Here is a 57,671-nt window from a genome sequence, read left to right on the forward strand (position 1 = left end):
CAAATAAAAACCGAATAGAAAATCCGCGAGGATTTTCGTAAGTAGGCTAGAACTAGCAATAAATTATATACGGTGTTGCCACACGTTTTTTATTTCCAATATTTTATTTCTCTCGACTCAACGTAAATCGGTATGAACTTGTCCGAATTCGCAAAATGTTCTTTCATTGAAACAGTCCGTTTTATCCAATTCCCAAATTTGTCAAATTCGTAGTCATATTCTAATTCTCGATTTAATTCCGAGTTTTCATAGATTTTTACATTGACAGGATTAAATAGTCTGTCGTATTCGGTTATTCTGTCCAAGTGTTTTTTTAAATCTGCCGAAACTGTGTATTCAGTTTGCTTTAAAATTCGATTGTCTTTCCATTCTGTTTCGGTCAAATATTCAATCCATTCCGTTTTTGTTGAACTTTCCAAAAGGTTTCCATTGTTATCGTATTTGTAATGAAACTCTTGACTTGGATTTTGTTCATCTCTCTCAAATTGGATTTCTGAAGTTAGTTTATCTTTTTCAAATTGATATATGTGTTTGATAGTAGTTGTATCTCCTTTTTTAATTGCAACTTGTTTTGTTACAAAATCTTTTTTGTCATAAAAAACTGTGATTTGCTGCTTTAAGCTGTCATTTATAATTAAAGTTCTTACGCTGTTTTTGTTGACTGTATCATTTTTTACAGTCATAATGTAATTCAATTCAGCTGGTTTGTTTGTGGATATTGACTTTATTAAAAAATTGTTGTTATCATATTCGTAAACGTCTTTTTGAATTAGTTCTCCAAAATTATCATAGCTTTCGATTTCCTTAATTTCTCCGAAATCGGTGAACTTTTGAGTTAAATTTAAAATTGGCTTTCCAAACTTGTTTTCTCCTTGAGAGTTGGCTTTGAGTAGTTTCAGCTCCTTAATATTTCCATAAAGGTTGTTTGATTCCCAAGCGTTTTTAAATTCCGTGAAAGTCGGTTTTAGGTTAGTATTCAATTCCGTCTTTTCTTTGCAGTTTTGCAAGAAAAATGATATTAAAATCAGAAGGTAAATTTTTCTCAATATTCTTTTTTTAAATGTGTGGCAACGTTGTTGTACAAGGTTAGTTGCGTTGGTTTAGCAATAAAGTTAATAAATAATTACTGACAAAGAAAATCCGCGAGGATTTTCGTAAGTAAGCAAAAAGTAAGCAATTAATTTTGTACGGTGTTGTGCAACGTAATTTTTGTTTAATTTTCAATTCCTAATTTTTCGTATCTGTTATTCATTCGTTTTATAAATTCAGAATAGTACTTTTTTTCCGTTATTTCTCCATTAACTAAATTTTCCAGAGTCTTAAAATTTTCCATCTTATAATAAGTTCTCTTATTTACGTTGTTTATTCCCAAGTCAAAACTGTTTTTTGTTTTCTTTAGAATATTTCCAACAAAATTAGAGTCCGCTTTTGATTCAAAAAATAATGAATCATTTTTCAAAATCATTTTTCGTGGAAACATTCTCAACATATATTCAGAACAAATATGAACAGTGTCATTTTTTATAAAAATTTCAGCATAATCAATCGTACTATTTTCAAGTTTTTCAGAACTACTTGAATACCAATTCCCAGAAATATTCCTTTTTTCCTTTATTCCATTACAACTTAAAAGTAAAATAATGATTAATGAAAGAGTCAGTTTTTTAGTCATTCGTTATTTTTCGCCTTATGTTGCACAACGTTTTTGTGTATATATCAGTTGCGTGGTTTATTCACTAAATTTAGCAAATAATTACTAGATGGAAAATCAGCGAGAATTTTCCCAAGTAGGCTAGAAGCTAGCAATTGAATATACACGTTGTTGTGTTTTCGTACTTTCTTTTCCGTTCAGTTTGTAGCGTTGGCAAAGACATACTCTTTTGCAATTTTTGGCTTGTGTGTTGGCTGAAGCGAATTGCAAATGTGTATGGCTTTTAGCGTTGGCTTACACACATAATTTTATCAGTTTACAATCCATTAATTTTGCAGGATTATTCGGGTCTTTTATTTTTTTATTCTCAAAACTAAAACCATTTTTAGTAATTCCTTCAAGTTTATTTTTGCTTTCATTCGGAAAGCTATTATATTTCTTTACTGGAATTATGCAAACTAATTCAAAGTCTTTGTCAGTTGGTTCGTGTAAATAATTGAATACTTTTCTTGGGTTTTCAATTTGCCACATTCCTCTAATTCTCAAGTTTGTTATTCCTAATGGGTCAACTTGATTTACTCTTCCTAATTCTTTTGTATCTGCGAAAACTACATCTGGAATTGTTTTTATTCCGTCTGAAATGGTTGTCTTTATTCTTTGGTAAGTTTCGTGTTTAGCTGCATAAGAATTACCATAAACCATCCACAAAGATTTTACACTTGTGTCTGTTGTATGACCAACGCAATAAATCAAATCTTTAACAGTCCAATCTTCACATTCTTTACATTCCTTTGTAATCATTGGACTTGTGTGTCTTAAATCAGTTTTTGGGTAACTACTGTTTAAAGCTAAACTTGTATTTGCACTTTGAGTTTTTTTAACCTCAATTGCATCTCCACCTTTTATCATAATATCTGGTGGATTGTTTTGAGAACCTAACCAAGAAAATTCTTTGTTAAAAGTTTTCATTCTCTCTAATTCATCAGTTACTCCAAATGTTCCAGCAAAAGCATCTTTGACAAATTTTTCAAGAGCTTCTCCCATATTATTAGCTCTATTTCTTCCATTATATAAATTTTTGATTTCGAAGTTTTGATGATTTACGATATTGTAAATCGCTTCTAATATATTTGTCATACTGCAATTGCTTCTTTTACTTTTTGAGTTTGTTTGACTTTTTTGGTCTTGATTTTATTAGCTTTAATTTGTTGCATAATGCTATTTGCCAAAAACTTTGCTAAATTAACTGGAACAGCATTACCAATCATTTTGTAACCTGCTGCGACTTTTTTATAATGAAAAATAAAGTCATTTGGAAAAGTTTGAATTCTTGCACATTCTCTTACACTTAATCTTCTGTACAAATGTTCTTTTCCAGGAACAAAAATCCTTTTATTCTTTTCTATAAATTTCATTTTTGGGGCTTGTGGATGAATAGGTGCGTGTCTTCCACCTGCTTGAATTGTAAATGATTGTTCATCCCAACTTCTTACTCTGTTTCTTGACATAAAAATTGTAGAAAAACTTCCAATCATATATTCGTGATTTGGAACTACACAATTGTCTCCATTGGTATTGTTGTATTCTAAAGCCGGTAAAACACCTTCTTGCAAATCAGATATAACATCTTCAAGCGGTATTTTTGGAAAAGTTTCAGTTGGGAATTGATATTTAAAATTCAAGTCTTTTCTAATTCCAATAAAGAAAACTCTTTTTCGGTCTTGTGGAACATTATAATCAGATGCGTTAAGCATTTGAAAAGAAAGTTCATATCCTATTCCCGCGTTTCTAAAAAGTTCTTTAATTCCTTCTAAAGCTTCTGTGTGTTTAGAAATCAACATTCCACTAACATTTTCTGCTAAAAAGAATTTAGGTTGTTTAGCTTCTAATATTCTTATAAAGTCATAAAATAACTGACCTCTCTTATCTTTAATTCCTCTTGCTGCTCCAGCTTCACTCCAACTTTGGCAAGGTGGACCTCCAATTATTCCATCGCATTCTGGAACTTCATCAGCTGGTATATTTACAATACTTCTTTTGTCAAGTATCGTGTTTGGGTGATTTTTTTCATAAGTTTCCCAAATTTCTTTGTCATATTCGTTTGCCCAAATAACATTAAAACCAGCTTGCTGAAAGCCTAAATCAAGTCCGCCAGCTCCTGCGAAGAAAGATACTATTTTCATATTTTATTGTGTTTGAAGTGATTTATTAAGTGTTCTGCGATATTCTGCTTTTTCCTCTGCAACTTGCAAAAGTTGTTTTGTACAATTTGTTTCGTAAATATGTTTTCCAATTTGGTCTGTTACATATTCATTTCGTAATTCCGTAAGATTGAGTTTAAAAATTTTAGCAAGTTTTGGTAATCTCTTTTCATCAAAATCACGTTTCCCGTTCTCAATTTTGCTCAAGTTCGCAGAGTCCAAGTTCAATTTTGCTGCAAGTTGAGTTAAGGTCAATTCGTTTTTGTTTCGTAAAAGTCGGATGTATTCTCCAAAAGTGGTTTTCATAAGACTTGTCATTTTTTGACAAATCTAAATATTTTATTTGGAATATTCAATTCAAGCGTTGGGAAATTTTAGCTCTTTTGGTTTTTTTAGCGTTGGAATTAAGCGTTGGCAAAAACCAAAAGTGCTAAAATATGCGGCTGGGTCAGTATGAAACACAACGTGTTTGTACAAGGTTAGTTGCGTGGTTTAAGCACTAAATTTACTAAATAAATACTGACAAAGAAAATCCGCGAGGATTTTCGTAAGTAAGCTAAAAACAAGCAATTAATTTTGTACGGTGTTGGGCTTAGTTAATTTCTTCTTTATTCAATCTTTTTACTTTCTCTCGTTGCCATTCTAAAGTTTCAACGCCAAATTCAATGCGTTCGTCATCAGAGACTTTTGTTGTGTCAATTTCCCCTAATCTCCAAGGTTTATCAATTCCATGTTTCTGATATTGTGTTCCGTAAATTTGAGGTTTACCAATACTTAATAAATACCTATCTGTAATTGCAGCAAACAACCATTTGTTTCTGGTCGAATCCAATTCGATAGACTTTTTCATGAAATTAAGTGCTTTTAAATAGTCAGTTGAATCTCTTCCATGCTGAAAAATCAATGCAGCATTGTAAAAGTCATTTGAGGTTTTGAGTTTTTTTTCACTTTCTAAAACTTTTACTTTTTCTCTCCTTAAACTATCCTTTACATAAATTAACTTAGGATCTAATTCAAAGTTCTTTCTTTCATTTTGATCAGCATCAGTCAATTCAATTAATTCGACATTATCCATAGTAATCTCTTTTTCCCTTTCTTTACAAGAAATTAGAGTTAGAAATGCTAATATTAATATGTAATTCGTCTTTTTCATAATTAAGCCCAACGTTTGTGTGTATGCTTTGTTGCGTGGTTAAGCAATAAAGTTAATAAATAAAAACTAACCAAGAAAATCCGCGAGGATTTTCGTAAGTAAGCTATTTACAAGCAATAAAATATACACGTTGTTGTAAAAAGTTTTTTTTCAGATTATTAATTTTAAAATCAAATATTATGTTACAAAATTCAACAATTTTCATTGCAGAAAAATTAATTCAACAAATAGATGAAGAAAGTCCACAATCTGCAATGTGGTTAATTTCTTCAATTAACAGATTTTTAAAAGAAAATCCTAATATGTCTCTTTTAGAATTCAAAAGAAGAATTAGTGTTTTAATTCCGGAAACCAATAATTCCTTCAATGAAATTATGGAAACGAAAGGTCTTAAAACAATAAATTAGGGTCTTTGTATTTGTAAAAACCAAAACCCTGTTTATTCAGAATTTCCTTATGTCTATCATCAGGTGAAACAATTAAATAAATAGTGTGTCTATCATTTTCCCACTGATAAGATTGGTAAGCTCTCATTTGTCTTATTAATTCTCCTAAACTTGGAATTTGTGTTTTTACCTCAATAAAAACAGTCTTTGTATAATCCTCATATTCTTCTGAATCAAAAAAAAGAAATTTACCTTGAATACGAACCATAAGATCGATATAACCAACAATACTTTTATAATTTCCATTTATATACATTACTTGATGTTCCCATTTGTTAAGAACAATTCTGTAAGGATGTGGGTTGTCTTTCATAATAAGTTCTTTTACAACTTTTTCAATATTGTTATAAGTCCAAGTTTGAATTATGTCGTGTTTAGAATCTTTCTTATCTTTTTCCGAAAAACCCAATTTTTCAAGATGAGTTTTGGCTTTTATTCTTCCCATATTTATTTTATTAAGTATGTTTTTAAGAGTCGAGTGAGCAATTTTTTACAACGTGTTTGTGTATTGAAAGTTGCGTTGTTTAAGCAATAAAGTTACTAAATAAAACATGAACCAAGAAAATCCGAGAGGATTTTCCCAAGTTGGCTATAAGTTAGCAATTTTTAATACACGGTGTTGTACACTGGCTTTTTTCCTTTTGTTAATAGTTCTATATTTTCCGACTTTACGAATGTGGTAAGCTCTTTGGTAAACTTTTGGCAGAGTGGGGCTGTGGCGAGTTTACCAATGTGCTTACGTTTAAAACTCCTAACTTCTTACAAACTTTCCGATTGATTCTAAAAGTTGTGGGTTGTCTTCCAAAGCGATCTTTGCAACCGCATAAAATTCACTCATCCAGTCGTCTATTTCCGCAAATGCTTTATCTTTCGCTTTTGTTGCATCTTGACTTTCTCCCTTTTCACGCAAATAGTTTGCTCTTGCTTCTTCTAAATTAGATATTAACGTAATTGTTCCGTTTATTTCTTCTGCTGTTATCTTTAGTCTTACAAGTTTGCTTTGTATGGTTGTGTCTGCTGAGGCTACTGCATAAAATTTCTTAACAGTTTCTAACCATTTAATATAAGCTGATGGTAAACTACCTGTTAATGCTAATCTGCTTAATGTTGTTGGCTCTTTCCTAAAAATAACTTTCGCCTTTTTTCTGTGTAGCGAATATGTTTTTGCTAAATTTTCTTTTAAAGAAGTAAAGTTACTGTATGATTCTGTGGTTTCGTCGTCTTCTTTTTTATTGAAGTCAAAGGCTTCTCGTGTTTTTGTTAATAAGGTCTTTCCTTCTGTTAACAAGGTTTCGTCATAGCCAAATTCTGCCATAATAGTGGCTATTTCTGTTTGACTTTCTGTGTTTTCGAGTGCTACTCTGTACTGTTCTAGCGTTTCTACTTCTGATAATGTTCTTTTTGTTGCCATTTTGCAATTTTTTTTAATTAATATTCTGTTTATTGCTATTTCCTTACGGATGTTTGCCTATTCCTTATAAAACTTGGTGCATTCCTTACAGTTCTTTTTCTTTTCCTTATGGCTTTTGGTCTGCTCCTTGAAGTTTTTTTTGTATTCCTTAATTGTATTCTTATACTCCTTATGGTTTGTTGTGCCTAATTTACTGTTTTTTGTATCATATCTTAAGGTTTTTAGACTTTATTTTATAGTTCATATATGTATTGTTATACTATGCCATAACTTATATACCAGATTTTTAATTAATTAAATTTTTTTCTGCTTTTAGAACTTAATTTAGTTGGTGCTTTATCATATTCTGATTTGGGTGTATAGTGCCAGATCCAAATATTATTTTTTTTATTAAATGTTTGAAAGTATTGAGCTTTACTAAAATTAATGCCTAATTCATATTTAGAACATTTACTTTTAAAGTGTTGCATTAATTTTAGCTTTGGTTTAAGATTTGAAGTTATTTTAATCTTATCTGAAAATAGTGATAATTGATTTTCATTATTTAGAGCAATAAATTCTGTACTTTTTTCTCTTGAATTTCTAATTATACCAGCAAATAAATCTGCGAGTTGTATATTATACATCAATTTAGAGTCTTTCTCTAATGTTCTATAAAAATTGGGGAAGTTGAAATTTTTATCTTTTTTAAATAAATTAGGTTCATTATTTATTTTAGTATTTTCAACAAAACGCACAACGTCTTTTTTCCAATCAATAGCTGTAAACTCATCAGGATAAAATGCCCATTTATCAATACTTTTAAAATCTTTAGTTACCTCTTTTAAAACTTTGTAATACATTCGAATTAAGTTTTCATTATCGCAACGATTTTGTACCACGTGTCTTGTATCTTGCTTATCCCATACTATTGTATAAACTTTTATCTTTTTTTTAGCAATATATTTTATACCCACATCTAAGAAAGCTTTTGCATTATTTAAAGCTGATTCTCCTTTTATTTTTTTGAAACTAACTTCAGAAGTTGTTATGTTTTTGAGTTGATGATGTAATGCAACCATATTTTCTCTTGTACTAAATACAGTACAAATACAGCCATATCTATTTGAACTATCAATGCCAGATTCATCACTAAAAATAATTCCCTCATTCATAATTTACGAGTTTTCAACTATTGAAATTTCTTCTTCTGTTAATCCGTACAATTCATAAACCATTTGGTCTATTTTTTTGTCTGTTTTCTCAATTTCTGTTTTTAATTCGCTTGCTCTCTGCTTTTGAGATTTAAAATATTCCATCCATTCTGCTTGTTCTCCCAATGAAATCTTATTGTATTCAGTTTCGTTTTCTTTAGCTGATTTTTTCCTAGATTTTTCTAGTTCTATTAGGAACTCTTTAAATTCTAACAAATGCCAAGAAAGCATTTTATTTGTTATACTTTCTAACTCATATTTTGATTTTATTAGAGAAACAAAACTGTTTGCTAGGTTTTGAAAATTTAGAGATTGTTCTGAAATTAACGTTACCAAATCTTTAGCTTTATCAATAAATATATCATTAGATTTTTTAATCGGAAGTTTTCTAATATCTCCAATCAAAACTTTTGGGAATGTTGTTCTTTTCCCTTTTGGGGAGGTCTTAACAATGAACCAAGATATTAGTCTTGAATTAATTATAGCTAATAAATATTCAGTTGGTAAATTAGACACATTTAGGCAAGAAATAATACCTGGGTCGTGGTATAATAAATCGTTATAAATAGTTGCTGAAATTCTTGGTGGTTTTCCGCCAGTAATTTCTTGAATTAATATTCTATTACCGTTGAAATACTTTGGTTTTCTTGACCTATGAAGCCAATCTCCGTATTTTAAATATTGTTTTTCTGATTTATTTATACAATATCTTGAAATAGCTCGACCTTGAACCCATTCACCCCATTCTTCTCCAGTTTTTGAATTATTGTGATAAACTCTGCTTTTTATTTCCTCTTTTGTAAGATGCTCGGTTGAGTAAGGAACAATACCTTGTGAGACATCTAGTAAATCTGACCCAATTTGAACATTGTGTTTGATTTTTTTAATAATACCTATATCAATAGTCGATTGCCAAACTTGAAACTGTTTATCATCTGATTTTTCCCAAACTTTAATATCGGACTCTTGAATAGTATTATTATTAATTGTTAGCCCTTGCGATTTGTCTTGGGAATGAATGATTTTACATTTTTCAACGATTTTACTTTTGTCTAATACAAAAACTATAGCATTAACGCTTGCATCTTCAAATACTGAATATGAAAAAGTAACAATATTTAATATGCCGAAATTTTTTAAAATAAATTCTCTTAATTTTTGAGCTTGTGGTATGTTAATCCAAGTATCAGGTGTTATATATCCCGAAATCCCATTTTCATTAGATAATGTATTAAGTAACTCGATAAAGAAGAAGTATATTTCAAAATTTCCTTGGAAAGTTTCAAATTCTTTGGATAGAAAATTTTTATCCTCTTGTTCTAAATATGCGCCATAAGGTGGGTTTCCTATAACAACGTCAAATCCACCTTTTGCAAATACTGTAGGAAATTCATTTTGCCAATTAAAGGCTTTATCGCTGGCTACTTCTTCATTGTATATTATTGAATTACCACATTTAATATTGTTGTTTAATGAGGTTAGCTTTCTGCCTTTTTGTGCAGTTCTTAACCAAAGTGAAAGTTTAGCAATTTCAACACTTTCTTCATTGATGTCAACTCCGTAAATATTGTTTTCTAAAATTGCGTTTTCCACTTCGCTCAATACCATTGCATCTCCAAACAATTTGGCTTGCAACTCGTCAATGTATTGATGTTCCGCAATTAGAAATTCCAGCGCTTGGTTTAAAAAAGCACCACTACCACAAGCTGGGTCACAAATGGTAATTTGCAATAACCATTTTCTATAATCTTCTAATTTTTGAGATAACTTTTTTAAGGTTGCTTTTTTTCGTCCTTTTCGTTCTTTTTCGTATTCGGCTTCTTGTATGTCTAGTTCTATTTTCTTTTCCTCACAAAGTTTACCAACTGTATTATCTACAATGTATTTGGTAATATATTTTGGTGTGTAAAAAACTCCGTCTTTTTTACGTTTGGTTTTACTTTGTTCAGATGCAACTCCTTGAATTTCTGCTTGAATTTCGTCAATGTCGTTTAGGGAATGTTCAAAGATGTGTCCGAGAATGTTTACGCTTACTTCACTCTCAAAATCGTAGTTACTTAAATTAAGGGTGTGTTTATACAATAAATCGTCATTGATTTTAATATTGTCTAAAATCTCGTCAGGTGCAAAAAGACCACCATTGTAGGCAAAAATATCGTGTTGTTGACCTTTGTGTCCTGTGTTCATATAACCGAAATATTTTTTAAATCGGTCGTATAATGGAAAATAGGCATCATATTTATCACGTAAATCAGTCCATTGGTTTACGATAGAACGAATTGAATTTGGTGGCAATAACAACCTGTCTTCTGCAAAAAAGATGAATAGAAAACGGTCGAGTAATTTCTGCGTTTTTTTGAATAGTGTTAATTTATCGTATTCAGGATTTTCTTTTTGAATGGCATCAAAAATCTCATTTCTAAATGAAGCGTAATCTTTGTATAATTTTTTGGTAACGTTTTCTTCTTGTGTTAAAGATTCGTCTTTTATCTTTTTAGGAATGTCTTTTAACAGATATTCAGATGAAAGACAAAGCCAAAGCATATTAAAACGCTCTTTTGAAAGCTGGAATAAATTAAATTCCTCAAAGTCAACTGCGTTGTCAATGTAAAAACGCAATTTCTCAAAGTTTGAAGTAATGACATAATTACAACCTGGTTGGTTGTTTTTATAGCCAAATGCTTGGGTTTCTACTTTGCTTAAATCGGTTGTGTTAGTTCCTTTCAGTTCAATTACTGCAAGTGCTTTTTCGCCTTTTAAAATTGCTCCATCCGTTTTTTTTGAGCCTTTTATGTTTTTTAATTCCGTTGTTAGGTTAAAGTCAGGTGTTGGGTTTTTTGTGTAGCCTAAAACATTCACAAAAAGGTCAATTAAGAATTCGCCTTGATATTGTTCCTCTTTCGAGTTTCGAATGTTTTCTTGAATGGTCGGATTATGAAAATGACTTGTAAATGTTTGGTATGCTTTCTCAACTTTTTCAGGCTCTAGTCCTTTCAAATATTTGTTTAACACAGAGTTTTGAAACAGGCTCATATTTTTTCTTTTTTGTCAAATTTAGTGATAATCTGAGCGATGGCAAAAAACAGCTGTTTTGGTTTTTTGTGGCTGGATTTTCGCGAAGGAAAAAACCAAATGTGCTGTTTTGTGCGGCTGGTTTTTGCTTGTGTACAACGTTGTTGTATAAGGTTTGTTGCGTTGGTTTTGCAGTAAAGTTAGTAAATAATTACTGACAAAGAAAGTCCGTGAGGACTTTCGCAAGTAAGCAAAAAGCCAGCAATAAATTTTATACGGTGTTGTACAATGTTTTTATTCACAATTTTTTATTGTATTCCATTCAACAGTAATAATCTTAGTTTCAGAATTGAATTCAAAATCTTTAATTTTTTCTTCACAATTCAGAATTAGATACTCATTCTCCAATTTATTAGTATAAAAATAGCCTAATAATTGCGCATAATGATATACTGGCTGACAACTTTCTCTTTCTTTTTCAGATAGTTGTTTAAATTCGTTAATTTCAATACTTTTAAATATTGGTAATTCAATTTTCCCTAAATTTAACTTTCCTTTTTCATATTCAAGGTTTAAAATCAAAATTTTCAAACCATAAACATTTATAATCAGGTCGTTTTTTTTATTCCCTTTTGGCACTTTTAAACTGAAATAACCGTCAAAATCTGATTCTACTTTTTGTTCAGAATTTTTAAAATAGACTTCAATTCCAGGTGATTCCGATTTGTCGTGAAATAATTGTCCAGAAATTTGAGCGAAAGAGATTCCGCTTAATGCTAAAAATAATATTGATATGTAAAATGTTTTTCTCAAATATTGTACAACTTGTATATACACTCAACTTTTATCAGCCTTTAAAACCAAATTGGCGGGCTATGCTGAGTTTTTGTTGTTTATACTTATCTTTTATTTTTTTAGTTAAAGGTATCATTTTATTATAAATCATCAAACGGATTTTTTATGTTTTTTATGCTTGTTTCTGTTACATGTGTGTAAATCATCGTGGTTTTCGGACTGTTATGTCCTAATAATTCTTGTATATATCTAATGTCCGTACCGTTTTCTAATAAATGTGTTGCAAAACTATGTCGTAAGGTATGTAGCGTAACTCTTTTTTTTATTCCGGCTTTTTTAATGGCTACTTTTAATATGGCTTGAGCACTTGAATTTGTATATTGTGTGCCTTTTTGGCCTTCAAAAAGATATTCTTGGGGTTTGTAGGCCTTGTAATACTCTCTTAATAAACTTAAAAAACTGCTAGACAAAAGTGTGTATCGATCTTTTTTTCCTTTGGCTTGATGAATGTGAATTAACATTCTTTTACTATCAATATCTTTAATTTTTAAATTTAAAGCTTCTCCAATTCTTAATCCTGCAGAATATATCAGTGATAATAAAGTTTTGTGTTTTAAATTTTGTGTATTTTCTAAAATAGATTTTACTTCTACAACACTTAATACTGATGGAAGTTTTTTCTCTTTCTTAGGTCTTTCGATATACATGTTTTCAACTTGCAACCCTTTAAATTCAAAGTATTTTTTTATACCATTAATGCACTGATTTTGATAAGAAACTGATCTATTTTGTTTAAAAATAAATTCGTAATTAAAGGCTTCTATAAGTTTTGTAGAATAATTATGGTTGTTTCTTAATATACTGTATTTTAAAAAAGAAATGGTAACATCTGTATACGTGCTTACAGTGTTTTCGCTCAATCTTTTTTGTTGTAACCATCTTTTGTATTTTTTAATCTCCTCTTTTAAATTATCTGTAAGTTGTGGTAATGTTAAAGAAGTGGCTTCTTTTTGGGTGATTAAAGTTTTATTTTTAGATAAACGGCTATAATCTACATAACAATTTATTTTTCTTAAATGGGTGTAAATTGAATTTACATTTTTACCATTTAATTCTGCATAAAAAGACTTTAAAGTTTTACTCCAAGTAATAAAATGGAGTTGTTTTAAATGATTTTTAATTTCAGAATCATAAGGAAATTGAATTTCAACAATTTCTTTTTCTCGGTGTTTTGATGGTTTTAAAATAATTCTTTTCATAACAAACAGAATGTAAATTTAACAAAATTATCTCACTTAATTAGTATTATATTAAGATTTAATGTAATAGAAACTAGAGGTTTAATAAATATTTACAGCCTTTTTTTTAACAAAATTCAAATATTTAAATTGATCTAGTTTAAAAAAACTAATCAATAAATTTACAATCATTATAAATAAAACTTATTACTAAAGTGGATGCACAATAAACAGGATAAGTATACACTATAAATATATTCTACTTTTTATTTAAAAAAATACTAGTAAAAAAATAAAAAAAAAGTACTATAAAATGTTATAAATACTAGTATTTTTTCTGATTTAATACTGATACTATACCAATAGATTAGTTTTACTTGTGCAGGGGTGTAAGAAGTGCATTTTAATAGTTATAGTATTTCATTTTTTTTAATAGAGCGCTTTAACGTTAAATTTATTTCATAAAAAAAAACCTCGCAATTGCGAGGTTTTTAGGTTCAAATAATAAAAGATATATTTTCTTATCCTTTAACTTTTGCTTTAAACTGATCGAATTTATCAGTTTCTGGTTTTGGCCAGCTATTGTTAGATGTATCTACATCTGCAGTTTCTTCATCCGGATCTACTTTAAAGCTTTTAATTTCTTGTGTAGAAGAGAAAATTCTTTTTACTGTAGCATCATCTTTCATCCAAATTTGTGCAGGGAAAGTTTGTCTTTCTGTAGTACCATCAGCATAGGTTAATTCTACGATTAATGGCATTACTAAACCTCCTGGTTTTTCGAATTCTACTGAATAAATATAAGTTGGTGCAACTTGTCCTTCTTCTAAATATTGATCCATAGCTTTAGGGTTAGCATCTTCTTTTTTATCAGTAATGTATACTAAGTCTCCTAAATTGTCGAAATATTGTTTGTATTGCTCTTTTAATTTGGCAACTCTTTCGCTTGGTTTGTCTGTTAAGTATAATGGCTTAACAGCTTTAATACCTATGTCTGTAACATCTGTAGTATAAAACCATCCTCTAAAAAACCAATCTAAATCCATACCAGATGCATCTTCCATAGATCTAAAGAAATCTTCTGGAGTTGGGTGTTTAAACATCCATCTTTGTGAATAGGTTCTAAAAGCGTGGTCAAATAATTCAGGACCCATAATGGTTTTACGCAACATGTATAAACCAGCAGCTGGCTTAGAATATGCATTTGGTCCGAATTGTTTTACGTAATCTCCTTGAGACATAATAGGAGAGATGTTAGACTGATCTCCACCCATATAACGTGTAATATTTTTTGCAGGATTTGATGCAAATAATTCAGGATCGTAAACATCTTCTGCTAAAATTTCTACAAAAGAGTTTAAACCTTCGTCCATCCATGTCCATTGTCTTTCATCAGAATTTACAATCATAGGAAAAAAGTTGTGTCCCACTTCGTGGATAATAACACCTAACATTCCTTTTTTAGTTCTGTCTGAATACGTTCCATCAGGATTTGGACGACCAAAGTTGAAACAAATCATTGGGTACTCCATACCTTGTCTTTCTGAGTGTACAGAAATTGCTTTTGGATAAGGATACGTAAACGTTAATTTAGAGTATTCTTTTAAAGTAGTTGCTACAGCTCTTGTAGAGTGCTCTTCCCATAAAGGATTCCCTTCTTTAGGATATAATGAAACTGCCATAACAGTTTTACCATTTACATCTGTAGCCATAGCATCCCAAATGTATTTTCTTGATGTAGCAAATGCAAAATCTCTTACTTTATTGGCTTTAAATTTCCAAGTTTTTGTTTTTGTAGAACGCCCTTTTTCAGCTTTTTCAGCCTCTTCTTGTGTTACAATAAGTACTGGCTTATCAAAAGTTTTTCTTGCAGTTTCCCAACGTTTGCGTTGTGTTTTTGTTAACACTTCTTTTTCGTTTTGTAAAACACCAGTTGCATCTACAATATGATCTGCAGGTACTGTTAAATTTACTTCGTAATCTCCAAATTCTAAAGCCCATTCAGAGCGTCCCCAGAATTGCATATTTTGCCATCCTTCTACATTGTTGTACACTGCCAATCTTGGAAAAAATTGTGCAATGGTGTAGTTGTTATTTCCATCAGGAAATGATTCTAAACCAGAACGACCTCCATCTTTATTAATGTCGTTAATTTTATAGTTCCATTTAATGCTAAATTCAAAAGTTTCTCCAGGTGCTAATGCTTTAGGTAAATTAATTCTCATCATTGTTCTGTTGATGAAATGTGATAATGGTTTACCTGCAGTTGTTACTTTTTCTATGTTAAAACCAAAACCTTTGGCTTCTTTTAAATACGTGCTTTTAAAGTTTTCTGGCGTTAAAAAAGCAGAGGCTCCACTCGATTTTGCTAAGGGAGTTTTAGAATCGTCAGCTCTCATATTTTGGTCTAACTGTACCCATAAATATTCTAAATGATCTTTAGAATTGTTGTGGTACGTAATTTTTTCATCACCATAAATTTTATTTGTACTTTCTTCTAAACGAATGTCCATAATATAGTCCACCTTTTGCTGGGTATATTGATGGCCTGGAGCACCAGAAGCTGTATGTTGATCGTTAGGCGTTGCCAAAACATCTTTCATTTGACGAAATTTGTTTTGGTCTGTGTGTCCTTGTTGCGTTTCCTTTTTTTCTTTTTTTTCCTGAGCTATGCTAACAGTACTTATAAAAAATAAAGAAAATACGAATAAAGAGATTTTTTTCATTTGATACGAATTTGATTTAAATTTGGCTAAAATTAACAATTACTATACAAAGAGATAAAGGTTTGTTAAAATTTTAACAAACCTTTATCATAAAAAAAGACAATATGATACCATATTGCCTTTTTTGTTTTATTAATAATAAACGATGTTTTTAAAATAGCTAAAGTTTATCCTTTTATCTGTTTTTTAAACTTATCGAATTTATCTGCTTTTTGTTTTGGAAAAGCGTTGTTAGAAGTATCTACATCTGCAGTTTCTAAATCTGGATCTATCATTATACTTTCTATTTGTTTAGATGATGAAAATACTTTAGTAACTTCTTTATCATTGTATCTCCAAATTTGTGCAGGATACGTTTTTCTTTCTTTTGTACCATCTTTGTAAGTAAATTCTACAATAATTGGCATTACTAATCCTCCTGGTTTTTCGTAAGTAATTTCGTAATGATATTTATTGGCATTGTTAGCAAAACCTAATCCTTCTGTAGTATCTTCTACAAATTCTACGCTTTCTCCAGCTTCTTTAGTTGTGAATTTCTTAACACCTTTAACACCTATATCAGTTACATCTGTAGTGTAAAACCATCCTCTCCAAAACCAATCTAAATCTATACCAGAAGCATCTTCCATAGTTCTAAAGAAATCTGCAGGTGATGGGTGTTTAAACATCCATCTTTGTGAATAGGTTCTAAAAGCATGGTCAAATAATTCTTTACCCATAATGGTTTCTCTTAAAATCCAAAGTGCAGTTGCTGGTTTACCATAGGCATTAGAACCAAAACTATATACGTTATCTCCTTTAGACATAATTGGTGCAATTCTAGATTGATCTCCAGACATGTATTTTACAATATTTTTAGGATAACCTCTTGTAATCGGAAAATTAGGATCGTAATCTAACTCTGCTAACATTTCCATATAAGAGTTTAAACCTTCGTCCATCCATGTCCATTGTCTTTCATCAGAATTTACAATCATAGGAAAAAAGTTGTGTCCCACTTCGTGGATGGTAACTTTAATCATTCTGTATTTCATTCTATCAGAATATCCACCATCTGGTAAATCTGGTCTACCAGGATTGAAACAAATTTGAGGGTATTCCATACCCATTTGTCCATCAACAGAAATGGCTTTGTGGTAAGGATAATCGAAAGTGTATTTAGAATATGTTTTTAAGGTTTGTGCAACTGCTTTTGTAGAATGATCTCCATATAAAGGGTTTGCTTCTTTAGAGTATAATGAATAAGCCATAACAGTTTTACCATTAATATCTACAGCCATAGCATCCCAAATAAATTTTCTTGAAGTTGCAAATGCATAATCACGTACGTTTTCTGCTACAAATTTCCAAGTTTTAGTACCTGATGCTTTTGTTTTTTCAATTTTTTCTGCTTCTTTTTGAGTTCTAATAACAACAACATCATCAAAAGTTTTTCTAGCTTTTGCTAATCTTTTTTGCTCTTGTTTTGTTAAAACTTCGCTTTCGTTTTGTAAAACTCCTGTTGCACCTAACATGTGGTCTTCTGGAACTGTAATGTTTACTGTAAAATCTCCAAACTCTAAAGCGAATTCACTTCTTCCCCAGAATTGGTCATTTTGCCATCCTTCTACATTATCGTATACACACATTCTTGGGTAAAACTGTGCAATTACGTAATTGTTATTGTCATTTTCATCAAAATGCTCGTAACCAGATCTACCACCTTGTGTTCTATGATTGTTAATGTTGTACCACCAAGAAATATTAAATTCAAAAGTAGCACCAGAAGCTAAAGGTTCTGTTAAGTTGATACGCATCATGGTTTGGTTAATGGTATAAGATAAATCGCTACCATCTGTATTGGTAACGCTCATAATGTTAAAACCACCATCGAATTTTTCTTCTGGAAAAGCTCTTTCGTATCTGCCTTTGCTCATTTTTGTTCTAATTCTACTAGGACTAATGTCTGGAGTTTTAGAATCTGCAGCTCTCATGTTTTGGTCTAACTGTACCCATAAATATTCTAAATCGTCTTTAGAATTATTATGATAAGTAATTGTTTCTGAACCTGTAATTTTTGTATTGGCATCATCTAAAGTAATGTCCATTACATAATCTACTTTCTGTTGCGTGTACTCTTTACCAGGTTTACCAGAAGCAGTTCTTTCTAAATTTGGTGTTGGTAATTCTTGTTTTAATTGCTTAAACTTATTTTGATTTGTATGTCCTTGTTTTGTGATTTGGCCATAAGAACTGGCTGCAAATGCAAATGAGAACAATAAGAGTCCAATTTTTTTCATAAATGTTTGTTTGTGTTAATATTTGAGTTGTACTGAATTTTCTTCTTTGGTTAATAATTTACTTTTGCTTTTACCATTTACTTTCGATTTTATTAAGTTTTGTTGTTCATCAAAATGCTTAATTAAAATCTTGTTGGTAACATCAATAGTACTTACTTTTTCTATATTTTCTATTTCTAGGTAAAAAAATACTAAATCGCCATCGTATTCTTTGCCAATATAATTATATTTTTTTGCTATTCCATCTACCTTAAAAAAGAGTTTGTTTTTTAAATATTTTTCAAAATAGACATCGTTGTTTTTTAGTTCTTGTTTTGTGGTAAGTTGTAAATCGATTTTATAATCTTTGTTTAAAGCAGCTTCAATATCATCCATAAAAACATTAATGGTAATTTGTATGGCTTTGGCTTCTGGCTTGTAGTTTATTTGGGTTAAACTCAAATAGTATTTATGACTTGTAAAAGACAAAAGCGGAATGAGTAAAAAGAATAAGAAGTGTTTTTTGATTTTCATAAAAGGATAACTTTGCAATGAATTTGCTGTTTAACGTGTGCGGAAAAGTGTGTTTTTTCTTTAGTGAATTCTTTGATTTTTACTGATTTCAATAGATATTATTCAAGTATTGGGCTAAATTACTCTTTTTTATTGATTTTAAGGTAAGAAATACTTTCTGATCTTAAAATTTTAATAAGTTCTAAAATTTTACCTTCTTTATGTAAATCTTCGATGCCTAAAGGATTGCAATATTCTAAAAAGTGAAAATAGTTTTCTATAGGTATTTTTAACTCATCAAAGAAAAACTGCTCACCTAGTTCTGAGAGAACTTTATACGGAAAGGCTTTTTTTTGAGACAATTTTTTACGCAATGCCCACAATCTTTCAGAATATTTAAAAGGCATTACTACAGCAGCACCTGCACCAGCAAAATTTTTTGTTGGATCTACATTGTTTTCGGGTGGTTTTGCTTTTATATTGGCATCTATTCTTGGGTCTACTTCACTAAAATCGATATTAGAAAAATCTAGAGCACTTCTTAATAACTCATCTTTTTTATTATTGGGTACATCTTTTAAATCTGCATCTAATCTGCCCATTAAATTGTGTCTTTTTAAATCGAACTCGTCTAAATTATAAATGACACCTTTTAAGTAAATGTTGAGTTCTTTTTGATTTATAATATCTTCTGTAATTGCAATTTTTTTAGTTTGATGTTGTACTGAAGAAAAACTCAAAATATCTCCTTCAGACACAAATATGCGATACAAACCTCGATCGCTAGAAAAAGTACCTTGGTTGGTTTTTAGATTTATAATGTTCGCATTTTTAACAATGCCCAAAGAATCTGTAATTTTACCAATAATAATTTTTGGCTTTTTTTGAGAATAAGTAGAGCTACCAAGAGCAATAAAAAGAAAAAATAAAAGTATTTTTTTTATCATACAGAAAACTTTATTCTAAATTAAAACTTTTAAGTTTTATAATGCTATAAGATGGTTTTAAACTTATGTTAAAAACTATTATTTAGAAGTAGTGTAAAGAATTTATTTTCTAGTTATTTGCCATTAATAATTTTAAGATATTGTATGCTTTGAGTTCTCAGTATTTCGATTACTTCTAAAACGCTACCATTTTTATACATTTTTTCTATGTTTAAAGGTTTGCAATATTCTAAAAAATGATAATATTTTTCTTTCGGAATCTTTAACTGATTATAAAAGTAATCGCTGCCCAATTCATTTAATAATTTATCAGGAAATGCCTCTAAATAACTGAAATTATCTTCTAATGGTTTCGTTTTTTTGTTCTTTTTAAAAGGATTGAGTTTGCCTAAAACTTTGCCAACTTCTAAACCAGAATATTGATTGGGAATCGTTTTTGCAATTATGGGTTTGGCTCTTATGTTTGCATCAATCCTAAAATCTTTTTCTGCAAAATTTACATTAGAAAAATCCATATTATCTTTTAATATGGAATCTTGTTTGTTTTTTGGCAAAGATTTTACATCAACAGTTAATCTACCCACTAAATTGTGTTTTTTTAACTCAAATTCATCTAAAGTGTAGGTGTTTAATTTTAAAAAAATCTCTAAATTACTTTCTGATAAAATTTTATCTGTAATGAGTATTTTTTTTGATATATGCTGTACAGAAGAGATTATTAAAGAATCTCCTTTAGAAACTAGCATTCTGAATGCTCCAAAATCGTTAGAAAAAGTACCAAGTTTAGTGTTTAGGTTGATGATGTTTGCATTCTTAACAATACCTACAGAATCTAAAATTTTACCATGAATTATAGATTTATTGTTTTGCGAATACGCATTTAAAAATAACGTAAATAACGAAAAAAATAAGAGTAGTTTTTTTATCATGTAGCATTTTTTTACAGATTAATTTACTCTTTTTTTTAGATTGATAACCCTATTTTTCTTCGAGTAAAGTGATTTCGGTTTTGTTCTGAGGAAAAGTTCTACTTTCTTGCATTAAAATTCCTATAACTGCTAAATTATCTTCTTTATTAAAATAATTAATGATGTTTTTCTTATAACAATAATTTAAAAACGGATTGATATTTTCTGGCTTTATATTTAAATCTGTGATAAAAAAATCGTCTGTAAAATGTTTTCTAATTTTGGATAATGCTTTATCTTCTAGCTTTATTTTTTTTAATTCTCTTTCACGTCTTACATTACCATTTAAAGAATTAATTAAATTATCTAAATTTACAGCAGCACCAGATCTAAATTTTACAACAGCATAATCTTTTTTGGCAATAGTATTAGCATAAGGTAAATTCAATGTTTTTACATTTACAGTGGGTGGAGGCATTATTTCTGGATCTACATAAAATATGCTCTTAGGTTGTTCTAAAACAATTTCTTCTAATTGATAAGTTTTACTGAGTAATGTTATTCTAAAAATCTCTTGATTTATAATTTCTTGAGTAACAATTACCTCTTTTTTTTGCAAATTGATGTGAGAAAACACCAAAACATCGCCTAAAGCAACAGGAATTTCGAACAAACCAAAATCGTTAGTACTTGCACCTTGGTTAGAGTTTTTATTGATGATGTGAGCATCAGAAACAATCTCATCATCAAAAAAGATTTCTCCAATCATTAAACTTCTTTTTTCTTGACTGTAAGTCAAAAGACAAAGAAATAAACAATACAAAAGCACTTGGTTTCTCATACAAACAAAGAAAAGGGGAGTGGCTCTTAAAAACCTATTAACACTTTTATAAACTTTTGTTAAACAGCTAAAAGTCTTTTAATTTTATGATGATTTTAAGAATTAGTGGTGGTGTTTTTTCTGTTTAAAGTTTTTTTTGATGATTCTTAATTTTGATATTATCCTCAGATTTAATATTTAAGATCCGTATAAAATAAGTTCAAGATTATATTTTATGAAAGTTTAAACTCGATGTTAAAGAGGTGAGAATTCCTTTTTAATTTCATGAAATCACTTATTTTTGAATTATGAAAAAAATGATTATTGCAAGTACATCTACCATTCACAATAGTGGTTATTTAGAATATTTATTACCAACATTGTCTACTTTTTTTAAAGACATAAAAACAATTCTATTTATACCTTATGCAAGACCAAGTGGAATTACTTACGACGCATATACAGCCATTGCAAAAAAAGGATTTGCTTCCATTAATATGGATGTAAAAGGGATTCATGAATTTCAAAACCCTAAAGAGGCCATAATCAACGCAGAAGCTATTTTTACAGGAGGAGGCAATACGTTTGAATTGGTAAATCAATTGTATAAAAATGATGTTTTGTCTACCTTAAAAGAAGTTTTAGAAAATGGAACGCCTTATTTAGGAACAAGTGCAGGAAGTAATATTTGTGGTGTAAATATGATGAATACTAATGATATGCCAATTGTTTATCCACCAAGTTTTACAACCATGGGTTGCATTCCTTTTAATATAAATGCACATTATTTAGATCCTATAAAAGGCTCTAAACATATGGGAGAAACACGCGAAACTCGCATTAAAGAATTTCATATTTTTAATGATATTCCTGTGTTGGGTTTACGAGAAGGTAGTTGGTTAGAAGTAAAAGGAAATGCCATTTATTTAAGAGGAAATTTAACAGCAAGATTATTTACCCAAAACCAAAAACCAATTGAATTAGAAAGCGGAGTAGAGGTTGTTGTTTAGTTGTTAACTTTCAAAGTTTTTATTTTTGAAAACTTAAAAATTAATAGTTCACGTAGTCTACAATTTCTAAACCATAACCAATCATACCCACTCTTTTGGTCTGTTGTGTATTGGTTAAAAGTTTTATTTTGCTGATGTTTAAATCGTGCAAAATTTGAGCACCAATTCCAAAATCTCTTTGATCCATAGCAATTGCAGGTGCTTTCATTTCACCATTTTTTTGATTCTCTTTTAAAATAGCTAATCTGCTTAATAAGTTTTTAGACTGATTCTGTTGATTGATAAATAAGATAGCTCCTTTTTCATCATCATTAATCACCTTAAACATTTGGTCTAATTTTTTATCAGCATTATTGGTTAACGTACCAAGAATATCATTATTTACTAAAGTAGAATTTATTCTGGTTAAAACTCCATCCTCATTTGTCCAAGTTCCTTTGGTTAAAGCAATATGTACTTGATTGTTAGTGGTTTGTTGGTAAGCTCTTAATCTAAATTTACCAAAGCGTGTTTCTATATCAAAATCTTCTTTCTTTTCAATTAAAGAATCGTGCTCCATTCTATAGGCTACTAAATCTTCTATAGAAACAATTTTAATATCGAACTTTTTAGCCACTTCTAAAAGTTGAGGTAAACGAGCCATTGAACCATCTTCATTCATAATTTCTACAATAACACCTGCAGGTTGTAAACCTGCTAATCTTGCAAAATCAATGGCAGCTTCTGTATGGCCAGTTCTACGTAAAACTCCACCTTCTTTTGCTTTTAAAGGAAAAATATGACCAGGTCTAGCTAAATCGAAAGGTTTGGTTTCTTTGTCTATTAAAGCTTTTATAGTTAAAGCTCTATCAGAAGCAGAAATACCAGTGGTAACGCCTTTACCACGCAAATCTACAGATACTGTAAAAGCAGTTTCCATAGGATCTGTGTTGTTGTTTACCATCATTCCTAATTCTAAATCTTTACAACGTTTTTCGGTTAATGGCGCACAAATTAAACCACGTCCATGAGTAGCCATAAAGTTTATCATTTCTGGAGTAACTTTTTCTGCTGCTGCTAAAAAATCGCCCTCGTTTTCTCTATTTTCATCATCTACAACAATAATTACTTTACCATTTCTAATATCGTTAATGGCTTCTTCTATGGTATTTAATTGTGTGTTTTTATGTAAAGTTTGTGATGTCATATGTTCTACCTTTTTTTAGGGAGTATTTTTTTGAAAAATTTGGTAATCGGTTGTAAAAAGGAATCTATGTTAAAAATACCTTTGTCTTTGGTGGCTCTAATGGTTAATAAAACTGCAACTGGTGTCATAATAATTGCAGAAACCCAAGCTCCTAAAAATGCAGTAACACTGCTTTCTTCGGCTAAATTTCTACCAAAAGTATTAGCAAAGAAATACGTAACATAAATGGCAATGGCTAATATCATTGGCATTCCAAAACCTCCTTTTCTAATAATTGAGCCTAAAGGAGCACCAATAAAAAATAGAATAATACAAGATAAAGAAAAGGCAATTCTGTTGTAATATTCAGTATCGAAAAGGTTTACCCCTTTTCTGTTCCATTTTACAGTTTCTGTATTATTTTTTAAAGTACTTAATACCCTGTTTGTTTTTGTAACTGCAGAGTTTAAAATGGATATTTTATCCTTAATTTCAAAATTATTTAGAGTAATGCTATCTATTCTATCGTTTTTTAAGGAATCTGGATAGTGATACAAATCTTTGGCTTGTGTGCTAATGAATATGTTTTTGGCACGCAAATCAAGAATTTCATCATACCTGTCTTTTAATTTAGGTATGGTATCTTTCAATTCTTTTATGGTTAACATTCTAAAATGATTGGTTACTCTATTAGAATCTAAATCGTCACCCATAATCGAAGAAATATCAATATTAAATTCGTACTCTTTAAAAGTGGCATTAGAAGCTGCCATTCTTTTTCTTTTCTCTTGAGTTTTAGCCGATTTTATATGTTCTTCGTAGTAATTACCATCATACAAAACAAAGGTCATATATCTACTGCCTTCTTCTGATAGAATTTTACCTCTTTCTGCAGTTATTACTTTTTGATTTCCTCTTCTGCTTTTTAAATCGTAGATTAAAACCTTTTTTAATAAGTTTTCATCTTCGCCATATTTTTCTTCAAATTTAATTTGATAACCTGGTAAATCTGCATTAAAACTTCCTGGTACTAGAGCCAAAGCAGGTTTTTTCTTTTTGATATTTAGGTATAAATTCGACTGATTTAAAATTGCATAAGGATACACGTTATTTAAAAAAATGAAATTTATGCCACTTAAAGCTATCGCTAAAATAGCAATAGGTCTAACCAATCTTTTTAATGAAACTCCTGCAGATTTTGCGGCTGCAAATTCATAGTTTTCTCCTAAATTACCCAAAGCCATTATGGATGATAAAAGCACACCAATTGGTAATGCCTGTGGAATTATCATTAAGGTAGTGTAGTATAAAAATTTTAAAATAAAGACCAAACTAATGCCTTTACCAGCAATATTTTCGAAAGCTTGCCACAAAGCTTGCATTACTAATACAAAAAGTACAATTAGAAATGTAGCAACAAATGGTACTAGAAAGCTCTTTAAGATGTATTTATCTAAAATTTTCATAAAAAACAAAAATAGCATCTTATCAATTAAGATGCTACTAATTTATTGTTAATTGAATTATTTAATCAATGGTGTATTTTTGAGCTAAATATTTTTGCTTATCAAACTTAAAAAAGCCTTCTGATAATGGCTGATTGCTTTTAAAAGTTGTAATTGTAAAACTAGTTTTCGCTCCGTTTGTACCTGTCTGAATTAATTTATAGATATGCTTTGTTTTTTCATCGATACCTAATTCTACTTTTACAATTTCAGAATCGCTATCTATTGGATTTAAGGTAACAAATTGAATTTTTCTACCATTAATGTTTTCTAATTTGCCCATTTCTAAATTATAACCCTCTTTGTAAAACGTTAATAATTTAGAAGGATAAATGAAACCATCATCTCCATCCATATCTCCATCAGTAATAGAGATTTCTTTTTCTTCGTTATTAATTACGTATAATTTACTACCATCATAAATAAAGTTATTTCCTAAATAATTTAGGTTGTATTTTTCGCCTTGTAAATTAATTTCTCCTCTAATTGGTGGTTCATCACCTTCTTTAATTCCTGCTTCTTCGTTACTTAAGGTTTGGCTAAACCCTAAAAACATGTTTTTATAAGCGGTCATTTTAGATGATACTTCATCTAACAAAGATTTTGCTTCTGGTGAACTTTGTGAAAAAGTGATGCTTGTAATAAATAAACTTAAAAATAAGATTGTTATTTTTTTCATGATTTAAAATTTTGTTGCTCTTAATTTTTCTGAGCCACTATTGATTTTTTTCGTTTTCTAATAATTGTTCTAAAGCTGTAAAATCTGGAACTAAAACTTGCCTAGCTTTACTACCCTCAAAACCACCAACAATTCCTGCTGCTTCTAATTGATCTATTAATCTACCAGCTCTGTTGTATCCTAATTTTAATTTTCTTTGTAGTAATGATGCAGAACCTTGCTGTGCTGTTACAATAATTTCTGCAGCTTCTTTAAACAATTTGTCTCTGTCTTCAATATCAACATCAATACTTGTGCCACTTTCATCATCTACATATTCTGGCAATATATGTGCTTCTGAGTATGCTTTTTGCGATCCAATATAATCAGTAATTTTTTCTACTTCTGGGGTATCTACAAAAGCACATTGTATTCTAGTAATTGAGTTTCCATTGGTGTATAATAAATCTCCACGACCAATTAATTGATCTGCTCCACCAGCATCTAAAATGGTTCTAGAATCAATTTTAGAAGTAACTCTAAAGGCAATTCTTGCAGGAAAATTGGCTTTAATAATACCTGTAATTACGTTTACAGAAGGTCTTTGAGTAGCCACAATTAAGTGAATTCCAATAGCTCTGGCCAATTGTGCCAAACGTGCAATGGGTGTTTCTACTTCTTTACCAGCTGTCATAATTAAATCTGCAAATTCATCTATCACCAAAACAATATAGGGTAAAAATTGATGACCTTCATTCGGATTTAATCTTCGTTTTTTAAACTTTGTATTGTATTCTTTAATGTTACGCACCATGGCTGCTTTTAGCAAATCGTAACGATTGTCCATTTCTATACAAAGCGAATTTAGAGTATGTACAACTTTGGTGGTATCTGTAATTATGGCTTCTTCAGAATCTGGAAGTTTAGCTAAATAATGACGTTCTATTTTATTGAATAAAGTTAATTCTACTTTTTTAGGATCTACCAAAACAAATTTAACTTCTGCTGGATGTTTTTTATACAAGAGTGATGTTAGCACTGCATTTAATCCTACAGATTTACCTTGTCCTGTTGCACCAGCCATTAACAAGTGAGGCATTTTTGCCAAATCTACCACAAAGGTTTCGTTAGAAATTGTTTTACCTAAAGCTATAGGCAATTGCATTTGTGATTCTTGAAATTTCTTAGATGAAATTGCAGAATGCATAGAAACAATAGTCGATTTTTTATTTGGTACTTCTATACCAATAGTACCTTTACCAGGAATTGGAGCAATAATACGAATACCTAATGCTGATAAAGAAAGTGCAATATCATCTTCTAAATTTTTAATTTTCGAAATTCGAATTCCAGCTTCTGGTACAATTTCGTACAAAGTAATTGTTGGTCCAACTGTTGCTTTTATTTCTGCAATACCAATTTTGTAGTTTTTTAATGTTTCTACAATTCTGTTTTTATTGGCTTCTAATTCAGTAGGATCTATAGAAATACTTTCGTTGTATTGTTTTAGTAAATTAAATGTTGGAAATTTAAAATTAGAAAGCTCTAAAGTAGGATCGAATTCACCAAAATCTTTTAAAACTTTATCAGATAAATTTTCTACAGAATGCTCTTCTTCTCTGGCAATTGCTACATCAATTTCTACTTCTTTTAACTCTTTTAAAGTTTCTTGTACTTTTAATTCTGTGGTATCTTCTTTTTCTATTTTTAATGTAATCTCATCATTTTTAGAAGTAACATCAGAATGATTGGCAATTGTAGGTTTTAAATTTTCTATAGAAAGTTCGAATTCAGATTTTTCATCTTTTTTTTCTATAACTACTTCTGTTTCTTTTTTTGGCTGTGGTTTTATAGGATGAACTTTATCAGCGATTTTAATTTTTGCTTTTTGCTCGTTGGCTTCGAGTTCTCTAGCTTCTCTTTCTATTTTATTTTGTTTTACTTTTTCTAGATAAGCATCTATATTTAATTTATAGCGTAAAACCATAAATGCAATTATCAAAAAAAGTAATATTAAAACCAAGCCAGTTTTACCTGTAAATGTTTGTATATAATCGTTTACCTCAAAACCAATTACACCAGATAAAAGTGCATTTTTATGATGTAAAAATCCTAAGGAAACCGAAAACCAAAGCATTATAAATAAACTCCAGTTCCAAGAAATAATAATTTTAGAAAGTTTCTTTTTTATTAATACAGCAAGCCCAGAAATAAATGTTTGATACGCAATTACAAAAGCCGCTAAACCAAAACCATCATAAATAAAAAAGTGACTTAAACTAGCCCCAATCTTCCCCAAAAGGTTTTTACTTTTAATGGTTTTGTCGGCTAATTTACCCAAGTTACTTTGGTCTTCTTGCCAACTAAAAAAAAACGAGATAAAAGCAATACAAAGAAAAAGCGAAAATATAATCAAGAAAATACCAAATATAGTTTGCGTTTGTCTTGTTTTTAAAAAAGAAAAAATACTAGATTTTTCTTCTGTTAAAACTGTAGATTTTTTTGCGCTTTGTTTCTTTTTAACCATTAAAAAATTAGATATTTTTAAGGGGTAAATATACGTATTTGCTTAAAATAATAAAGCAATTTTTGGCACATAAATAAAACCAGCAACAATTAAAGATATTAGTGCAGCAAAACTTGGTGCTCCTGCAGCAATATCTTTAATTAAGCCAATTTTTTCGTGATAATCTGGGTGAATAAAATCTGCAACTTCTTCAATGGCAGTATTGGCTGCTTCTGCAACTAAAACTAAACCGATAATAATAAATTGCAAAGCCCATTCTGTAGTAGAAATTTCGAAATAAAAACCCATAATAGTGGCAATAATAGCAATGATTAATTGTGCCTTTATACTATCTTCTGTAGTAATTAAAATCCACATTCCTTTTAATGCAAATTTTAAGCTCTTAATTCTGCCTACTATAAAACCATCTTTTGGATTTTTCATTTTTTAAAGTGCTTTTAGAGCATTTTCATAATCTGGTTCGTCTACAATTTCTGGAACCTGTTCTGTATACATAATTTTTCCATCAGTATCAATAATTACAATACATCTAGAATGCAATTGAGCTAAAGGTCCATTTTCTATAGTTAATCCATAATCTGCACCAAAACTTCCTGTAGCAAAATCAGACAACATTACAACATTGTCAATACCTTCTGCACCACAGAAACGACCTTGTGCAAATGGTAAATCTCTAGAAACACACAATACCACTGTGTTTTCTAAATCGGCTGCTTTTTTGTTAAATTCTCTAACAGAAGTTGCACAAGTACCTGTATCTACACTCGGAAAAATGTTTAAAATGATGTTTTTACCTGCAAAATCTGATAAACTTTTTTGAGATAAATCTACTGTTGTTAATTTAAAATCTGCTGCTTTAGATCCTATTTCTGGTAAAGAACCTACTGTGTTAATGTGGTTTCCTTTTAATGTAATTTCTGCCATTTTTGTTGATTTTGGTTTTTATCAAAAGTAATATTTTTTATTCAAAAATTGGACGCAAAACTGTGAAGTTCTCCTTAAAAAAAGAGTTTGTAATATGTATCTTCGCAGTCGAAAAACCATTTAGTTAAAGTGAAACTTACACAATATACATCAGAATTTAAATACAATTGGAAACTTGCAGCGCCTGTAATGTTAGGGATGCTTGGGCATACTTTTGTTGCTTTTATAGATAATATAATGGTTGGGCAACTGGGTACTGCAGAATTGGCAGCAGTTTCTTTGGGGAATAGTTTTATGTTTATTGCCATGTCTATTGGTATAGGTTTTTCTACTGCAATTACACCTTTAATTGCAGAAGCAGATGCTTCTGATAATTTAGAACAAGCAAGAGCAACTTTTAAAAACGGACTCTTTTTATGCACTTCTTTGGGTATTTTATTGTTTTTAATGGTCTTTTTTGCAAAACCTTTAATGCACTTTATGCAACAACCAGAAGAGGTTGTGGCTTTGGCAATTCCGTATTTAAATTTAGTGGCTTTTTCTTTAATTCCGTTAATTATTTTTCAGGCCATTAAACAATTTAGTGATGGTATGTCTATGACCAAATACCCAATGTATGCTACATTAATTGCCAATATTGTAAATGTTGTATTGAATTATTTATTCATTTTTGGAAAGTTTGGTTTTCCAGAAATGGGCGTTGTTGGTGCTGCTTACGGTACTTTAGCATCGCGAATTATTATGGTGATTTACTTATGGCTTTTGTTAAAAAATAAAGCGCGTTCAAAAAGAATTATCAGCAATTTAAAATTTTTTGTTTTAGACATTTTAATGATAAAAAAAATCATCAATTTGGGGTCTTTAAGCGCTATGCAAATGTTTTTTGAAGTGGCTATTTTTACAGCAGCCATTTGGTTGAGTGGTTTATTGGGTAAAAATCCGCAGGCAGCCAATCAAATTGCGTTAAACTTATCTTCTATGACATTTATGGTGGCAATGGGTTTAAGTGTGGCTTCTATGATTAGAGTGGGTAACCAAAAAGGATTACAAAATTTTAAAGAATTGCGTAGAATAGCATTTTCTATTTTTTTACTAGGGATTATTTTTGCGACTATATTTGCGACTTTTTTCTTTTTATTCCATCAAGTTTTACCAAAAATTTATGTTGATTTAGATGATGCTGTTAATTATGTAGATAATATGGAGGTAATTTCTATAGCATCAAAATTATTGTTGGCTGCTGCAATTTTTCAAATTTCGGATAGTATTCAGGTGGTAGTTTTAGGAGCTTTGCGTGGTTTGCAAGATGTAAAAATACCAACAATATTAACTTTTATTTCTTATTGGTGTGTTGGTTTTCCTGTTTCTTACTTTTTAGGAAAAGAAGACATGTATGGTAGTTTTGGTATTTGGTTAGGCTTGTTAGCAGGTTTGTCTACAGCTTCAGTTTTATTGTTTGTTCGTTTTAATCGATTAACAATGAGGTTAATACAAGAAAAGGAAGAAACTATAATTGCACAACATTAAATTGTAAAGACTATTTTCTTTTAATAGGAATCCAAACTTCTTCTTCTGAATTTACATCGTTGTTTTTGTATTTATCGCCTAAAAGTTCAAAATGTGGTCTATGGTCTAGTTGATAGTCAGAATTTGGTAACCAGGTTTTAAAAATGTATTCAAAAAATTGAAAACTCTCAGTATTCGATCCTTTGTAGTGAAAAACAGCATAGTCACCACCAATTAAATTATAAGTTTCTAAATCATCAGGAACTTCATTAAAACTTGAAACTTCTACAGCTGCCCATTTTTCAAATTCTTTTGTAGGATTAAAAGTTTCGAAATAAGAAGCGTCATACACTTGCATCGAAAATTTATTAGTATCCACCTTATTTTTTATTTCTTTAATTGTTGGTGCAAATTTACCCCAAAGCATTCCAGTTTTATTGTTGATAATGCTCATTTTTAGGTGATAACCAATTAATTTTTTCTTTTTTAAGATTCTTATGCTAGGCTCCATTAATGCTCATTTATATGAAACTGCAAGTAATACAAAAAAAGTTGATTCTGAAAGTTTTGACTTAATTAGAATTCTCTTTACGTATTCTTTCTTTTTGTTTTTTTGATAATCCCTGTGAAAAATACAAATCGTTTGGTAATAAAATATGTGATTTTTTCATACTTGGATCATTAGTAGATTGACTTAAATCACAATCGAATCTTCCTAATTTAGAATACATTTTTTTCCAATTATTACCTGCGTTTATAAAATGGGAGAGGCCCCACGTAATTCCGTCTGCATTTGGGTTATCTGTAAAAGCATCTTTAGAATACACACCTGCAGCAGTGGGTAATAATTGCGTAACTGAGGCAATTTCGAAGTTTACCCAATCTTTAGCATATTGTATGGTATAATGCTCTAAACCATCTGTACCCACAATTGCAGCAACACCCTCTCTAAAAGGAAAAAGGATGGTTTCGTGTCCAGAATTCATCACCGGACTTAAAGGATGTTTTTTAAAAGGTCCTTCTGGTTGATCTGCAATTGCAAGTCCCCAACAATCCCAATGTTTTCTATTTTTATCACGATCATCCATACCCGATTTATAGTATAAATATATTTTTCCATTGTGTACTAATGGCATTGGATCGTGAATTACTCTCCAATCCCATTCGTTACTTTCTCCAAAAGGAATTACAATTTCATTAACAGGTGTCCAAGGTCCATCAGGTGAATCTGACCAAGACATGGCAACAGGACAAATGTCGTAAGCATCTTTTTTGTTATCGTAAGTTCCACTTGGCGCATTAAAAGCTTGATAATACAAGTAATATTTATCTTTAAATTTTAAAACATCTGCAGTAGCTACAGAACGCCATCCAGGTTTTGGTTTTTCTGGTCTTTTTATAGCAACACCTTGTTCTGCCCAAGTAAAACAATCTTGACTAGTTGCGTACCAAATTTCGGCTAAATCCCAGTCTGTAGAAGGTATTGTATCATTCGCATTTCCTTTTCCTTTTGGTTCAGTAGGTGTATTTCTATAGGTGTACCACACATAATATTTACCATTTTCGTAAATAATTTTAGATGGATCTCTTCTGCTGATGGTTCCATTACCATTGTTGTAATCAAAACCTTTTAATTCGGTATATTTAAAATTGGTATACAGCTCATTGTCTAACATTCTTGGTGCTTCGTAATGCTGAAAAGCTCTTTTCATGGCAGCACTCATAATTCTGTCTTTTGCTACATTTTCTACTTTTAAAGGAAATGGTTTTTGATTTTTTAATGCTTCTTCTTCCTTTTTTTGTTGCGAACAATTGTAAAATAATACAACAAAACACACTACTAATATAGTTCTCATTTTTTTTAGTTTGATAAAATCCACTCAGCCTCATGGCTAAAAGTTTCTTTGCCTTTATTACTTGTTACTTTAATTAGATTGCTTCCTTTTTTTAGTAAAACATCGTTAAAAATGATGGTATTTAGATCATTGGATTGTTTTTTAGTAGCAATTTTTTTCCCATTTACAGTAAGAGTTACCTTGTTTAAATTCGTAAAAACTTTTACTTCAGTTTTAGCTTCGGTTCTTTTATTGTTTCTCAATTCTGCAATGTATAAAACAGGCGATTCACTCCAATTTGCTTTGTAAAAGTAAAAAGCATCCTTTTTAACTTTTCTATCGAAAGTGACTAAACCTTTGTGATTTAAGTTTTTAATTCCACCTCTATTCCAGCCAGCCACAGAAAAGTCGAAAATATTCCAAATAAAAGAAGACCAAATAAAAGGACGCTCTTTGATAATTTTCCAGGTTACTTCATGGTATTTTGTTTGCACAGGCTCAGGAAAATAATTACCCAAAGGTTTTTCTAATAGTTTACTATTTTGCTGATAAATATTGCCTCCAACACCATATTCGCTTATGGCTAATTCTATTTTTGGATATTTAATTCTAGATTCATCCAACCATTTTGCCATATCAGCATATTCTCCATAATACCAACCATAATATTTATTCCATGCTTGTAAATCAGAAATATTACCCATATTTGATTCCATTCCACGATCGCTAGCAGAAACTGTATAACGACTTTTGTCTAGTTGATGTGCTAGTTTATTAAGCTCTTTGGTTAAAAGCACACAAGGTTCATTTGGGCTACTCCAAGCTCTTACTTCGTTCCATAATCCCCAAGAAAAAATACTAGGATGATTGTAGTTTTGATAAATTAATTCTGTTAATTGCTGTTTGGCATTTTTATTTTCTCGACCACTATAATCATGTACAAAAGGAATTTCTGTCCAAACTAATAAACCCAATTCATCAGCAGCATTATAAGTTGTTTCAGAATGTTGATAATGAGATAAACGCAATCCTGTAGCACCAATTTCATCAACAATTTCCATATCTTTTTTATGATTTTCAACAGATAGTGCAGGCCCAACTTGTTGCCATTCTTGATGCATTGCAACACCATAAACTCTATATGGTTCTTCGTTTAAAAAGAACCCTTTTTCTGCATCTACTTTAAAAGTTCGTATACCAAAATTTTGTTTTATTTTATCAGAAGATTTTCCATCACTTAAAGTAACTTCTACTGTATATACATATGGTTTTTTTCTGCCATTCCATAAAATCGGATTTTGGATATCTATCAATTGGCGAACAACATTTTCTTTTTGATGAACATCAATTACTTTCGATAAAGTTTTAATAACCTTTTTATTGGCATCTATAATATTGTAGTTTATGGTAAGATTGTCTTGTTCACTTTTATTTGTGATGTGTGTTCTAACTTCAATTTTAGCAATATTATTTGTTTTTTCTTTAAGTTCTACAAAAACACCTGATGATGCATTAAATATTGGTGAAATATTGAATTTTGGCGTAGAAAAAATCTGTGCTGGTCTATAAATTCCTCCATAATGATTAAACAAAACATCATTAACAGGTATGCGTTTGTAATTAGGAGCGTTACTTGCTTTTACTGCAATTATATTCGATTTTCCTATTTCTATGGCATCTGTAATTTCGAAGCAAAAAGCTGCATAACCTCCAGAATGTGCACCAATTTTTTTACCATTTACAAAAATTGTGGCTTCTTGACCTACACCTTCAAAACGAATAAAAACACGCTGGTTTACCATTGAAAATGGGATGTTGATATTTGAACGATACCATGCAATTCCTCGATAGTAACCAACATCATTAATGGCATCCATAGAGTAGGTGTGTGGTATTTTAACGTGATGCCAATTGGCATCGTTAAAGTTTTTAGCTTCTCCTTTGTAAAAAATTCCCTTTTGAAATTTCCAATCTGTAAGTTGAATATGATTTCGTTCTTTAATAAAATCAACTTGTGTATGTGCTACAAAACAGTTGATTAAAAAAATAAAAATAATTAAGTGGAGTGGTACACTTTTATCCTTAAGAAAAAAGTTTTTGATTTTTTTAGCTTTAAACATTCCTTTGATAGATTATGATTTTTAATTCATAGGTTCTCAAATTTAATTTTAAAGTTTAAGAATACAATGATTTGCACAAAACAAAAACTGTACATTGATAATATGGTGTACAAAAAAAACCTAAACTATTAAGTTTAGGTTTTTAATTTATAAATTTTAAAGAAAAACTATGCTAACATTGTAACAGGGTTTTCGATAAATGTTTTTAAAGTTTGTAAAAACTGAGCACCTACAGCACCATCTACAGTTCTGTGGTCGCAAGTTAATGTTAAATTCATTGTATTACCAACAACAATTTGTCCGTCTTTAACTACAGGTTTTTGTACAATTGCACCTACAGATAAAATAGCTGAATTTGGTTGGTTGATAATCGAATTAAAATTCTGAATACCAAACATACCTAAGTTAGAAACTGTAAACGTACTTCCTTGCATTTCTGCAGGAGCTAATTTCTTATTTCTTGCTTTACCAGCTAAATCTCTAACACCAGCACCAATTTGCGTTAAGCTTAACGTATCTGTCTGTTTAATTACAGGTACTAATAAACCATCATCTACGGCAACAGCAACACCAACGTGAATATGACTGTGATAAATAGTATTTGCATCAGACCAAGAAGTATTAACTTGTGGATGTTTCTTTAAAGCCATTGCGCATGCTTTTACAACCATATCATTAAATGATACTTTTACATCTGGAATTGCATTTATGGTTTTTCTAGAAGCCATTGCATTGTCCATATCAACCTCAATATTTAAACTGAAATCTGGAGCAGTAAATTTAGAGTTACCTAAAGATTTTGCAATTGCTTTACGCATCTGAGAGTTTTTAACTTCTTCAGATTTTTCTTCACCAGCAGCAATAACAGTAGTTGTTGCAGTACTTGCTTCTACTTTAGCAGCAGGTGTAAAGTTTTCTACATCTTTTTTAATGATTCTACCATTTTCTCCTGAACCAGAAATATCAGCAAGATTAAACCCTTTATCAGCAGCAATTTTCTTAGCTAATGGAGACGCAAATACACGACCATTAGAAGTAGTAGTAGTTGCTGCAGGTTTTGCTTCTTCTACTTTAGCAGCAGGTTTTTCTGTTTTCTTTTCTTCAGCTTTTGGAGCAGATTTTTCTTCTGCAGCAGGTGCAGGAGCATTACCACCATTGGCTATAATTGCTGAAACATCTGTTCCTTCTGGGCCAATAATTGTAAGTAAACTATCTACAGGTGCAGTTTCACCTTCTTGTACGCCTATGTGTAAGATTGTTCCTTCGTAGAAACACTCAAATTCCATAGTTGCTTTATCTGTTTCAATTTCGGCTAAAATATCACCTTCTTCAACTTTATCTCCAACCTTTTTTAACCAAGTTGCAACTGTACCATCAGTCATGGTATCACTTAAACGAGGCATTGCAATAACATTAACTCCTTCTGGAATAGCAACATTATCTGAGCTTGAGGTTTCTGAAGTTGTTTCTTCTTTAGCTTCTTCTGCAGCTGGTTCTTCTGTTTCAGGAGCAGATTCGCCATTTAAAAGGGCAGAAATATCTTCACCTTCTTCACCAATAATGGCTAGAAGTTTATCTACAGGAGAGGTTTCTCCTTCTTGAATACCAATGTGTAATAAAGTTCCTTCATAGAAAGATTCAAACTCCATTGTAGCTTTATCTGTTTCAATTTCAGCTAAAATATCGCCTTCTTCAACTTTATCACCAACCTTTTTTAACCATTGTGCCACAACACCTTCTTCCATGGTGTCACTTAAACGCGGCATATTTATTACTGTAGCCATATCTTAACTTATAAAAGGATAATCTTCTTGTTCATAAACCATATCATATAATTGTTGAGTTTCTGGATATGGAGATTCTTCTGCGAATTTTTCGCATTCTTTCACTTTATCTTTCACTTCTTTATCAATAACAGCAATTTCATCTTCAGTTGCGTAACCTTTTTCTAAGATGATGTCTTTTACTTGTGTTATTGGATCTATTTTTTTGTACTCTTCTACTTCGTCTTTAGTTCTGTAGTGTTGCGCATCAGACATTGAATGACCTCTATATCTATAGGTTTTCATTTCTAAGAAAGTTGGTCCATCTCCACGTCTTGCTCTTTGAATCGCTTCATCAATTGCTTCTGCAACTTTTACAGGATTCATTGCATCTACAGGTCCACAAGGCATTTCGTAACCTAAACCTAATTTCCAGATATCTGTGTGGTTTGCAGTTCTTTCTACAGAAGTACCCATTGCATATCCATTGTTTTCAACAATAAATATTACAGGTAATTTCCATAACATAGCCATATTAAAAGCTTCGTGTAAAGAACCTTGTCTTGCAGCACCATCACCAAAACAAGTTAACGTAACACCATCACTACCTTTATATTTGTCTCCAAACGCAATTCCTGCTCCTAAAGGTATTTGACCACCAACAATTCCATGACCACCATAAAAACCAAATTCTTTAGAGAAAATGTGCATAGAACCACCCATTCCTTTAGAGGTACCTGTGGCTTTACCATACAATTCTGCCATAACACGTTTAGGATCTTCTCCCATACCAATAGGTTGTACGTGGTTTCTGTAGGCTGTAATCATTTTATCTTTCGATAAATCCATTGCATGTAATGCGCCTGCTAAAATAGCTTCCTGTCCATTATACAGGTGTAAGAAACCTCTTACTTTTTGCTGAATGTAAACCGAGGCTAGTTTGTCTTCGAACTTACGCCAGAAAAGCATGTCTTTGTACCAATCTAAATAGGTCTGTTTGGTGATTTTTTTCATTCTTTAGTGTTTGTTGTTATTTTTTGTTAGATTATAAACTTACGCAAATAATCTTAACGACAAAAATAATGGTTTTATAAAGAATAAAAAAACTTGTGTTTTAAAATTTATGATAAAAAAATGCAGTATTTTTTAGATTATTTATCTTTTGCAATTATGATTGTAGCTTTAGCTCCTGTAGCTAAATTCCATTCGTTGGCAGAAATAAGCATTCCTGCATCATTATAGACTTTAAAAGCAGCAGTATTAGGCCCAGATGTACCTTGATTTAATGCTTTAAATGCAATTTTGTTGAGACCAACTTTTAAAGGAATGTTGAATTTTTGATAACTGGTTTTTAAGAGAATGTTGTAAATTAACGGAACATCATTTACATAAATGGTAACTCTGTCTCCATCAGGATATTGAAAATCTCTACATATAATATTTACACTTTTAGCACTGGTTCTAAAACTACCTAAATCTTGATCGATTTTTGGTATAATATATTGACCGTTTATTTTTTTAAAAGATTTTAAAAAACGTTGCTCATTTAATTTAGCTTGTGTTAGTATGCCCTTGTTTTTTAAATAATCTTCTTTTTGCTGTTTTTTTAACTTCTCTTTTTCTGCTTCAAAAGCTTTTTCAAAACCATTACTACCATTTAATTCAATGGATTTTGGCTGATTTACTTTTTTGGCATTCTTTAAAACAATCGATTTTTTATCGCCTTTTTCAGTTGTGCCTTTGTTGGTGTCTAATTGCGCAGCTACTTTTGTGCTAAAACAAACACAAAAAATTATAGATAAAGTTTTTAAAACGAATTTCATATTTTTAATTTTCTACCAACTTAGTTACAAATATAATGCCGATTTTAGTTGATGCTGTTTCAGTTTTGTTAAAATTATTACTCAATAGGAAAATTAAAATAGGTTTTAGGAAAAGGTTCATTTTGTAAAGTAAAATGCCACCACTCATTATCATAAGGTTTAAAACCATTGTTTAGCATTACTTTTCTTAAAAGCATGCGATTCTCTTTTTGTTTTTTTGTGAGTTTATCAAAAAAAGGATGAGATTCTACACCAAAAAAATCATAAGGGCTGCCCATATCCAATTCCTTTCCAGTTTTTAGATCAACAATAGTTAAATCTGCAGTGCTTCCTCTTGTATGTCCAGACTTTGAAGCGATATAACCATAGTTAAATAATTGTGCTTTCGGTATTCTAGGATAATATTGTTGCTTCATTAACGTATCATTCAAAACTTTTGCCCATTTTACAAAATGATCTACAGCTTGTTGTGGTCTGTAAGCATCAAAAATTTTAAGACTTAAACCTTTTGCTGTTAATACAGTTTGTACTTTTTTTAAAGCATTTGCAGTTTCTTTACTAACTATAACACAATTGTTGATGTAACCCTCTATAGGTTTACCAATAAAATTATTTGTACTTAAATAACGTAATTCTTTTTGAATGGATGCATCAATATCACTCAAATACACAAAACCATTGGGTAGTTTTTGAGCGGACAATACAGTACAAAAAACAAAAGTGAATAAAAATAGAAGTTTTTTCATAAATCAAAAATAGAGAAAAAATTAAAGCTTACCTTAGATAGAAAATATTCTTTAATTTTGATGTTATATGGAACAACTTACATTAACCACACCAGCTTTACTTTTTTCTGCAATTTCTTTAATTATGTTGGCTTATACCAATCGATTTTTGGCATATGCTTCTGTAATTCGAAATTTACACGCAAAATATTTAGAGAATAATGACGATTCTTTATTAAGGCAAATTAAAAACTTAAGAATTCGTTTAAATTTAACACGATACATGCAAATTTTTGGTATTACAAGTTTGTTATTCTGTGTGTTAACAATGTTTTTAATTTATATCGATTTTTACATTATAGCTGTTTGGGCTTTTGGTTTAGGATTAATTTTGTTGCTAATCTCTTTAGCTTTATTGATTAAAGAAATTCAAATTTCTGCACAAGCTTTAGAATATCAAATAAAAGATATTGAAGATTATTTGGGTAAAAAATAAGATTACAAATAATTTTTTAAAGTCTTAAAATCGTCTATAACAAAATCAGCATTTTCTAAAGTTTGATCTGCAACCATAGGATTTTTAAATCCAAAAACAAAAATTCTAGCATCATTTGCAGCTTTAATTCCATTGTCTGAATCTTCGATAACAATACAGTTTTCTTTAGGTGTTTTTCCTAAAATTGCTGCTTTTTCAAAGATTTCTGGATGGGGTTTAGATTCAGTTAAATCTGCGCCACTAATTTTAGCATTAAAATATTGGTTTAAATTAAAACGATTAAAAACTCTATCAATATTTACCATTGCTGATGATGATGCCAACACTAAAGTTAATCCTTTTTGATAACAATATTTAATTAAATCTTCTACGCCATCAACTAAATGTAAATTAGGATCGTTTTCAAAGAAATTTACATAACGTTTTCTTTTATCGATCACTAAATCTTCTGGATTTAAATCTAAGTTGTAATGCGCTATTAACCTCTGAAATGTATTTATGGTTGATGATCCTGTGAGTGTTTTATAAAGTTCTGGAGATACATCAACCCCAACAGACGTAAATGTTTCGTAGTATGCTTTTTTATGAATTTCTTCTGAGTCTATAATTACTCCATCCATATCAAAAATAACGCATTTAATTTCTTTTGGTATTTTCATTTTAGTCTAAAAATTTAACTTTTAATTCTTTGGTTGGTATCATACAATTTTTTTTTTTACCAAACCATTTGTATCTGTTTTTTGCAATAACATCATATATAAAATCTCTGAAAGATTCTGGAAAAAGAAATCCTAATTGGGTTATTTTCCAGATTCCACCAAAATCGTTCATTATGTTTAAAGCTGCTGTAGATTTTATTTCATAAGATACACCTGGTTCGTATAAAATAATGCTGTCAATTTTCTGAGTATCAATATGCAGTTGATTTGTAATTTCAATTCCTGTTTCCGATTGCAATGCAGCAAAAACAAAGATGTCTTTTTTATCGTATTTTATAACTTTTAAAACGGAATTATTGCATAGATTACAAATACCATCAAAAAGAATGAGTTTTTTATTTAAAGGAATATCAATCATAAATTCACAACAAAAAGTAAAAAAACAAAATTACTTTAACTTTTTTTAAAAAACCTTGTAACATTTTTTTATTTGTTACGTCTTATGGATGTATTTGTATTGAGAAATGCTTTTAACATAAAATTAATAAAGGCTATCATTCGCATTCAATACTTTAGTAGTTAAATTAACCAAACCAAATGATTAGAATAGAAAAACTACACAAATCTTATCCAATAGGAAAAGATTCTTTGCACGTACTTAAAGGAATTGATTTACACATAAAAGAAGGCGAGTTTGTTTCTATTATGGGTTCTTCTGGTTCAGGAAAATCTACATTATTAAATATTGTTGGTCTATTAGACATTCATGACGAAGGTGATTATTATTTAAATGGTCAGCTAATTAAAGATATGAACGAAAAAAAAGCAGCACTTTTAAGAAATAAATTCTTAGGATTTATTTTTCAGTCTTTTAATCTTATCTCATACAAAACCGCTTTAGAAAACGTTGCTTTACCTTTGTATTATAAAGGAATGAATAGAAAAGATCGTTTAAAAATGGCCTTAGACTATTTAGAAAAAGTAGGTTTAAAAGATTGGGCAAATCATTTGCCAAACGAACTTTCTGGAGGGCAAAAACAACGTGTTGCTATTGCCAGAGCTTTAGTAACCAAACCAAAAGTAGTTTTAGCTGATGAACCAACAGGAGCATTAGATTCTACAACAACAGATTCTGTAATGGATTTATTAAAAGATATTAATGATGAAGGAATGACGGTTTTTGTAATTACACACGAAGAAGAAGTTGCAGAACAAACCAAAAGAATTGTACGCTTAAAAGATGGTCTTATAATTAGTGATGAATTAACCAAAGCGTCTAAAGTAGTATAATTATGTTTGATTTAGACAGGTGGAGAGAAATTTTTCAAAGTATTAATAAAAACAGATTACGTTCTGTAATGTCTGGTTTTACAGTTGCTTTTGCAATTTTATTATTTACCTTACTTTTTGGTATTGTTAGTGGTTTAAGTAATTCTTTTAAAGGTGCTTTTGCAGATGATGCTCAAAACTCAATGTTTGTTAGAGTATGGAAAACTTCTAAACCATACAAAGGTTTGCAAACAGGTAGAAGAATTCAACTAAAAAATGATGATTACAATTTTGTAAAAGATGAGTTTGGTAATAAATTACAATACCAATCTGGAAGAATTTACAAAAATTTTAATTTAAAATATAAGAGTAAGGCAGACACTTACAGTGTTATGGCCATACATCCTGATCATCAATTTATAGAAAAAACAATAATTGATGAAGGAAGGTATGTAAACGAAAGAGACATAAAAGAAAAGTCTAAAGTTATAGTTATAGGTCGTTTAATAAAAGAAGATTTGTTCGGAGAAAGACCAGCCTTAGGTAAACGTTTAAATGTAAATGGAAGTTCTTATTTAATTATTGGTATTTTTTCTGATGAAGGAGGAGATAATGAAGAACGTAAAGCTTTTATCCCTTTGTCTACAGCTCAAATGATTTATGGTAATAACGATTACATTAGTCAAATGGCACTAGGTTACGACCCTAACTTAAGTTTAGATGCAGCTGTTTCTTTTGGAAATAAAATGGAGCGCGATTTACGTAGTAAATTAAATATTCACCCAGATGATCAAAGTGCACTTTCTGTAAGAAACATGGCAGAAGCAAATAAAGGAATTGGTCAGTTTATGGGTGTTTTATATGCCATTGTAGTATTAATTGGTTCAGGAACTTTGGTTGCTGGTATTATAGGTATTTCTAACATTATGATTTTTGTAATTAAAGAAAGAACCAAAGAATTTGGAATTAGAAAAGCATTAGGAGCCAAACCTTCTTCTATAGTTGCAATGGTAGTGCAAGAATCTGTATTAATTACAACCATAGCAGGTTATATAGGTTTATCTATTGGTACTTATATTTTAAGTTTAATTGGTGATAGTTTAGAAGAAGATTATTTTATAAAAGATCCAAGTGTAAGCACAGGAATTGTAGTAGGAGCTACAATTATTTTAATCTTATCAGGATTAATTGCTGGTTACGTACCCGCAAAAAGAGCAGCAAATATTAAACCAATTGTAGCACTAAGAGCAGATTAATTATGAAGTTTTTATTTGATTCAGATACTTGGCAAGAAATTTACGGAAGCATCCGTAAAAATAAAATGAGAACCATAATTACTATTATTGGTGTACTTTGGGGTATTTTTCTTTTGGTTGTGCTCTTAGGTGCAGCAAGAGGTATGGAAAATGGTTTTAATAAACTGTTTGGAAATTTTGCAACCAATAGTGTTTTTGTTTGGACACAATCTACAGATACTCCTTTTAAAGGATTTCAAAAAGGCAGAAGATTTCGTTTAACAATGAATGATATTGAGGTGTTAAAATCTGAGTATTCTAATGAAATTAGATTGTTAGCACCTAGAAATCAAACGAATAATTTAGTTATTCATGAGTTTAAATCAGGTGATTTTAGAGTAAGTGGAGATTATCCTGTATTAGATCAAATACAAAAAAAGTCATTAATTTATGGTCGTTTTTTAAATGAAAACGATATACAAACTAATGCAAAAGTTGCAGTTATATCAGAAGATATGTACAAGCAATTATTTGATAAAGATGTTATGCCAATAGGCGATTATATAAAAATTAATAGCATAAATTACAAAGTAATTGGGGTTTATAAACCTTCTAATACAATAAATTTTGATGGAGATTGTGCCTATATACCATTTACAACTTTTAAAAAAGTATACAACACTGCCAATAAAGTAGATTGGATGATGATAACCGCTTTTCCTGGTACTAATATAGAACAGATGGAGCAAGATATTCTGTTAACCTTAAAAGGTTTACACAAAGTACACCCAGAAGATAAAAAAGCTTTTGGTAGTGTAAATCTAGGTAAAGAAATAGGTAAAGTAACTGGCTTTTTAACAGGTATGCAGTTCTTAACTTGGTTTGTAGGTATTGCCACTTTAATAGCAGGTGTTTTTGCCATTGGTAATATCCTTTTAATTACCGTAAAAGAACGTACAAAAGAAATCGGAATTCGTAGAGCTTTAGGAGCAACTCCAAAAAGTATCCGTCAACAAATAATTTTAGAATCTGTTTTTTTAACCACAGTAGCTGGTATGTTGGGTATTATTTTTGGTAGTTTAGTTTTATTTTTAATAGATCATTTTTTTGGTCAAGGAGAAGACGCCACATTAATAAATCCTACAGTAAACATCCCAATTATTTTTATAGCATTTGCCACATTAATAGTATTAGGTACAATGATCGGTTTAATACCTGCACACATGGCAACAGTAGTAAAACCAATAGAAGCATTAAGAGAAGAATAAAGAAAATCAATCAACTAAATCATGAGTAAAAGAGCAAAAATTATTTTAATTATCATAGCAATAGGTTTTATTGCAGCATTAATTTGGTTCGGAAAAAAGAACAAAACGAGTATTGTACAATATGAAACTGAAACTCCTTTTAAAACAACAATTGTTAAAAAAACGGTGGCTACAGGTAAAGTTACTCCATTAGAAGAAATTGAAATTAAGCCACAAATAACAGGTATTATTGATAAAATAATGTTACTTGAAGGTTCTGAAGTTAAAAAAGGCGATTTAATTGCAACTGTAAGAGTTGTGCCTAATGAGCAATCTTTAATTAGTGCTAAAGGTAGAGTAGACAATACAAAAATACGTGTAAACAACGCAAAAACGCAATACGATAGAAATAAAAATTTATTTGATAAAGGTGTAATTTCTAGACAAGAATTTGAACAAATTGAGTTAACTTATAACCAAGCCAAACAAGATTTAAGAAATGCAGAGAACGATTATTTAATCATTAAAAAAGGTTCTGCTGGCACAGGTGGTTCTGCAAATACCAATATTATGGCTCAAATTTCTGGAACTATTTTAGAAATTCCGGTTAAAGAAGGAGACCAAGTTATACAATCGAACAACTTTAATGCAGGTACAACAATTGCATCTATTGCAGATATGAGCAAAATGATTTTTGAAGGAAAAGTAGATGAATCTGAAGTTGGTAAATTGGTAAGCGGTTCTGATATTGAAGTTTCTATAGGGGCTATTGAAGGGAAAAAATTTCCAGCTAAATTAAATTTTATAGCACCTAAAGGTACAGAAGAATCTGGTGCTGTTCAGTTTAAAATTAAAGCTGATGTTTCTTTAGATGATGAGTATTTTATTAGAGCTGGTTATAGTGCAAATGCTGATATTATTTTAGAGAAAAAAGACAGTGTTTTAGCCATAAAAGAAGCGTTATTAAAGTTTGATAAAAAGACAGAAGAACCTTATGTAGAAGTAAAAACTGGCGAAGGTACTTTTGAAAAAAGAACTTTAAAATTAGGGACTACTGATGGCGTAAACGTAGAAATTTTAGACGGAGTTTCTGAAACTGACGAAATTAAAATTTGGAACAAAGTTTCTAAAGAGGATAAAAAAGAAGGGAATAACTAGTTAAGTTATAACTTTAATAAAAACAAAAAAGGGAACTCAATTATGGGTTCTCTTTTTTGTTTATCATGAATCACCACCAAACCAAAAACATCTTTTTTATCTCTCCATTTTTCTGTTTTAACCAACAAAGAGGAGAGAAATTTCTAGCTAAATATTCTGCAGATTTTTCTTTAAAATCAGTAAAATTTAACCATTTTACATTTTGATGTGGTATCATTAACCAATCTTTTTTATTGGGGATAAAAAACTTACAATCATTAAATGTTTTTAGTTCTTTTTGGTTGATGTAAAAACCACAAATACAATCATTATTCAAAGTTTTTAATTGCATATTTTTATAAGAGTAAGGCACAAATAATTGTGATTTAAAATACACTTGCTGAGTTATTTTTTCTGATGATAATTGGATGCTCTCTAAATAACTTTTACATTCATTAGAGTAGAGTAGTGGCAATTGTTTTTCTTTCAGTTTAGTTAGTTTTTCAACTAAAGTATCTTTTCTGTTTGGGCCAATAAAATGTTCAATTTCAGTAGTTCCAACAGAGTCATCAAACAAATAAAACTTATAAATAATTTCTAAATGAATAGGGTTTTCATCTTTTTTGATGATACAATCCAACTCGCCTAACGTTATTTTGTTTTGCTGAATTTGGATGTTCTCACAAAGTATATTAATATCTTTTTCTTGTTCTAATTGATAAGAAACAAAACGTTCAATATATTTACCAAGTCGTAATTTTTCATCAATTTCTAAATCAATTTTTACAGTTTTAGATTCAATTTTAAATTGATGTAATCCATACACATCATTATTTTTCCACAAACTAGCAGTTTGTAAAAAACCTTCATATCTTTTTTGAATGTCTTTTGTTTTTTGATGCATTTCAAAATCGAAGTTACAAATCTATTTTGTAACTTGAAGTTTTAAATTTCATAAGTATGCAACTCGAAAAATCGACTTTTCAATTTTTAAAAGATTTACATAAAAATAATAATAGAGACTGGTTTGCAGAACACAAACCAAGATATACCCAAGCTCAACAAAATGCAAAAGCCGTTTTTGCTGCTATACATGATAAATTATCTGCTCATGATGAAATTGAAAAATCAAAGATGATGCGTATTTATAGAGATGTTCGCTTTTCTAATGATAAAACACCTTATAAAGCACATTTTGCAAACTCATATTCTAGACTAGGTGCAGCCTTAAGAGGTGGTTATTTTTTAAGAATAAGACCAGGAGAATCTTTTTTAGCTGGCGGATTTTGGGAACCCAACAAAGACGATTTATTCAGAATTAGAAAAGAAATAGAACAAGATGCATCAGAAATTAGAGAAATTTTAGAAGATGCAACTTATCAAAAACATTTTGGAAATAAATTTGATAGTTTTAGCGAATTAAAAACGGCTCCAAGAGGTTTTGATAAAGCACATCCAGATGTAGATTTATTACGTAAAAAAGGTTTTATTGCCACCAAAAACTTTACAGATGCAGAAGTTTTATCAGAAGATTTTATAGATCAAGTAGATGAAAGTTTTAAAGCTTTACGGCCATTTTTTAATCTGTTTAGCGATATTTTAACGACTAATTTAAATGGTGAGTCTTTGATTTAGTTAAAAGATATAAAAACAAATTTTACCGAGTTTCTACCTAAAAGGAGTCTGTTTTAAAACTAAGCAGAAATCAAATTCTTATCAACCTCTCTTTTTAAAACCAAAACAGTTACTAAAGTAGATAAAATATCTGCTATTGGGAAAGACCACCAAACCCCAGCAACACCATAATATTTGGGTAAAATATATGCCAAAGGAATTAAGAAAATTCCTTGTTTTAAAAGTGTTAAAAATAAAGCTGGCATCGCTTTTCCTGCAGCCTGAAAATAAGCAGAACCAATTAATTGCATGGTTATAATTGGAGTTGCAATAAACACAATAAGCATTGCATTTGGTGTTTCTTGTAAAAGGGTAATATCATTTGTAAAAATTTGAATTACTTGCTCTTTAAATAGAATAATAGCGAGAAAAATGATAGTACCTAATATCGATCCAAAATAAATAGATTTTTTAATGGTTTCTTTTACTCTATCATTCTTTTTAGCGCCAATATTAAATCCTGCAACAGGCAGAAATCCTTGAGAAACACCCATTACTGGGGATAATGAAAACATCATTACACGATTTATAATTCCAAAAATTGATATTGAAATTTCTCCACCATACGTAAAAAGTGAGTAATTTAAAACAATCATTAATACACTAATAGCACCTTGTCTTACTACAGAAACTCCACCTAATTCCACAATTTCTCGAACAATTTTACCATCTAAAGCAAAATTTTTCGGTATAATTTTTAGTTCACTTTTGTTCGATAAAAAGAAATATAAAATATATAAACCAATACTTGCAAAAGAAATAGAAGTGGCTAAACCAGCACCTGTCATTCCCCAATCAAAAAATTTGATAAAAACAATATCTAAAACAATGTTTAAAATTGCTGGAATTATCATTGCATACATGGCAAATTTCGGTTTTCCTTCTGCTCTAATTACAGGGTTTCCCATCATTGCAAAAGCCAAAAATGGCACTCCAAAAATAACCATGGCAAAATATTCTGATGCAATTGGTAAAATATCACCTTTAGCACCAAATAAATTTAAAATTGGTACACTAAAAAAGTTACCTAATAAAACAAAAATAATGGCTAAAATAAGGGTTAAACAAATCTGGTTACCAAAAGTTAAAAAAGCTTTTTCTGAGTTTTCTGCACCTAAAGCTCTAGAAATAATTGAACTTCCTCCAATTCCAATTCCCATTCCAATAGAAGAAATTAAAAATGCAATTGGTAAAACAACTGTTATGGCTGCAATAGCCAAAACACCTACCCATTGCCCAACAAAAATGGTGTCTACAATCATGTTTAAAGACATCACAAGTATTCCTATTGTTGCTGGTACTGCTTGTTTTACTAATAAACTACCAATTTTTTCTGTTCCTAAATCGTTTGCTAATTTTGCCATAAGAAGTTGCAAATATCAGTATAAATAAGAAGCTTATTGTAAAACTATCATCAATAATTATTATAGGTTTATTAAAATTTCTATGTTTGCCAAAATGGATAAAAAAGAAAACATTTTTACGTTAAAAATTACAGTTTCTACGGATGATATAGACAATTTACAACATGTAAATAACTTGGTCTATGTAAAATGGATGGATATCATTGCCACAAAACATTGGGCTTTTTTAACCAAAGATCATCCATTGCCTCAATACGTTTGGGTTGTTGTAAGGCACGAAATAGATTATTTAAAACAAGCGGGTTTGGGCGATGAAATTACTGTAAAAACTTGGGTAGGAGAAACCAAAGGAATTACTTCTGTACGTTTTATGGAGTTTTATAAAGGTGATGTTTTGCTAGTTAAAGCCAAAACAGTTTGGGCAATGTTAAATGCTAAAACCTTTAAACCTGCAAGAATTAGAGAAGATGTATTAAAAGTATTGCTAAATTAAATCGTTATAATTTTAAAAATTAAATGATAAAATCTTTCTAAATCTAAAATTAATTTAGACCATTTTTTTTGAGCAATTTATGTAATTTGTTTTATTACACATTAATAAAAGTATCTTTGCACAAAATTAAGAAACAATGTCAACATTTTCTGCACTCGGAATTCATAAAGATTATATAAAATCAATAAAAGAAATAGGGATTTCTAAGCCAACTGAAATCCAAGAAAAAGCAATACCAATTTTATTAAATTCTAAAACTGATTTTATTGGATTGGCACAAACAGGAACTGGAAAAACAGCTGCTTTTGGTTTGCCAGTTTTACATCAAATAGATGCAAAATCAGAACATATTCAAGCCTTAATTTTATCGCCTACAAGAGAATTGGTACAACAGATAAAAAAACAATTATTCAAGTTTACTAAATATGTAGATGATCGTATCTTTTTAGAAGCTGTTTTTGGAGGTGAAAAGATTGATCGTCAAATGAATAATCTAAAAAGAACTACGCATATTGTTATTGCAACTCCTGGTAGATTAATTGATTTGATAGAAAGAGGAGCAGTAGATATCAGCCATGTAAAAACCGTTATTTTAGACGAAGCTGATGAAATGCTGAGTATGGGTTTTAAACAAGATTTAAATAGAATTTTAAAATTTACAACAAAATCCGACAGAAAAACTTGGTTATTTTCGGCTACTATGCCAGAAGAAATTAAGAAGATTATTAAAACTTATATGGATGGAAATGCACCAAGAATAGAGGTAAACCCTAAATCTTTGGTAAATGAAAATATTAGACATCATTTTGTAAAAACAACTATTAAAGAAAAAACAGATTTAATAATTACTTTTCTTGAAAAAAGACAATCGCAAAGAGGAATTATTTTCTGTAGAACAAAAGCTGGTGCTCAAAATTTAGCCAAACAATTAATAGAAGAAGGTTTTTCTGCAGCAGCTTTAGAAGGAGATATGCAACAAAAAGAACGCGATAAAGTAATGCGTGCTTTTAAAAATGAAAGTTTACAGTATTTAATTTCTACGGATGTTTCTGCACGTGGAATTGATGTGGCAGCGTTAGAGTTTGTAATTCATCATCAATTACCAGAACAAACAGATTACTATACTCATAGAAGTGGAAGAACTGCAAGAGCAGGAAAAACTGGTGTTTCTTTAGCTTTAGTTTTACCTTACGAATTAGAAAGAGTGCACGAACTTCAAAAAGAATTAAACATCAAATTTACAGAAGTTACTGTGTAAATGGAGCTAATTTATGTTTTAGACATATTAGGAACTTTTGCATTTGCCATTAGTGGTGCCTTAGTGGCTTCTGATAAAAAGTTTGATTTATTTGGCGTAATTATTATTGCATTTGTTACTGCTGTTGGTGGTGGAATGTTACGTGATGTTTTAATTGATGCACATCCTATCAATTGGATTGGCGATTTAAATTATTTATGGACAATTTTAATTGCTGTTGTTTTAACTTTTCTATTTAAAAGTAAAATTGCTTTTTTAAGTAAAACCTTGTTTTTGTTTGATACAATTGGGTTAAGTGTTTTTACTTTATTGGGTTTACAAAAAGGGTTAAGTTTTAATTTACATCCAATTATTGCCATAATTATGGGGATGATTTCTGCCGTTTTTGGAGGTGTTTTAAGAGATGTTTTAACAAACAAAGTTCCGTTAATTTTTGAAAAAGAAATCTATGCTTCTGCCTGTTTGGTTGGTGGAGTTTTTTATTTAAGTCTTTCTTATTTTGGATTTCCTGAAAATATTATTTTTATCATTTCAGCTTCTATAATCGTAATTATTCGATTAATTGCGGTAAAATTTCATTTAGAATTGCCCAAAATTAAAGATGATTTATTTGTGAAAAAATAAAAAAAGCGAAACTGTAATGTTTCGCTTTTTTTTATGAAAATCTATAATTTTATTTCACATCATTTAAAAGTTCTTGAATAGAACGCATTAATTGTTCATCAATTCCATTGTCAACTTTACCAGGCATATTTTTAACTTTAATTGTTGGTTCTGTTTGGTTATTTTCCATCCATTCTCCAGCTTTATTTTTAGCACTAACTGGCACAACACCCCAATAGCCACCATTTTGTAAACCTTCCCAACCTGCAAAACTACAAGTACCAGGAACTGGCATACCAACTGTTTTTCCTATTTTTAAATCGGTATAACCAGAAGCATAACAATGTCCATCAGAATACATACTTTCGTTAAAAATAGAAAGTGTTGGTTTTGTCCATCTAGAAGTTGGTTCTCCACCCACAACTTTAGCTTCTGTTGCATAAGTTATAAAAGGAACACCTGTAAAAAACATGGCCAAATCTGCAACTAAATCTCCACCACCATTAAAACGAGTATCTATAATTACTCCTTTTTTATCAAAATATTTACCCATCATATCTTGGTAAATACTTCTGTAAGGACCATCGCTCATACCAGGAATATGCACATAACCTAATTGACCATTACTTTCTTTTTCTACTTCTTTTTCATTAATTTTTACCCATCTATTGTATAATAATCTACTTTCTGCACCTAAAGAAATTGGTTTAACAGTAATGATTTGTGTCTTTTTTGTCTTCGGATCTAGAACTTCTAAAAGCATAAATTTACCTGATTTTCGGTTCAAGTATTTTGCTAAATCTTCATTTTTAGAAATGGTAACCCCATTTATTTTGGTAATGATGTTGCCTTTTTCAATTTTAAATTTGGCTTTGTCTAAAGGCCCTCCTGAAATTATTTCATCAATTAAAATTCCGTCTTCTTTAAAATCGTAATCCATAAAAATACCTAAAGATGCTGTTGCATCTGCATTAGAAACGTTGCTGCCACTGTAACCAGCACCTGCATGAGAAACGTTTAATTCTCCTAACATTTCTGATAACATTTCAGAAAATTCATAACCGTTAGAAATGTGTGGTAAATATTTTTGATATTCTTCTTTCATCATATTCCAGTTGATTCCGTGAAAATCTGGGTGATAAAAAATAGCATTGGTACGAATCCAAACATGATCGAACATGGCTTTTCTTTCTGCGTATTCATCTAATAAAATTTCACCTTTTATAGATACGCCTTCTCGTTTTTTGCTTGCAGGATTTAATTTTGTAATTCTTCCACTGCTTAGTAAATAAAGGTTTTTCATTTCTTTATCCCACTGTAAACTTCCAGAACGTGTGTTTAAAGGCATTAACATTTTAGTTTCTTTGGTTCTTAAATTAGTACTCCAAAGATTTGATTTCCCTTCAAAACTTGCTAAATAATATAAAAAATCACCTTTTTTAGACAGCACAGCATCACCCAAACTAGAAGAGTGAATCGTTAATCTTTTGGTTCTATCTTTCATATTTGCCCAATCAAACTCAAGCGTTTTTGTTTTGTCTTCTTTTTTATCGTCTTTTGATTTGCTATCTTTTTTCTTCGATTTTTTGTCGTCTTTTTTATCTTTCGTTTCTTCTTCTTTTTTCTTTTTTTCTTCCTCTTTTATGGCTTGCATCAATTTGTATTCTTCATCACTTAAATTAAATTCATCCCAAGCTTCTTGTGTAAAAAACATACTGTAAACATCAGATTGCGAACGACCACTTGTTGCATAAGATTTTAATCCGTTTCTATTGCTAAACCACAACATTTGTTTCCCTCCATTTACCCATTTTGGATAATAATCATAATACCCACTTTCGTTTAAATTTATTCTTTTAGAACCATCTGCAGCCATTAATAATACTTCGCTATTGCTTAAAGTTTTGCTCCAATCTACCAACAACCATTTGCTATCTGGACTCCAAGTAAAATATTTATCTCCATCTCTCATATGAAATAAATCTTTTGGAGTTAACAGTGTTGTTTCTTTTTTAGAAGCAACATCTACTACTTTAAGTGTTCTTCTGCCTTCTATAAAAGCTATTTTTTTTCCATCTGGCGAGTATTCTGCTAAATAATTATCTAATTTATTATCTATTAAAGCAGTTTCTTTTACTAAAGTTGCAGCGTAGAAAAAAGGTTCTTCTTTTCTAACTTTTTCAGTTTTATAAACGCTCCATTTTCCATTTCTTTCGCTACTATAAATTACTGATTTTCCTTTTGGTCCCCAAGAAACAAAACGTTCGTTTTCTGGTGTGTTTGTTAATCTTTTAGTAAAAGATTTGTCTACAGAAGTAACAAAAACTTCGCCTCTGGCAATAAATGCAATTTCTTTTCCATTAGGAGATACAGCCATTTCTTGAATTCCGCCATTTACAGAAACAAACTTATCTGTATTTTCTTTGTCTTGAGTAATAATTTTTACGTTTAATTTTTTAGGTGATGCTCCTTCTTTTAGGGTATATAATTCTCCATCATATCCAAAAGAAATCACACCATTTGCAACACTTAAAAAACGCACAGGATGCAAACTAAAATTGGTCAGTTTTACATCAGAATTGTTTGTTAAGTTCATTTTATGCACATTAAAAGAACCACTTCTTTCACTTAAATAATACATGCTTTTTTCATCGTCGCTAAAAAATGGATGTCTGTCTTCTGCATTATGCGTTGTAATTATTTTATGATTATCTGTCTTTGCATTGTACATCCAAATATCTCTGGTTATAGATGATGTATGGTGTTTTCGCCATTCGTTTTCGCCACCTTTTTTATCATGATACAACATGGTTTGTCCGTCTTTAGAATACTGTACATATTCTGCAGGAATTGTAAATATTTGCGAAACTCTACCAGTTGCAACAGGAACACTGTATAGTTCTGATTGCGATCTGTGAGGATATTGTCTGTGCTCTACATCATCTTGTCTTAACGCTCCAAAAACAACATTTTTATCATCTGAAGTAAAAGAAAACGGAATTTCATCATTAGAATGAAACGTTAATCTGGTTGCAGCTCCACCATCAGCATTCATTATATAAATATCAAAATTACCATATCTATTAGATGCAAAAGCGATTTTAGAACCGTCTTTGCTCCAAATGGCTTTGTAATCGTGCGCATTATGATAGGTTAGTTGTTTTGCAGTACCTCCATTAGTGCTCACTTTGTATAAATCGCCTTTGTAAGTAAAAGCAATTTGAGTTCCATCTGGAGAAATTGAAGAATGCCTCATCCATTGTGGATTGTCTTGGCCGTAAATTGAAATTGATAAAAAGGTAAGAAAAAGTAGGATTGGTCTCATATAATTGAAAATTTTGACTAATTTAAGGAAATGTAATAATTTAATACTCAATAAAAGTTAAAAAGTAGAATATGAAACCATTAGAGTTTACAAATTTTGAAGATTTTAAAATGATGATAGGTAAGGAGTTGCCTGTTGGTAATTGGTACACAATAACACAGCAAATGATTAATGATTTTGCTAATGCAACTTTAGACAAACAATGGATTCATATTGATGAAAAAAGAGCTGAAAAAGATTCTCCTTTTAAAAGTACAGTTGCTCATGGTTTTATGTCTGTAGCTATGATTTCTAGAATGTTGGAAGAAACTTTTATAATAAAATCTGTAAAAATGGGCTTAAATTACGGTTTAAATAAAGTTCGATTTCCAAATCCTGTTCCTGTAAATAGCAAATTAAGAATGCATTCTAGCATTAAAGCTATAGAAGATTTAAAAAACAACGGAATTAAAATAACCTTTACTTGTACAATAGAAATAAAAAACCACCAAAAACCTGCTTGTGTTGCTGAATTTTTGGTGGCTTTATTCGAATAAATAAATTTTTGGTGCTATGCTAAAATTCCTGAATTTTCTGCTTTTTTAGCGAATAATACTAAGTAAAAGCTAATAAAAATTGTAATAATTGGCTGAATTAAACCTGTGTTGCCATACACTTCTAAAGCGTTTGTCATAAAAAAAGAATAAGCTGTTTGCACCAAAACACCTAATAAAGAAATGACAAATATTTTATGTGCTATTTTTTTGCGTGCTAAAAGTAAAATACATCCTAATAAACCAAACCATACAGCAATAGCAAAAGCAGCTGTTACCCAAGATGGAGTATTTTCTATTAATTTTAACTGATCTGCAGGAATTAACGCTTTCATATCGTCTGTCATAAAAGCTTGTCCTAAATACACCATAACACCCATTGCATTCCAGATAAGTGCTAAAACAGAAATTATCCAGAAAGATTTAGAAGGTTTTGTAGTTGTTGCCATAATTTTAAAAGTTTAGTTAGTTGATGTTATAAATGTAATAAAAAAAATTTGGTAGTTTGCTAAATGTAAAGTATATTTGACATATTAATAAGTTAATTTGTCAATTTGTAAAATAAATAAGATGTCTAGACAGTCAATTTGTGAAAGAGAACGAAGTCAGTTAGAGAAAATGAATAAGTTTCAATTGAATTATCGTTATAAAAAAATCGGATTAATAATAGCTATTTCTGCTTTTGTTTTATTGCTTGGTAGAAAGTTTGTAGACAATTCAGAATGGATAAGGCCAGTGTTTCAAGCCTTTTTGTTGGTTGGTTTGTTGATTATTTCTTTATCAAAAAGTAAGGAAGAAGACGAGTTTATAGATAGTTTACGCTCGCAATCTTACAGGTTGGCTTTTTTGTTAGCCATTGTGTATTCTTTGGTGCAACCTTTAATTAATTATGGAGTAGGTTTGTTGTTTGATGAAAATGAAACCCTAAAAGGATTTAATTATTTTCAGGTATTATTTTTTATGTTGATTGTACAATTGATGTTCTTTTGGCAACTAAAAAGAATGAATCGTTAATATGAAAAATACCTTAAAAGTACAACGCGCCATTTTAGATTTAACTCAAGATGATTTGGCAAAAAAAATTGGTGTTTCTCGACAAACGATTAATTCCATAGAAAAAAACAGATATGTACCATCCACAGTTTTGGCCTTAAAATTATCAGCTATTTTTAAGATTCCAGTAAATGATTTTTTTGTTTTAGAGGATGATGATTAAACGATAATTAATTATAAAATTGCTTAGGTCTATCTTAAATATCACAATATTTAATCGGCTATAGAAATCACAGCAGCTTTAAATAAATTTGCTTTCGATTTAAAGTAAGAATTCTCTAAATCTATTGCTTTTAATTTGGTTTCTATCAACTTAGATTCTCTATAATTTACCAAGAATAAAGAGCTTTCTCCTAAAAAGAATTTACGTTCTTCTGCTTTTAATAAAGTGTCGTAATCTCTTACAATATTGGTAATATATTCACTTTGGATAATGTAAGACTCTAATTCTTGTTGTAATGCATTTACTTTATTTTTGATGGATATTTTAGTCGCTTCATTTTCTAGAATTGCGTCTTGTAATTTGGTTTTTGCTAGTTTTAAATCTCCACGTTCTTTTCTTAAAAAAATAGGCAATTTAAAATTTAAACCCGCTTTGTAATTATCTACATTTAAAGAATTTGATTCTTCTGGAGTTGTGGTTAAAAAATTATATTGAACATCTAATTTAGGTAATAAGTTGTTCATTTTTAATTTTTTATTAATATTTAAGCTCTTTATTTTAAATTCTAAAGATTTAATTTTTGGATGATTATTAATGTCAAAATTAGCATCATTAAACAAAGCAATATTAAATGTTGTATCCACTTTATTTAAAGTAGAAACATCAGGAATTATATGGTCTTGTAGTTCAACAGGTGTGTTATCATTCATCCAAAGAAAGTTAGACAATTCTAAAGACGATTTTACCAATTTAATACGTGCTTTTTCCAAATTAAGCTTTCTGTTATTTAGGGTGATACCTGCTTCTAAAGTGTCTATTGCAGCTTTGTCTCCTTCTTCAAAAGCTCTTTTTGTATTGCTGAACCTTATTACCGCATTTTCTAAAAAATCACCATAAACCAACTTTTCATTATACGTTTTTAACCAATTAAAATACGAAAGTGCAGCATTGTATAAAATTTCATTCACCAAAATTTGTTGTTCTTCTTTAGCTTGATTTATAAAGAATTTTGCCTGTTTTAAAGCCGCCATTCTTTTATTAATTAGCAAACCGTTTAAAAGAGATGCAGAAACACCAACAGCATATAAACCATCTGTAGGCACTGTAGATTCTGGATTTAGGTATTCACCTTCGTTATTTTCGAAATTGGCTTTAAACTCTAATCCATAGTAAGTTGGTATTTTAAAAGCACCATTTAATTTGCTGTAGTATTCTTTTTCTTTAAATTGTTTTTTATCAAAATCTACTTCTATTTTCGGGTCAAAAGCACCTCTGGCTTTTTGTAGTTTTGCTTCGCTATTGTTAATCACTAAATTGGCTTGTTTTACAATTGGGTGATATTTTTTTACATAGCTGAGGTATTCTGATAAGGTTAGTACAGAAGTTACTTTTTCTTGAGCAGAAAATTGAGCAACCATCAATAAAAACAATATGATAATGTAATTTTTCATCAATTTATAATCTAAAAATGAATTGCTGTTATTTTTTCTTTTTGCTGTCCGTTTTTCCTTTACTATTATTTTCTGGTTGATAATAATTAGGAGGAAAACTGTTTAATTGTCGCCAAAGCTCAAACCAAATTGGTACATCTTCTAATAAAGCAATTGTTTTTGCGCCAGAACCAACTCTAATTGCATTTGGCCATTGATGATCTGTTTCATCAGGAGCTAAAAGCACTCTATATTTGCCATTATCGCTTATAAAATTTTCTATGGCAACTACTTTTGCACCATAAGTTCCGTAAGAAACATTTGGCCATCCAGAAAATACAATTGCTGGCCAACCATCAAACTGAACACGTACTTTTTCGCCAATATGCAAAAGAGGTAAATCTATTGGTCTTACATAAGTTTCTACAGCTAAATCGTATTTTAATGGCATAATACCCACCAAATCTTCGCCTTCTTTAAATGTACCACCAATTCCGCCTTTTAAAGCTTTATTTATAATTCCGTTTATAGGTGCAGTTACGTATAGCAAGCTATTTCTAACTTTATAATTACTGTTGTTGTTTTCTAGTTTAGAAACCTGAGCTTTTGCATCAAAACCACTAGATTCTGCTGTAAAACGATCGCTTTCGGCTTTCGAAATTTTATCAGCATAACTTGCTTTTACTCTAGAAATTTCGACTTTAGCATTTAAAACATCATTTTTAGAAGCCAATAATTTGTTTTCTTTACCTATAAGTTTTGCTTGCGTTTCTTGCAATTTTAAACGTTTTTCTTCAACATCTTTTACTGCTTTTAAGCCTTCGTTTTGCAAGGTTTGTGTTCTTATAAATTGTCTTTCTGCAATTTTTATGTTTGTTTTTGCAGCTTCAAAATCAATA

Annotated in this window: 54 protein-coding genes (1 of these 54 running past the window's edge); 15 read left to right on the forward strand and 39 right to left on the reverse strand. The window is 30.1% G+C overall.

The genetic code is table 11. The features are described 5' to 3' along the window. Positions 1-89: 89 nt before the first annotated feature. From ACWYN7_RS09670 to ACWYN7_RS09695, 6 genes are all read right to left on the reverse strand, one after another. Positions 90-1,046, reverse strand: a complete 957-nt coding sequence (locus tag ACWYN7_RS09670) for a hypothetical protein (RefSeq protein WP_462859718.1) — start codon at positions 1,044-1,046, stop codon at positions 90-92. Between the two features lie 167 nt (positions 1,047-1,213). Next, entirely contained in the window at positions 1,214-1,672 is a 459-nt protein-coding gene (locus tag ACWYN7_RS09675) for a hypothetical protein (RefSeq protein ID WP_462859719.1), read from the reverse strand. A gap of 273 nt (positions 1,673-1,945) precedes the next feature. Continuing rightward, the gene (locus ACWYN7_RS09680) at positions 1,946-2,788 is read right to left on the reverse strand and encodes an NgoPII family restriction endonuclease (RefSeq protein WP_462859720.1); all 843 of its coding nucleotides are present in this window, start codon (positions 2,786-2,788) and stop codon (positions 1,946-1,948) included. Next, the gene (locus ACWYN7_RS09685; RefSeq protein ID WP_462859721.1) at positions 2,785-3,834 is read right to left on the reverse strand and encodes a DNA cytosine methyltransferase; all 1,050 of its coding nucleotides are present in this window, start codon (positions 3,832-3,834) and stop codon (positions 2,785-2,787) included. Before ACWYN7_RS09685 ends, ACWYN7_RS09680 begins: the two co-directional genes overlap by 4 nt. A gap of 3 nt (positions 3,835-3,837) precedes the next feature. Further along, complete coding sequence (locus ACWYN7_RS09690) at positions 3,838-4,158, reverse strand: helix-turn-helix domain-containing protein (RefSeq protein ID WP_462859722.1); 321 nt, start codon at positions 4,156-4,158, stop codon at positions 3,838-3,840. A 286-nt stretch (positions 4,159-4,444) separates the two neighbouring features. Continuing rightward, positions 4,445-5,005, reverse strand: coding sequence for a DUF6624 domain-containing protein (locus ACWYN7_RS09695; RefSeq protein ID WP_462859723.1), 561 nt, complete (start codon positions 5,003-5,005; stop codon positions 4,445-4,447). 179 nt (positions 5,006-5,184) lie between these two features. On the opposite strand from ACWYN7_RS09695, the gene ACWYN7_RS09700 reads away from it, so the two are divergent. Beyond that, a complete protein-coding gene (locus ACWYN7_RS09700; protein WP_462859724.1) occupies positions 5,185-5,412 on the forward strand; it encodes a hypothetical protein in 228 nt (75 codons plus the stop codon). On the opposite strand, the gene ACWYN7_RS09705 is transcribed toward ACWYN7_RS09700, so the two are convergent. From ACWYN7_RS09705 to ACWYN7_RS09760, 12 genes are all read right to left on the reverse strand, one after another. Further along, the gene (locus tag ACWYN7_RS09705) at positions 5,396-5,896 is read right to left on the reverse strand and encodes a hypothetical protein (RefSeq protein WP_462859725.1); all 501 of its coding nucleotides are present in this window, start codon (positions 5,894-5,896) and stop codon (positions 5,396-5,398) included. The genes ACWYN7_RS09700 and ACWYN7_RS09705 overlap by 17 nt on opposite strands. Positions 5,897-6,202: 306 nt before the next feature. Continuing rightward, on the reverse strand, positions 6,203-6,862 hold the full coding sequence (locus tag ACWYN7_RS09710; RefSeq protein ID WP_462859726.1) for a PQLLE family protein: 660 nt from the start codon (positions 6,860-6,862) through the stop codon (positions 6,203-6,205). A gap of 290 nt (positions 6,863-7,152) precedes the next feature. Beyond that, positions 7,153-8,016 (reverse strand): DUF3800 domain-containing protein, encoded by an 864-nt coding sequence (locus ACWYN7_RS09715; protein ID WP_462859727.1) that lies wholly within the window; start codon positions 8,014-8,016, stop codon positions 7,153-7,155. 3 nt (positions 8,017-8,019) lie between these two features. Further along, positions 8,020-11,088 (reverse strand): Eco57I restriction-modification methylase domain-containing protein, encoded by a 3,069-nt coding sequence (locus ACWYN7_RS09720; protein WP_462859728.1) that lies wholly within the window; start codon positions 11,086-11,088, stop codon positions 8,020-8,022. Positions 11,089-11,361: 273 nt separating this feature from the next. Then, positions 11,362-11,880 carry a hypothetical protein gene (locus ACWYN7_RS09725; RefSeq protein WP_462859729.1) on the reverse strand — a complete coding sequence of 173 codons (519 nt, stop codon included), beginning with the start codon at positions 11,878-11,880 and terminating at the stop codon, positions 11,362-11,364. 122 nt (positions 11,881-12,002) lie between these two features. Beyond that, entirely contained in the window at positions 12,003-13,121 is a 1,119-nt protein-coding gene (gene xerA, locus ACWYN7_RS09730) for a site-specific tyrosine recombinase/integron integrase (RefSeq protein WP_462859730.1), read from the reverse strand. Positions 13,122-13,621: 500 nt separating this feature from the next. Beyond that, positions 13,622-15,826: a M1 family metallopeptidase gene (locus tag ACWYN7_RS09735; protein WP_462859731.1), complete on the reverse strand. Its 2,205-nt coding sequence runs from the start codon at positions 15,824-15,826 to the stop codon at positions 13,622-13,624. Positions 15,827-15,993: 167 nt separating this feature from the next. Next, positions 15,994-18,105, reverse strand: coding sequence for a M1 family metallopeptidase (locus ACWYN7_RS09740; RefSeq protein ID WP_462859732.1), 2,112 nt, complete (start codon positions 18,103-18,105; stop codon positions 15,994-15,996). Positions 18,106-18,120: 15 nt separating this feature from the next. Then, the gene (locus tag ACWYN7_RS09745) at positions 18,121-18,618 is read right to left on the reverse strand and encodes a DUF6702 family protein (RefSeq protein WP_462859733.1); all 498 of its coding nucleotides are present in this window, start codon (positions 18,616-18,618) and stop codon (positions 18,121-18,123) included. 119 nt (positions 18,619-18,737) lie between these two features. Continuing rightward, on the reverse strand, positions 18,738-19,544 hold the full coding sequence (locus ACWYN7_RS09750; protein WP_462859734.1) for a hypothetical protein: 807 nt from the start codon (positions 19,542-19,544) through the stop codon (positions 18,738-18,740). Between the two features lie 113 nt (positions 19,545-19,657). Further along, complete coding sequence (locus ACWYN7_RS09755) at positions 19,658-20,473, reverse strand: hypothetical protein (RefSeq protein ID WP_462859735.1); 816 nt, start codon at positions 20,471-20,473, stop codon at positions 19,658-19,660. A 49-nt stretch (positions 20,474-20,522) separates the two neighbouring features. Then, positions 20,523-21,221, reverse strand: coding sequence for a peptidase associated/transthyretin-like domain-containing protein (locus tag ACWYN7_RS09760; RefSeq protein WP_462859736.1), 699 nt, complete (start codon positions 21,219-21,221; stop codon positions 20,523-20,525). A 359-nt stretch (positions 21,222-21,580) separates the two neighbouring features. Here ACWYN7_RS09760 and pepE point away from each other — a divergent pair, with 359 nt between their 5' ends. Beyond that, the gene (pepE, locus tag ACWYN7_RS09765; RefSeq protein ID WP_462859737.1) at positions 21,581-22,282 is read left to right on the forward strand and encodes a dipeptidase PepE; all 702 of its coding nucleotides are present in this window, start codon (positions 21,581-21,583) and stop codon (positions 22,280-22,282) included. A 40-nt stretch (positions 22,283-22,322) separates the two neighbouring features. Here pepE and ribB read toward each other — a convergent pair whose 3' ends face one another. The 6 genes from ribB to tpx all read right to left on the reverse strand — a co-directional run bounded on the left by ribB (position 22,323) and on the right by tpx (position 29,061). Then, complete coding sequence (ribB, locus tag ACWYN7_RS09770; RefSeq protein WP_462859738.1) at positions 22,323-23,468, reverse strand: 3,4-dihydroxy-2-butanone-4-phosphate synthase; 1,146 nt, start codon at positions 23,466-23,468, stop codon at positions 22,323-22,325. 5 nt (positions 23,469-23,473) lie between these two features. Beyond that, complete coding sequence (locus tag ACWYN7_RS09775; protein WP_462859739.1) at positions 23,474-24,913, reverse strand: LptF/LptG family permease; 1,440 nt, start codon at positions 24,911-24,913, stop codon at positions 23,474-23,476. Positions 24,914-24,974: 61 nt separating this feature from the next. Further along, a complete protein-coding gene (gene lolA1, locus ACWYN7_RS09780; RefSeq protein WP_462859740.1) occupies positions 24,975-25,631 on the reverse strand; it encodes an outer membrane lipoprotein periplasmic chaperone LolA1 in 657 nt (218 codons plus the stop codon). Between the two features lie 37 nt (positions 25,632-25,668). Beyond that, entirely contained in the window at positions 25,669-28,137 is a 2,469-nt protein-coding gene (locus ACWYN7_RS09785) for an FtsK/SpoIIIE family DNA translocase (RefSeq protein WP_462859741.1), read from the reverse strand. 42 nt (positions 28,138-28,179) lie between these two features. Beyond that, entirely contained in the window at positions 28,180-28,560 is a 381-nt protein-coding gene (locus ACWYN7_RS09790; RefSeq protein ID WP_462859742.1) for a diacylglycerol kinase family protein, read from the reverse strand. Positions 28,561-28,563: 3 nt separating this feature from the next. Beyond that, positions 28,564-29,061: a thiol peroxidase gene (gene tpx, locus ACWYN7_RS09795; RefSeq protein WP_462859743.1), complete on the reverse strand. Its 498-nt coding sequence runs from the start codon at positions 29,059-29,061 to the stop codon at positions 28,564-28,566. Positions 29,062-29,190: 129 nt separating this feature from the next. Between tpx and ACWYN7_RS09800 the strand changes: the two genes are divergently transcribed. Then, positions 29,191-30,588, forward strand: a complete 1,398-nt coding sequence (locus tag ACWYN7_RS09800) for an MATE family efflux transporter (protein WP_462859744.1) — start codon at positions 29,191-29,193, stop codon at positions 30,586-30,588. A gap of 10 nt (positions 30,589-30,598) precedes the next feature. On the opposite strand, the gene ACWYN7_RS09805 is transcribed toward ACWYN7_RS09800, so the two are convergent. The 7 genes from ACWYN7_RS09805 to ACWYN7_RS09835 form a co-directional block, all read right to left on the reverse strand. Beyond that, positions 30,599-31,078: a GyrI-like domain-containing protein gene (locus tag ACWYN7_RS09805; RefSeq protein ID WP_462859745.1), complete on the reverse strand. Its 480-nt coding sequence runs from the start codon at positions 31,076-31,078 to the stop codon at positions 30,599-30,601. A gap of 61 nt (positions 31,079-31,139) precedes the next feature. Next, the gene (locus ACWYN7_RS09810) at positions 31,140-32,423 is read right to left on the reverse strand and encodes a glycoside hydrolase family 117 protein (protein ID WP_462859746.1); all 1,284 of its coding nucleotides are present in this window, start codon (positions 32,421-32,423) and stop codon (positions 31,140-31,142) included. A 5-nt stretch (positions 32,424-32,428) separates the two neighbouring features. Continuing rightward, entirely contained in the window at positions 32,429-34,522 is a 2,094-nt protein-coding gene (locus tag ACWYN7_RS09815) for a glycoside hydrolase family 2 protein (RefSeq protein WP_462859747.1), read from the reverse strand. Between the two features lie 167 nt (positions 34,523-34,689). Beyond that, the gene (locus tag ACWYN7_RS09820) at positions 34,690-36,306 is read right to left on the reverse strand and encodes a 2-oxo acid dehydrogenase subunit E2 (RefSeq protein ID WP_462859748.1); all 1,617 of its coding nucleotides are present in this window, start codon (positions 36,304-36,306) and stop codon (positions 34,690-34,692) included. Between the two features lie 3 nt (positions 36,307-36,309). Beyond that, entirely contained in the window at positions 36,310-37,299 is a 990-nt protein-coding gene (pdhA, locus tag ACWYN7_RS09825; RefSeq protein WP_462859749.1) for a pyruvate dehydrogenase (acetyl-transferring) E1 component subunit alpha, read from the reverse strand. 137 nt (positions 37,300-37,436) lie between these two features. Continuing rightward, positions 37,437-38,108, reverse strand: coding sequence for a hypothetical protein (locus ACWYN7_RS09830; protein WP_462859750.1), 672 nt, complete (start codon positions 38,106-38,108; stop codon positions 37,437-37,439). 77 nt (positions 38,109-38,185) lie between these two features. Further along, the gene (locus ACWYN7_RS09835; RefSeq protein WP_462859751.1) at positions 38,186-38,854 is read right to left on the reverse strand and encodes a M15 family metallopeptidase; all 669 of its coding nucleotides are present in this window, start codon (positions 38,852-38,854) and stop codon (positions 38,186-38,188) included. Positions 38,855-38,921: 67 nt separating this feature from the next. On the opposite strand from ACWYN7_RS09835, the gene ACWYN7_RS09840 reads away from it, so the two are divergent. Beyond that, positions 38,922-39,329, forward strand: a complete 408-nt coding sequence (locus tag ACWYN7_RS09840; RefSeq protein ID WP_462859752.1) for a DUF2721 domain-containing protein — start codon at positions 38,922-38,924, stop codon at positions 39,327-39,329. A gap of 2 nt (positions 39,330-39,331) precedes the next feature. Here ACWYN7_RS09840 and ACWYN7_RS09845 read toward each other — a convergent pair whose 3' ends face one another. Beyond that, the gene (locus ACWYN7_RS09845; protein WP_462859753.1) at positions 39,332-39,988 is read right to left on the reverse strand and encodes an HAD family hydrolase; all 657 of its coding nucleotides are present in this window, start codon (positions 39,986-39,988) and stop codon (positions 39,332-39,334) included. 1 nt (position 39,989) lies between these two features. Beyond that, on the reverse strand, positions 39,990-40,406 hold the full coding sequence (locus ACWYN7_RS09850) for a thiol-disulfide oxidoreductase DCC family protein (protein ID WP_462859754.1): 417 nt from the start codon (positions 40,404-40,406) through the stop codon (positions 39,990-39,992). A gap of 179 nt (positions 40,407-40,585) precedes the next feature. Between ACWYN7_RS09850 and ACWYN7_RS09855 the strand changes: the two genes are divergently transcribed. From ACWYN7_RS09855 to ACWYN7_RS09870, 4 genes are read left to right on the forward strand one after another with little or no spacing between them, the layout of a single operon-like run. After that, the gene (locus ACWYN7_RS09855; RefSeq protein WP_462859755.1) at positions 40,586-41,278 is read left to right on the forward strand and encodes an ABC transporter ATP-binding protein; all 693 of its coding nucleotides are present in this window, start codon (positions 40,586-40,588) and stop codon (positions 41,276-41,278) included. 2 nt (positions 41,279-41,280) lie between these two features. Beyond that, positions 41,281-42,513, forward strand: coding sequence for an ABC transporter permease (locus tag ACWYN7_RS09860; RefSeq protein WP_462859756.1), 1,233 nt, complete (start codon positions 41,281-41,283; stop codon positions 42,511-42,513). Positions 42,514-42,515: 2 nt separating this feature from the next. Then, positions 42,516-43,760, forward strand: coding sequence for an ABC transporter permease (locus ACWYN7_RS09865; protein WP_462859757.1), 1,245 nt, complete (start codon positions 42,516-42,518; stop codon positions 43,758-43,760). A 21-nt stretch (positions 43,761-43,781) separates the two neighbouring features. Beyond that, positions 43,782-44,897: an efflux RND transporter periplasmic adaptor subunit gene (locus ACWYN7_RS09870; protein WP_462859758.1), complete on the forward strand. Its 1,116-nt coding sequence runs from the start codon at positions 43,782-43,784 to the stop codon at positions 44,895-44,897. Positions 44,898-44,967: 70 nt separating this feature from the next. On the opposite strand, the gene ACWYN7_RS09875 is transcribed toward ACWYN7_RS09870, so the two are convergent. Continuing rightward, a complete protein-coding gene (locus ACWYN7_RS09875) occupies positions 44,968-45,780 on the reverse strand; it encodes a DUF1853 family protein (RefSeq protein ID WP_462859759.1) in 813 nt (270 codons plus the stop codon). A 56-nt stretch (positions 45,781-45,836) separates the two neighbouring features. Between ACWYN7_RS09875 and ACWYN7_RS09880 the strand changes: the two genes are divergently transcribed. After that, positions 45,837-46,511 carry a DUF2461 domain-containing protein gene (locus ACWYN7_RS09880; RefSeq protein ID WP_462859760.1) on the forward strand — a complete coding sequence of 225 codons (675 nt, stop codon included), beginning with the start codon at positions 45,837-45,839 and terminating at the stop codon, positions 46,509-46,511. A gap of 59 nt (positions 46,512-46,570) precedes the next feature. Here the strand turns inward: ACWYN7_RS09880 and ACWYN7_RS09885 are convergent, their stop codons facing one another. After that, positions 46,571-47,914, reverse strand: coding sequence for an MATE family efflux transporter (locus ACWYN7_RS09885; protein ID WP_462859761.1), 1,344 nt, complete (start codon positions 47,912-47,914; stop codon positions 46,571-46,573). A gap of 94 nt (positions 47,915-48,008) precedes the next feature. Here ACWYN7_RS09885 and ACWYN7_RS09890 point away from each other — a divergent pair, with 94 nt between their 5' ends. The 3 genes from ACWYN7_RS09890 (at position 48,009) to ACWYN7_RS09900 (ending at position 50,289) form a co-directional block, all read left to right on the forward strand. Beyond that, a complete protein-coding gene (locus ACWYN7_RS09890; protein WP_462859762.1) occupies positions 48,009-48,407 on the forward strand; it encodes an acyl-CoA thioesterase in 399 nt (132 codons plus the stop codon). A gap of 136 nt (positions 48,408-48,543) precedes the next feature. Further along, on the forward strand, positions 48,544-49,665 hold the full coding sequence (locus tag ACWYN7_RS09895; protein WP_462859764.1) for a DEAD/DEAH box helicase: 1,122 nt from the start codon (positions 48,544-48,546) through the stop codon (positions 49,663-49,665). Beyond that, positions 49,666-50,289, forward strand: coding sequence for a trimeric intracellular cation channel family protein (locus ACWYN7_RS09900; protein WP_462859765.1), 624 nt, complete (start codon positions 49,666-49,668; stop codon positions 50,287-50,289). Between the two features lie 49 nt (positions 50,290-50,338). On the opposite strand, the gene ACWYN7_RS09905 is transcribed toward ACWYN7_RS09900, so the two are convergent. Further along, positions 50,339-53,593 carry a S41 family peptidase gene (locus ACWYN7_RS09905; protein WP_462859766.1) on the reverse strand — a complete coding sequence of 1,085 codons (3,255 nt, stop codon included), beginning with the start codon at positions 53,591-53,593 and terminating at the stop codon, positions 50,339-50,341. Between the two features lie 71 nt (positions 53,594-53,664). Between ACWYN7_RS09905 and ACWYN7_RS09910 the strand changes: the two genes are divergently transcribed. Then, positions 53,665-54,129, forward strand: coding sequence for a MaoC family dehydratase (locus ACWYN7_RS09910; RefSeq protein ID WP_462859767.1), 465 nt, complete (start codon positions 53,665-53,667; stop codon positions 54,127-54,129). A gap of 14 nt (positions 54,130-54,143) precedes the next feature. Here the strand turns inward: ACWYN7_RS09910 and ACWYN7_RS09915 are convergent, their stop codons facing one another. After that, entirely contained in the window at positions 54,144-54,575 is a 432-nt protein-coding gene (locus ACWYN7_RS09915) for a hypothetical protein (RefSeq protein ID WP_462859768.1), read from the reverse strand. A gap of 121 nt (positions 54,576-54,696) precedes the next feature. Between ACWYN7_RS09915 and ACWYN7_RS09920 the strand changes: the two genes are divergently transcribed. Further along, positions 54,697-55,140 (forward strand): hypothetical protein, encoded by a 444-nt coding sequence (locus tag ACWYN7_RS09920; RefSeq protein WP_462859769.1) that lies wholly within the window; start codon positions 54,697-54,699, stop codon positions 55,138-55,140. A gap of 1 nt (position 55,141) precedes the next feature. Then, the gene (locus ACWYN7_RS09925) at positions 55,142-55,342 is read left to right on the forward strand and encodes a helix-turn-helix transcriptional regulator (protein WP_462859770.1); all 201 of its coding nucleotides are present in this window, start codon (positions 55,142-55,144) and stop codon (positions 55,340-55,342) included. 50 nt (positions 55,343-55,392) lie between these two features. Here the strand turns inward: ACWYN7_RS09925 and ACWYN7_RS09930 are convergent, their stop codons facing one another. Continuing rightward, complete coding sequence (locus ACWYN7_RS09930) at positions 55,393-56,793, reverse strand: TolC family protein (RefSeq protein ID WP_462859771.1); 1,401 nt, start codon at positions 56,791-56,793, stop codon at positions 55,393-55,395. Between the two features lie 28 nt (positions 56,794-56,821). Further along, positions 56,822-57,671 carry the 3' portion of an HlyD family secretion protein gene (locus ACWYN7_RS09935; RefSeq protein WP_462859772.1) on the reverse strand. It continues 515 nt past the right edge of the window, so only the last 850 of its 1,365 coding nucleotides appear in the window; its start codon lies off the right edge, out of view — the gene reads right to left on this strand; it ends in the stop codon at positions 56,822-56,824.

The organism is Polaribacter sp. M10 (genome assembly GCF_054968445.1).

Bases quoted from the DNA above. Each gene is read 5' to 3' on its own strand.
- ACWYN7_RS09675 (WP_462859719.1), bottom strand. From the start codon at position 1,672: ATGACTAAAAAACTGACTCTTTCATTAATCATTATTTTACTTTTAAGT.
- ACWYN7_RS09680 (WP_462859720.1), bottom strand. From the start codon at position 2,788: ATGACAAATATATTAGAAGCGATTTACAATATCGTAAATCATCAAAAC.
- ACWYN7_RS09685 (WP_462859721.1), bottom strand. From the start codon at position 3,834: ATGAAAATAGTATCTTTCTTCGCAGGAGCTGGCGGACTTGATTTAGGC.
- ACWYN7_RS09690 (WP_462859722.1), bottom strand. From the start codon at position 4,158: ATGAAAACCACTTTTGGAGAATACATCCGACTTTTACGAAACAAAAAC.
- ACWYN7_RS09695 (WP_462859723.1), bottom strand. From the start codon at position 5,005: ATGAAAAAGACGAATTACATATTAATATTAGCATTTCTAACTCTAATT.
- ACWYN7_RS09700 (WP_462859724.1), top strand. From the start codon at position 5,185: ATGTTACAAAATTCAACAATTTTCATTGCAGAAAAATTAATTCAACAA.
- ACWYN7_RS09705 (WP_462859725.1), bottom strand. From the start codon at position 5,896: ATGGGAAGAATAAAAGCCAAAACTCATCTTGAAAAATTGGGTTTTTCG.
- ACWYN7_RS09710 (WP_462859726.1), bottom strand. From the start codon at position 6,862: ATGGCAACAAAAAGAACATTATCAGAAGTAGAAACGCTAGAACAGTAC.
- ACWYN7_RS09715 (WP_462859727.1), bottom strand. From the start codon at position 8,016: ATGAATGAGGGAATTATTTTTAGTGATGAATCTGGCATTGATAGTTCA.
- ACWYN7_RS09720 (WP_462859728.1), bottom strand. From the start codon at position 11,088: ATGAGCCTGTTTCAAAACTCTGTGTTAAACAAATATTTGAAAGGACTA.
- xerA (WP_462859730.1), bottom strand. From the start codon at position 13,121: ATGAAAAGAATTATTTTAAAACCATCAAAACACCGAGAAAAAGAAATT.
- ACWYN7_RS09735 (WP_462859731.1), bottom strand. From the start codon at position 15,826: ATGAAAAAAATCTCTTTATTCGTATTTTCTTTATTTTTTATAAGTACT.
- ACWYN7_RS09740 (WP_462859732.1), bottom strand. From the start codon at position 18,105: ATGAAAAAAATTGGACTCTTATTGTTCTCATTTGCATTTGCAGCCAGT.
- ACWYN7_RS09745 (WP_462859733.1), bottom strand. From the start codon at position 18,618: ATGAAAATCAAAAAACACTTCTTATTCTTTTTACTCATTCCGCTTTTG.
- ACWYN7_RS09750 (WP_462859734.1), bottom strand. From the start codon at position 19,544: ATGATAAAAAAAATACTTTTATTTTTTCTTTTTATTGCTCTTGGTAGC.
- ACWYN7_RS09755 (WP_462859735.1), bottom strand. From the start codon at position 20,473: ATGATAAAAAAACTACTCTTATTTTTTTCGTTATTTACGTTATTTTTA.
- ACWYN7_RS09760 (WP_462859736.1), bottom strand. From the start codon at position 21,221: ATGATTGGAGAAATCTTTTTTGATGATGAGATTGTTTCTGATGCTCAC.
- pepE (WP_462859737.1), top strand. From the start codon at position 21,581: ATGAAAAAAATGATTATTGCAAGTACATCTACCATTCACAATAGTGGT.
- ribB (WP_462859738.1), bottom strand. From the start codon at position 23,468: ATGACATCACAAACTTTACATAAAAACACACAATTAAATACCATAGAA.
- ACWYN7_RS09775 (WP_462859739.1), bottom strand. From the start codon at position 24,913: ATGAAAATTTTAGATAAATACATCTTAAAGAGCTTTCTAGTACCATTT.
- lolA1 (WP_462859740.1), bottom strand. From the start codon at position 25,631: ATGAAAAAAATAACAATCTTATTTTTAAGTTTATTTATTACAAGCATC.
- ACWYN7_RS09785 (WP_462859741.1), bottom strand. From the start codon at position 28,137: ATGGTTAAAAAGAAACAAAGCGCAAAAAAATCTACAGTTTTAACAGAA.
- ACWYN7_RS09790 (WP_462859742.1), bottom strand. From the start codon at position 28,560: ATGAAAAATCCAAAAGATGGTTTTATAGTAGGCAGAATTAAGAGCTTA.
- tpx (WP_462859743.1), bottom strand. From the start codon at position 29,061: ATGGCAGAAATTACATTAAAAGGAAACCACATTAACACAGTAGGTTCT.
- ACWYN7_RS09805 (WP_462859745.1), bottom strand. From the start codon at position 31,078: ATGGAGCCTAGCATAAGAATCTTAAAAAAGAAAAAATTAATTGGTTAT.
- ACWYN7_RS09810 (WP_462859746.1), bottom strand. From the start codon at position 32,423: ATGAGAACTATATTAGTAGTGTGTTTTGTTGTATTATTTTACAATTGT.
- ACWYN7_RS09815 (WP_462859747.1), bottom strand. From the start codon at position 34,522: ATGTTTAAAGCTAAAAAAATCAAAAACTTTTTTCTTAAGGATAAAAGT.
- ACWYN7_RS09820 (WP_462859748.1), bottom strand. From the start codon at position 36,306: ATGGCTACAGTAATAAATATGCCGCGTTTAAGTGACACCATGGAAGAA.
- pdhA (WP_462859749.1), bottom strand. From the start codon at position 37,299: ATGAAAAAAATCACCAAACAGACCTATTTAGATTGGTACAAAGACATG.
- ACWYN7_RS09830 (WP_462859750.1), bottom strand. From the start codon at position 38,108: ATGAAATTCGTTTTAAAAACTTTATCTATAATTTTTTGTGTTTGTTTT.
- ACWYN7_RS09835 (WP_462859751.1), bottom strand. From the start codon at position 38,854: ATGAAAAAACTTCTATTTTTATTCACTTTTGTTTTTTGTACTGTATTG.
- ACWYN7_RS09840 (WP_462859752.1), top strand. From the start codon at position 38,922: ATGGAACAACTTACATTAACCACACCAGCTTTACTTTTTTCTGCAATT.
- ACWYN7_RS09845 (WP_462859753.1), bottom strand. From the start codon at position 39,988: ATGAAAATACCAAAAGAAATTAAATGCGTTATTTTTGATATGGATGGA.
- ACWYN7_RS09850 (WP_462859754.1), bottom strand. From the start codon at position 40,406: ATGATTGATATTCCTTTAAATAAAAAACTCATTCTTTTTGATGGTATT.
- ACWYN7_RS09855 (WP_462859755.1), top strand. From the start codon at position 40,586: ATGATTAGAATAGAAAAACTACACAAATCTTATCCAATAGGAAAAGAT.
- ACWYN7_RS09860 (WP_462859756.1), top strand. From the start codon at position 41,281: ATGTTTGATTTAGACAGGTGGAGAGAAATTTTTCAAAGTATTAATAAA.
- ACWYN7_RS09865 (WP_462859757.1), top strand. From the start codon at position 42,516: ATGAAGTTTTTATTTGATTCAGATACTTGGCAAGAAATTTACGGAAGC.
- ACWYN7_RS09870 (WP_462859758.1), top strand. From the start codon at position 43,782: ATGAGTAAAAGAGCAAAAATTATTTTAATTATCATAGCAATAGGTTTT.
- ACWYN7_RS09875 (WP_462859759.1), bottom strand. From the start codon at position 45,780: ATGCATCAAAAAACAAAAGACATTCAAAAAAGATATGAAGGTTTTTTA.
- ACWYN7_RS09880 (WP_462859760.1), top strand. From the start codon at position 45,837: ATGCAACTCGAAAAATCGACTTTTCAATTTTTAAAAGATTTACATAAA.
- ACWYN7_RS09885 (WP_462859761.1), bottom strand. From the start codon at position 47,914: ATGGCAAAATTAGCAAACGATTTAGGAACAGAAAAAATTGGTAGTTTA.
- ACWYN7_RS09890 (WP_462859762.1), top strand. From the start codon at position 48,009: ATGGATAAAAAAGAAAACATTTTTACGTTAAAAATTACAGTTTCTACG.
- ACWYN7_RS09895 (WP_462859764.1), top strand. From the start codon at position 48,544: ATGTCAACATTTTCTGCACTCGGAATTCATAAAGATTATATAAAATCA.
- ACWYN7_RS09900 (WP_462859765.1), top strand. From the start codon at position 49,666: ATGGAGCTAATTTATGTTTTAGACATATTAGGAACTTTTGCATTTGCC.
- ACWYN7_RS09905 (WP_462859766.1), bottom strand. From the start codon at position 53,593: ATGAGACCAATCCTACTTTTTCTTACCTTTTTATCAATTTCAATTTAC.
- ACWYN7_RS09910 (WP_462859767.1), top strand. From the start codon at position 53,665: ATGAAACCATTAGAGTTTACAAATTTTGAAGATTTTAAAATGATGATA.
- ACWYN7_RS09915 (WP_462859768.1), bottom strand. From the start codon at position 54,575: ATGGCAACAACTACAAAACCTTCTAAATCTTTCTGGATAATTTCTGTT.
- ACWYN7_RS09920 (WP_462859769.1), top strand. From the start codon at position 54,697: ATGTCTAGACAGTCAATTTGTGAAAGAGAACGAAGTCAGTTAGAGAAA.
- ACWYN7_RS09925 (WP_462859770.1), top strand. From the start codon at position 55,142: ATGAAAAATACCTTAAAAGTACAACGCGCCATTTTAGATTTAACTCAA.
- ACWYN7_RS09930 (WP_462859771.1), bottom strand. From the start codon at position 56,793: ATGAAAAATTACATTATCATATTGTTTTTATTGATGGTTGCTCAATTT.